This is a genomic window from Streptomyces sp. RKAG290 (genome assembly GCF_023701695.1).
GTDB lineage: Bacteria > Actinomycetota > Actinomycetes > Streptomycetales > Streptomycetaceae > Streptomyces.
In genome coordinates, this window is record NZ_JAJOZC010000001.1 from 2412572 (window position 1) to 2469249 (window position 56678).

The window sequence follows — 56678 nt, forward strand, 5'->3', positions numbered from 1 at the left end:
TGGGTGGTGCGGGGCGCCGAGGTTGGACCCGACGATCAGGAGCAGTCCGCCGTGGCGGACGTAGCCGAGGGGGGTGGTGCGCTCGGCCCCGGACCTTGCGCCGGTGGTCGTGAGCAGAAGCAGGTCCCCGCCCTCGAAGGGGCCGCCGACCTTTCCCTCGTTGGCGCGGAACTCCTCGATGACGGATTCATTGAAAGATGTGGGCATACGGTTCTGTGTCTCCGGAAGATGCGTGAGTCCGCAGTGCGGTGACTGGTGACTCAGGTCATGGCTGGTGATGACGTGCGCAGGACGACGCGGCCGCACAGCCTCCCACCGGACACGGCAGCCCGCGGACAGCGCACGCGAGGATGCCGGGAGGGAGAAAGGGGAGGGTGCGGCTTCGCTACGTCAGATGCAGGGCGCGGAGTATGGACTCATAACGGACCCCTGAGTGAAGGGTGTTCGCCCGATTGCCGGTCGGCCCACTGCTCTTTGACCGGCGTCACGCGACACCGCCTCCATTACACGCACACGCCGATCAGCTGTCAACGCTGACAGGCGGCGGTCAACGTGAACCGCCGCCTGCCAGCGCGGTAACCGGGAGCCCGGACCCGGGGCTCAGAAGACGGGCCTGTCGTACGGCGTGGGCAGGGGCTCCAACGCGCCGGCCGCCCTCAGCGCCGCGTTGACCTCGATGATCGTCTCGTCGGTCGGGGACTCGGTACCACCGCGCGTGAGGTCGATGACCAAACCACCTGCCGCAGTCCGCGAATACGTCCCCGGCAGCCCCTCAGGTGCGAGCGCCGCGCGGCGCTCGGACAGATAGACGGCTCGGCCGCAACGGGGATCTGGATTCTCCAGGTCGAAGTGCTCGGAAACGGCCCGGTACTGGGTCCTGTTGTACACCTGGCCGGCGTCGATCTCCCACGCCTCCGCGATGATGTGCAGAATCTCAGGGGTACGCCGAATCACGTCCGCCGTCTCGTCCACCGTGCGTGAGTGAAACGAAATCGAGATCGAGTTGGTCACGTATTCGGATGAACCACCGGCGCGAATCGTCGAATTAACCTGTGGCATGCCGCGATTATGCGCCCACAGGGAAGCTCCGTAGCCGATCACATCGACGTCCGGATCGGTATTCTCCCGCTTGATGTAGTCGGTCAGCGCCGAAACGGTGGGCAACAGCAGCGGATCGGACGGCAGGTCGTCAACCGCCTCGTGCCAGGCGTGGAAACTCACGCCATCAATACGCTTCAACTCCGTGAGCGTGACGTACCACCGCGAGGCAATCGACTTCGGATCCTCTTCCCGAGTGCCCCAGAAACCATTGACGACTACCTTCAGCACAACACTCTCCTTGCTCACCCATCAGAAACCCGAGGCCTGATGGCCGCTTACCCGGTCACATCACCGGCGGTGTTGATCACCTTAACTTTGATACCCGCATCAGCGAACATTTCCCTCGCCGCTTCAGCCACGTCCGGATCGGACAGGTGCCATTCGACCGGTTTTCCGCGTGCCGCGTCCACTTGGCGCGTTGCCTGGTCCCGCCACCGCTTAGCGATCGTCGAGGTGAGCCGACCCGTCTCCGCGTCGTAAAAGTCCTTACCCTTGTACCCGTACTTCGCCTCCAAATAAGTCCCCCTCGCGGAGTCCCACCCGTCGAAGTCGACATCCTTCCCCTTGAGCTTGTCCAGCGGAACGCTGTATTCCTTTCCGCGCCCCACCTTGGAAATCTGCTCCTGGTAGCGCGCGCCCATTTCGGTCGGGTAATTCCAGACGCCCGCCTTTATCTTCTTCCAGGCCCCGTCACCCTTGTCCTTCAGGCCTGCCCGCGGATTCTTCAGGTCCTTGTACCACGCAGGCTTCGGGGTGTTCTTCGCCCTCTCGAGCTCCTTCTTCCGCTTGGCCGCGTCCGCGACCCTCTTGGCATCGTCCGCCTGCTTCTGTGCTTCGTCGGCGGCCGCCTTCTTCTCGGGGTCGACCTCGTCGCACGGCTTCCCGGCCAGCAGACCGACGGGGACCGACGTACGCATGGCCGCCAGGACGCCCACGCCGGAGCCAGGAACCCCCGCGCCCGCTCCGGCACCGCCGTACGGGATGCGCGTGCGACCGCCCATCCCCACCGTGCAACCAGTCAGCCCTGCCTCGTCCGCGGCGTCGTCCGCGTGCTTCTGGGCTTCCTTGGCGGCCTTCTCCGCGCCCTCGACATCGCCCACCTTGGCCAGTTTCTTGGCCTTCGCGGCAGCTTCCGACGCCTTCTGGGCCACTTCACCGAGCTTGCCCAGCTTGCCGAGTTTCCCGAGCTTGCCCAGCTTCCCGAACTTGCCGATCAGCTTGGCCTCGCCGTATCCCGGAATGAACAGCGAGCCGACGTTCCAGAACCCGGTGCCGATCGCCTGGCCCTCGTTGCCGTCCTTCCACATGTCCCGGACCTCGTCGCCGATGAACATGTCGTCCACGACCTTCACCCCGGTGGACCCGGACGCCTTCGTCCAGTCCCAGGCAGCGCCGAAGTAGTCCCCCTTGGACCACTTGTCGCCCGCGCCCTTCGTGTCCTTGCTCCACTGGTCGCCCAGGCTCTTGCCGTAGTCCTTGATGCCGTTCCACGCCTTGACGGGGTGGATGACCGTGTCGACGGTGCCGGTCACATCACCCCAGAAACCATCGGCGCCCAGTCCCTTGAAGAACCCGCCGGTCTGGTGCCCGGCGCAGGAGAAGAACGCACCGATACCGGAAGTGCAGCTCTCACCGTCCTTCTTCTTCTCGCCGTCGCCGTCACCGTCGTCCGAGTCATCGCCGTCGGCGCCCTCGGAGGTGTCCACGTCGTCGCCGCCCTCGTCGACATGGAGAGCCGTAGTACTGCCGTCGGCTCCGCCCGAGCCGGAGCCGCCATCGGACCCACTCGACCCGGTTGCCCCATCGGACCCGCCCGACCCGGTTTTCCCACCGGCACCCCCTGCACCCCCAGCCCCACCGGTCGAACCGTCTCCGCCACCGGCACCCGCGCCACCCGAATCCGTACCGCCGGACTCCGTACCGCCCGACTCCGAACCGCCGGAAGCCGCGGATCCTCCGGAGTCAGCACCACCGCCGGTGACCGAACCGCCGCCCGTGGCCGAACCGCCGTCACCCGAACCGCCGTTCGCTGCCGCGCCCCCCGATTCCGCACCGCCGGCCACCGTCGCCCCACCGGCGTCCGCACCACCCGCCGAGTCCGCGCCACCGGAGTCCGAACCGTCCCCGGCCTCCACATCCGTGCTGCCCGGGGCCGGACAGGCGCTTCCGGTCAAATCACAGATCGCGCTGCGGATCCCGCCGGTCAGCTGCCCGCCGATCCCGGTCGCCACCAGACCGCCGATGAGCGCCACGACGACCAGCACCAGACCCAGGTACTCCAGTGCGGTCTGGCCGCCGTCCCGGCGCCACTTGATCATCCGCGCGATGCTGAACGGCCGACGCTCCTGCCGCTGATCGGGCCGGAGCTCGAACCAGTCGCGCGAGCTGGCGCGGAACAGCAGAACCATGACGGCGACGGGCATCACCAACTGGAGCAGGCCCTGCCCGCCCCCCCTGCCCAGCGTCGCCAGCGCGCCGAGAGTCAGCCATACCTGTACGGCAAGGAGGCCGCGCCAGACCCAGATGCCGCCGGTCCGCACGTACATCGACAGGACGAACCCGACGACGCCCGGCAACGCGGCGTACAGCAGCAGCCCGAACAGCTCGCCGTCGACGGCGTTGAGTGAAGAGGCGAGGGTCAGTACGCCGATGCCACCCACGACCGTGAACGCGAACAGCACCCTGACGAGCAGCAGCACGGCCTGCAGAGGCTGCGGCAGCGGCTGCCTCCCCGGCGGAGCGAACACGGCACCGTCGCCGCGTATACCGGCGAATCCCCCTGCACCAGCCACGATGAGCCCCCACAGGCCAACACTGAACGACAGTTCCAGCCACCCCACTCATCCGAACACGCGAGCGCACCTCGGCGCCATGGGTTACTGGGCCCAAACCCGGCAGAACCCCTTTGGTCGCCGGGAGTTGACCACCTCACCGCGACGCTGGGTCCCCGAAAGCGAGGGGCCTCCGATCCCCGGAACTACAACTCCCCCGGCCTGGGCTATATGACCTCTCCGGATCTGGCTCCGCGGACCTGGGTCACGGCTATCAGGGCAGCCGCGATCGCAACCCAATCCCTCCGGTTGCACCTCAGCGCGGCAAAACCACCCACCCCTTCACGCCGACCTGCGGCTGCACTGCGTCGCACGTGCCCCACTCGCCTCCCCAGTCCTCGACGACAGCCGCGAGCAACCACAGGGCCCGTCGCCGCCGCACCTCGCAGAGCGCGGCCACGTCCGGTTCGACGTGGCGCGGATGCTGATCCCAGACGAGAAGCCGGATCGCCTCGTCGCGGTGACGCAGGGATACGTAGAGCTCTCGACCCGGGCTCATCCCGGCTGCCACGGCAGCAAGTTCGGCTACGGCCTGCGTGGTTGGCCAGACGAACCCGGCGAGGCTGTGTGCTTCCAGAGCGGCGGCGATCGCCGTACGCCCGACGAAAGCGCTGCGGGCGTCGCCGGGAAGGGTGAAGCTGAGCGTGAGCCCGCTCCCGGGTTGAGTTTTCGGGCGCAGATAGGGGCGTGGGTGGGCTGGACTCCACGTCTCGGCGCCTACGGCCGGGCAGAGTGCGGTGAGTGGAGATGAGTTCATGGCTGACTCCCCTGTAAAGGGCGGCGAGTTGGCGGTGTCTCTCTTCCTCATGGGTGCGCACGAATGGCTTCGCGTTGCGGACGAGCAGTGGCCTGTCTCCCTGACGCGGACCCGCCCCTTCCAGGGAAGGAGGTTGCGGGCAGGACCGCGCGATGCACTTCCAGCTCGTCGCCGCGTAAGCGGTGCGTCACCTAAAGTAGCGCAGCGCAGGCACTCGTGTCACAGACTTGGAGGCAATTGCCTCTTCACTTCTGGACTGGCACGCCCCTGCAGAGACAGACTGTGTCCACCGTCGGCGGAAGAAGGGGCCCATGCCGAGCAGTTCCACCCCCAGCGAGCGTCAGAAGCGGCTAGGAGCTGAGCTACGCAAGATGCGGCTCGCCGCCGAAGCAACCACCGCGTATGCGGCCGGCCTACTTGGAGTGGACCGGACGAAGGTCTCCAACATGGAGGTCGGGGTCCGCCCCGTGAACCCCGCTCGCGTACGGACTCTCGCCTGCAATTACGCCTGTGCCGATGACTCTTATGTCGAGGCGCTGGCGCACATGGCGGAACAACGCGACCGAGGATGGTGGGAGCAGTACCGGGGCACATTGCCTTCGGGTCTCCTGGACATCGCCGAACTCGAATGGCACGCAACGCGCCTGCGCACTGCGCAGACTGTGCACCTCCCCGGTCTGCTCCACACCGACGGGTACGCCCGCGCGGTGTTCGGCGCCGTACTGCCCGCGCTGTCGCGACTGGAGATCGAATTGCGGGTGGCTCACCGCATGGAGAGGCAGCAGGTACTCGAACGAGAGAGCCCGACCCCCTACGTCGGATACGTCCATGAAGCAGCTCTGCGGATGCAGTTCGGGGGCCGACAGGTCACGCAGGAACAGCTCCGCCATCTCTGCCACGCGTCCGAGCGCGATCACATCGACATCCGCGTAGTACCGATCAGCCGCGGAGCCTTCCCCGGAGCCGGTCACGCGCTCCTGTACGCCCACGGTGCCGTACCCCAACTGGACACCGTGCAACTCGATTCCGCACACGGCCCGGAGTTCATGCACGCAGATGGGCAGCTCACCAAGTACCGGGCACATCTCGACTGGATGGAGCAGGCATCGCTCTCCTCCGCCGAGTCGCGAGACCTCGTCCACGCCATAGCCGGCCAACTGTGAGGACGTCCGACATGTCAGAGATCAACTGGGAAGAGCCCTACTGCGGTGAGGGAAACAACTGCTTCAGGCTCGGCACCGACTCGGACGGCAATGGATTCATCGCCGTTCTCGGCCAGGAGGAGCAATATGTCACCGACAGCCGTGAGGCACTCCAGCAAATGATCCGCGACATCAAGGCGGGCAAGGCTGACCATCTCCTCTGACGACAAGGGCCCGGCACCACGACTTACGTGTGGTGCCGGGCCCAAGTTGCTGCCGGTGCCTCAGGAAGCGCTGCCGCGCGGGAAGGAGACCTCCACGCGGCGGTTCTTCTTGCGGCCCTCTTCCGTGCTGTTGTCGGCGATCGGGTACTGCTCGCCGTAGCCACGAATCTCGAAGGTGACGTCGGCGCCGGTGGACTTCACCAGCACCGACTGCACCGCGTCGGCGCGCTGCTTGGAGAGCACGTCACCGTGTGCGGAGGAGCCGAGGTTGTCGGTGAAGCCGAAGACGCGCACCTTGGTGGCGTTCTGCTTCTTGATCTCGGCGCCGATGGCCGCGATACGGGAGTTGGCGGCAGAGCTCAGCTTCGCGCTGTCCTTGCCGAACAGGACCTCGGCCTGCAGCGCGAACTTGATGTCTGCGTTCGTGTCCTCGCGGCGCTCCTCGCCGCCCTCGTCCTCGATGACCTGGATGATGTCGAGAACCTTGCCCGGGGCGAGCGTGCCGCCCTCCGGCATCTTGAGGTCCGGGTCGTTACTGTCGAGCTTTACCGGCGGCTCGGACGAGGCCTCGGTGCCCGGAGGCACGCTCGGACCGTCGTCGGCCAGGGCCGTTGTCGCGCCGAAGACGGTGGTGCCGGCCAGTAGTACTGCCACTGCGATGGCGCGGCCTGCCGCGTGACTGGGCCTCCGCCGCGTACGAATGGTGTTCATCTTGGCCATCACCCAGAGATCTTCAGCGAGGTGGTGGCGAAGGTCGGCAGCGTGAAGTCGACTTCATTCGTGGAGGCCGGAGGCGTCGGGAACTGCATGAACACCGGTGTCGACTTGCCCGGCTGAAGCGGCAGGATTCCGGTAGTGCAGAGGCAGCGGGACTCCGTGTCGCGAAGCACGTAATAACGCTTCTTGCCCACCTTGTCCACCAGAGTGGCGCCCGCGACAGAGTTCGGGTTCTTGGCCACCACGGCGCTTTCCGAACCGGCCCAACCAGCCGTGTTCTTAGGCTGATCACCCTCGTTCTTGATTACTCCCTGAACCGTGATGAAGCCACCGGAGTCGCGCTTCACCTGATTGACGACAAAGGTCAGGCCGCCCTGCCCCTTGGCCTCCGCCAGCTTCGCATTCGGATCGACGTTGTCGCCGGCAGCGGTGTCGTCGCCTCCGGCCCCCTTGTCTCCTTCGGAGGACTTCGAAGGCGTCGATGAGCCGGCGTCCTGCGACTTTCCGCCGTCGTCGCCCCCACAACCGGTGACGATGAAGGCCAGTGCCGCCGCCAACGAGACAGACGCCACTACCCTTCGGGACTTCGTGGTACGCCGAATGCTCATGGGTTCAGTTTCCTTTACTCGTCGTTCGCTGTCAGTCGTCGATCAAGTGCACGGCAAAGAGCAACTGGGTCAGGCCGGCCAAGGGATCAGGGTCGCCCAGGTCGATCTTGATGGGCTGGCCGTCACATCTGAATTCAAACGGGCCGGGGGTCTCCTCCGAGTCACCCTCACCGTCGCCGTTGCCATCGCCCTGCCCGGGGTCGGGATCAGGGGACTCGGGCGCGGGCTTGAAAGTGCACCGGAACTCGATCACTGCCGTTGCCGTCGCCGTGGCGTACTTGGTCTCCGTAGCAGGGATCACACTCTTGCCCACGGGCTCGCGAGTCTTGACCCTTGCGGTGACTCGGTCCTGCAGATACCCCGATCGCCAGTAGCACCCACTGGGGACGAGAGGGTCCCCGTCGAGGTGAGCGCCATTGTCGTATGCCAGCTTCGCGGCCTTGTCGCATCCGTCCCAGCCGTACTGGTGGAATCGCAGGAAGTCGTCAAGACCGTTGGGTGTCCGCAGAGCAGCGAGGAAGGGCACAGAGAGTTCGTCCCGAGCTTCCTGGGCAGCAGCGAGGGCGGCGGCATCCGCAGCACCCTGGGCACCGTTGCGTTTCGCGGAGGCCTGACCGACAGCAAAGAAAGCGAACGCGAGGAAGAGCAGGCCCGCCACCATCACAATGTAGATGGGGAAGGCCTGCCCTGCGTCGCTACGTTGACGCGGTACCACTAGCCGGCGGTGATGGAGCTCACCAGACCGGTGATGCGAGTCGTGATCGCGCTGCCGATACCCGAGGCCACCATGCCACCGATGATCGCGACGACCACCAGGATGATGCCGAGGTACTCGAAGGCCGTCTGGCCGCGGTCCGCGGTCTCGTAGCGCTTCTGGATCTTCGAGACGGCGGTGTTGGCCCAGCCGTTGACGCGGACGGCGGTCTTCAGGGTGATGTTCGACATGGTGTTCCCCTCCAGATTCGGCCGGCCGATGCTCGGCCGACTCGCAAGTTCCTTTGTTGTCACTCCCGTTACCGGCTTCCTCCTGGCCGGTGCCGTTTGCGACATGAGAAACATACGGCGGAACACCATGCCCACCAGAGGGCCCCAGGACCCATTCCCGGGCCCAATCGTCAGGGTGGGCCCCGGGCGCCAGGGACTGGGCCCCAGGCACCGAACTCACCACGCGTCGTGCTCTCCCCCGGTCAGCCACGACTACCTGTCCCCCCGTGCACCAGGTCCGGCAGCCGGCGCCGTGCCGAGCCAGCGGGCGATGGCCTCGCTGCGGCTGCCGCTGTGCAGCTTGGTGAAGATGCGGTTGATGTGGTTCTTGACCGTCTTCTCGCTGATGAAGCAGGTGGCGGCGATCTGCTGATTGCTCATGCCGGATGCGATCAGCTCCATGACCTCCACCTCCCGTGAACTCAGCCCGTACTGCTGCCTGTCAGGAGGCGTACCTGACCCCCCAGTTACCGAAGACTGTGCCATACCTGGTTGCAGATGCGAAAGACCCTGCAAGTATCCGCCCGGTGGCGCCCCAGGCGGGGCCTGGTTAGGGGCGGGCAAATGTGCATACGCACCGTGTTGCTGTGGCGATCCGGGGGAGCGACCGCCGTATCCGGGCTGCTGGTAAGGAACGCCGGAGGTCAAGGCCGCGCCGAGACCCTCCGGGAGCGGCGCGCCTTGCGGCCCGGGGCCCTGACGCATGTGGGCCAGGAGCGCGTTCGCTGCCGTGGCCGTGAAGTGGGCCCGGCCGCTCTTCGTGTCGCGCGTGGCTTGCACGAGCTGGTCCGCGGTGAACTCGCCGTGGACCAGGTAGCCGCTCGCGCCGAGCCGGAGCGCTTCGTGGACGATCTCGCTCTCGCGGCTGTAGGTCAGCATCATCACGGGCGCGACCCTGACCAGGTGCGGCAGGGCGGAGATTCCGTCCACGCCCGGCATGCGGACGTCGAGCAGCACGACATCCGGGCGGTGCTGCACGGTCATGTCATAGGCCTGGCGGCCGTCCGCTGCCTCGGCGACGACCTCGATGTCGTCGCGGCCGGAGAGCAGGGCGCCCAGTCCGGCCCGGACCACGGGGTTGTCGTCGGCGACGACGACCCGCAGCGGGCCGCGCGCGGGCTGCTCGGGGGCAGCGGGGAAGGCGGGCATGGCTCCGGATGCCGCGGTCTGCTGGGGGACGGGGAACCCCGGGGAGCTGGATTCGGAGTTGATGGGTGTGGCATGCGAGGACGTGTGCTGGGAGGCGTGCTGCTGTGCGGCCCAGTTCTGGCCCGAGGCGCGTGAGACGTCGTCCGGCATTCTGCGACCTCCTCTCAGGATCTGTGGGGGACGGTTGTGGGGTGGTGGGTCAGTTGGGCGGCGGTACGGGTTCTGCCTGGGTCAGGGCGGCCATCGGCAGGTCCAGGCGGACTTCCGTGCCCGTGGCTGCCTTGCCTCTGCCGATGCGGATGCGGGCGCCGATGGATGCGGCGCGTTCGACCATGCCGACGAGCCCGAAGTGACCGGCGCGTCTGAGGTCGTCGAGCGTGGTGCCTTCGGGCAGTCCGTGCCCGTCGTCGTACACGCTGATGCGCAGGACGTCACCCTTCACTCCGACGAGGACGACGAGGTAGGTGGGGCGGGCATGGCGGCCGGCGTTCTCCATCGCCTCGGAGGCGATGGTGAGCAGTTGCCTGGCCACCACCTGCGGCACGAGCGGGACCGAATTCTCGTTGAGCATCCGGAAAGCGGCGGTGAGGCCGTGTCGGCGGGTGAAGTCGTCGGTGCGTGCGCGAAGTTCGTCCACCACGTCGATGCCGCCGTCGAGTCCCGACTCTCGTCGCAGGTCCGAGAGCAGTTCGCGGGATTCCGCCGCCGCACGGCGGGCGGACCGGGCGACCAGCTCGGCCTGGTGCTTGACGGTCAGCGGGTCCATCCGGTCGGAGGAGCTGGCCAGGCCGTCGGCGGCCAGCGCCAGACCGTGGAGGGTCTTGGCTACGGAGTCGTGCATCTCCCGTGCCAATCGGGTGCGTTCGCCCTCGATCGCCTCGTTCACGGCCAGCCGCGCCCGGGTCTCGGTGAGGGCCTGGCTCGCCGTACCGAAGCGGAGAAGCAGGTTGCGCAGTGTGACACCGACCGCCCCGGCGATCACGCAGAAACCGGGGAGGAGCAGTGCGGTGGCCTCGCTGGCCTGCAGCTTCTCGTCGGTGCCGTACACCCCGAAGATGATCAGCGTCTGGAGGGCTGCGAAGACCGCCGCGCCCCGCCAGCCGTAGACGAGCCCGGCGAGCAGCGGCGTGCAGACCGTGACGTACGCCAGGGTGGATTCCGGCGTGGCTGTGATCAGCAGCAGTGCGCCGAAGAAGGCGTCGACACCGAGCAGCCAGGGGTGGCGCAGGAAGAGCGGGCCGAAGCGCTCCCAGTCGCGGAAGAGCACGTAGGAGCCCATGAACGTGACGAGGATGGCCGCCCCGATCAGCCAGGTCGCGAGGCCCGGTGCCGTGCGGTCGATCGCAAACGGCGTCGCTATGGCCGTCATCGCGAGCCGGAAGCCGAACACCTGACGGCACATGGCCTGGAGTGCGTTGAGCTGGATCGCGAAGGCCGGCCGTGCGCCCGGATTGGCCAGTGCCTGGCGCACCTCGCTCGTCAATCCCGGTTGTGAGTCGCTGAGTTGAAATGCCATGCGCCTGTCACCTCCCCCTGCTCGTGATGCTCATCATCCCCGTCATGCAGGTCATCCGCCGAGGAACGAGAAGTCGACGTTCGCCCCGTACACGAATCCGACCGTCAGCAGCACCAGGGTGCCGGGAAGCAGGAAGGAGGTGACTGCGAAGGTCGCCTTCGGGACGGCCTTGGCCGCCTTCCGCCGCGCGTTCTGTGCGTCCGTGCGCCGCATGTCGTTGGCGATCTGGATGAGCGTGTCCACGATGGGCGCGCCCAGTTCCTCGCCCTGCTGGAGCGTGGTCACGAACATGGCGACCTGCTCCGAGTCGTTGCGTTTACGCAGTTCCTCGAAAGCCTGGCGCCGGCTGACGCCCATGTCCATCTGGCGCAGGGTGATCCTGAGTTCGTCGGCCCAGGGACCCTCATACTTCTCCGCGACCCGTTCCAGTGCCTGGCGGAAGCCGAGGCCTGCCGAGACGACCACCGCGAGGACGTCGAGGAAGTCGGGGAGGGTGCGCTCGATGTGCTCCTTGCGGACCCGGATGGCCGACCAGATGCCGACCTCGACCCAGAAGGCGCCGAAGGCGAGGAGCAGGACGGCGATGAAGATCTGGCCGCGCATGAGCATCGACAGGGCACCGAAGGCACCGAGAGCCCCGTAGACCGCGCGGCGGGCAGCGTACCGGTCGATGGTGAGACCACCGGGGTTACCGGCCATGTCGATCTGACGGCGCTTCTTGTTGACGGACTTCGGGCCCATCATCCTGAGCACCGCGGGGGCCCACCGCATGCCCATCCGGTCGATGCCGGAACCGACCGCGCTGGTGCGGGTGGAGCCGACCTCCAGGGCGATGGCGAGGTCGCCGGGGAGTTTGGCGTCGGCCCGGTACATCCGGATGCCGGCGATCGCTCCGTACACGGCGAGACCTACAACGAGTGCGAGTATCAGATCCATCTCGGTTCCTCCTCTCAGACGTCGATACGGGACAGGCGGCGGATCACTATGAATCCGATCGCGTACAGGATGAGCGAGACGATGACGGCGGCCTGGCCGATGAGTGCGCCGGTCATGCGGTCCAGGGCACCCGGCATCACCGCGTTCATCAGGAGCATGGCGCCGAAACCGAAGCCCGGCACCGCATAGGCCGTGACGGTCACCTGCGACAGCTGCGTCTTGACCTCACGCCTTGTCTCCTTGCGCTCCTCCAGCGTCTCCGTGAGGTTGCGCAGGGAGCTGACGACCGTACCGCCGGCCCGGTTGGACAGGACGAGGGTCGTGACGAGGACGACGAGTTCACGGGACGGCAACCGCTCGGTCAGCTCGCTCAGCGCATCGTCGAGCGATTCACCGACGCTGAGGCGGCGGGCGACGCGGGCGAGCTCCTCACCCGCGGGGTCCTCCAGCTCGTCCGCCGCCATGGAGAGTGCGGTGCGCAGGGCAAGGCCGGCCTGGGTGGCGTTGGCGAGGATGCGGGAGAGCTCGGGGAGCTGGTTGATGAAGCGGTCGGTGCGCTTTGTCCGCTGCCAGTTCAGGAAAGCGTTGGTGCCCCAGAGTCCGATCAGGGCGGCCACCGGGCCGAAGAAGGAGGCCAGGACGGACGAGGCCGTCATCCATAGACCCGCCATGGCGACGAGTGCGTAGACGAAGAACTCGCCCGGGGTGATCTCGAGTCCGGTCGCGGCGAGCTTCAGCTCGATCCTGCGGCCCAGCTTGGTCTTGCGCAGCCTCCGGTCGATGCCCTGGAAGCGGCGGTGGCGACCCGCTGTCTCGATCTGTCCGGTGTGCGAGAGGCGGTCGACGAGCGCGTCGCGGTCGGCCTTGCCGCCGGCGTACGCGTGCAGGCCCATGACGCCGAGTACGCCGCAGACGAGCGTGACGCCGATCGTGAGCAGGGGGAGATTGGTCATGGCGCGGTACCTACTTGGCCTCTCGGGTGGCGAGCTGTTCGTCGGACGAGGCGACGCCGAAGGCCTGGGGAATGGGCTGGCTGGCCATGTAGAGGCGATCGGCGATCTTGCGCGGGAGCGGAAGGTACTGGAACTGGCCGTAGATCCGCCCGTCCGCCGCCATCGGCTGGGGGATGAAGCGGGCCACGCTGACGATGCGGTAGTTGTCACGTCCGTGCGAGTCGAGGATCGCGATCTCGGTGATCTTTCGACCACCGTCGGCGAACCGGGTGAGCTGGACGATCACGTCGACGGCGCTGTTGATCTGGTCGTGCAGCGCCTCGAAGGGGATCTTGATTTCCGACATCGACGCCAGGGTCTGCAGACGCATCAGCGCGTCCTCGGCGTTGTTGGCGTGCACGGTCGCGAGGGAGCCGTCGTGACCGGTCGACATCGCCTGGAGCATGTCGAGCGACTCGCCGCCACGGACCTCACCGACGACGATGCGGTCGGGTCGCATACGAAGGGAGTTGCGGACCAGGTCGCGGATGCTGATCTGGCCCTTGCCCTCGACGTTCGCCGGGCGGGACTCCAGCCGGATGACGTGGTTCTGCTGGAGCTGGAGCTCGGCGGAGTCCTCGATGGTGACGATGCGCTCGTTGTCGGGGATCAGCCCGGAGAGCGCGTTGAGCAGGGTCGTCTTGCCGGTGCCGGTGGCGCCGGAGACGATGATGTTGAGCTTGGCCTGGACGAGCCCCGAGAGCAGGATCAGCATCTGCTCGTCGAGCGAGCCGAAGTTGATCATCTCCTGAAGGGTGAAGGCCCTCGGGAACCGTCGGATGGTGAGCGTGGCGCCGGTCAGGGAGAGCGGCGGGATGATCACGTTGACACGCTCGCCGCTGGGGAGGCGGGCGTCCACCATCGGGTTCGCTTCGTCCACGCGCCGGTTGACGGTCGACACGATGCGCTCGATGGTCTGCATCAGCTGTTCGTGCGAGCCGAAGCGCATCGGGAGCTGTTCGACCTTGCCGCTGCGCTCGACGAAGATCTGGTCCGGTCCGTTCACCATGATTTCGGTGATGGACGCGTCTTCGAGAAGCGGTTCCAGGATGCCGAGGCCGAGGGCCTCGTCGACGACCCGGCGGATCAGCTGTGAGCGCTCGATCGTCGAGAGGACCGGTCCCTCGCGGCTGATGATGTGCCCGAGTACGCGCTCCAGGCGGGCCCGCCTGTCGGCAGCGGCCAGCGAGGACATCTCCGCGAGGTCGATCTCCTCGAGCAGCTTGGCCCGGTAGGAGGCGACCATGTGGCCGTCCTCCCGCCCCCCACCGTGCTCCTCGGGGGCGGTGATGCGTGCCCTCAGGCTCATTTTGCTGACTCCTAGGTCCGGCTTGCGGGTGGTGCGGTGCGGGGGCGAGGGAGGGAGGACTCGTCAGTCGAGGGGCATGGTGGACCTGCGGGTGGCAGTGCCGAAGTCGTCGATCCACGGAATGATCGACGGGATCTTGACCTTGACGGTGTACGTCACGGTGTCGTCCCCGTACGCCGGGGGTTCGAAGTGGGCGTTGTCGTTCTTGGAGATCCACTCGCTCATGGCCCGCTGGCCTGCCAGCGTCGGTGGGATGTCCGGGCGTTCGTGGCTGGCTGTGCGCGCTGCCGCCCGGACGCCGGTGCCTGCCTGATTGACCGCGTACGCCGCGATGCCCAGCTGGATGGCGCAGAGTCCGACCAGGAGCAGCAGGGGGATGAACCCCATGTACTCGAAGGCGACCTGGCCGCGGTCGCGGGCGGACCTTCGCTTGTTCCCGGTCATGGTCAGCCCTCCTTCGCCGAGGCGGCTTCGCCGGTGATCGTCGGGCCCCAGTCGAGGACGCCGGGTACCAGGACGGGTACGGCCAGGTGGACCTTGACCCTGTACAGGCCAGGCTCGTTCCCGCTGTTGCAATCGATGTCGTCGGTCTGCCAGGCGTCCGGCAGGTCCTTGTTCGCCGCCTGCTCGCAGGCGGCGTCTGGGTTCCACTGCGACCCGTTCCCCGCCCGCGCCGCCACGTCCGCCGCGTTGCCGGCCAGGCTGAACGTGTAGCCGATCAGCGCGCACTGCCAGAGCGCGATGAGCAGCAGGATGATCAGGGGCGTCACCCCGACGAATTCGATCGCGGTCTGTCCGCGGTCGCGGTCACGCTTCCTGCCTATGCCTGCTTCCGCCATCTCCATGGTTGCCATGGATCAACCTGCCCCCTCAGTCGGTCTTGCCACGGCCCGCGGAGTCGCCCCGTCTGCGTGGGCGGCCGATCGAGCCTCGGTCGTTTCGGAACTTCGCGCCGCTCGCGGCGCTGTCCGGCGCCTTCACCAGACCGAGCTCGCCCGCCAGGGCCCAGAGCGCCTGTTTGACGACGCTCTTCGATTCGAGTTCGTGCATGCGTCCCGCGTCGACGGCACCCTGAAGTTCCTTGAAGTTAGCGGGAATTGCCGTGCCCGCGATCCGGGTTCCGGTGATTTTCTGGATCAGCGGAGGCTGGATCTCGGTGTTGCGGTTGTAGCGGTTGACGAGGGTCGTCGTCTCCTCCGCCTTGCGGATCTGGAGCCGGTCCCACATGCGCACGAGGCGCTTCGCACCGCGTACCGCGACCACATCCGGTGTCGTGACCAGCAGCGCGATGTCGGCCATCTCGATCGCCGCGGCATTGGCGCCGTTCATCTGGCTGCCGCCGTCGATGACCACGATGTCGTAGCGCGAGCGCAGCGCGCTGACGATCTGCCGGGCTGCCCGGTCGCTCACCTCCTCGCCCCGTTCGCCCTCGCCGGGCGCCAGCAGCAGGGCAAGCCCGCTGGTGTGGCTGAACACGGCGTCTGACAGCACACGGGGCGAGATGTCGCTGATCGCCGCCAGGTCGACGATGGAACGGCGGAACTGCACGTCCAGGTACGAGGCGATGTCCCCGGACTGCAGGTCCATGTCGACGAGTGCGACGGTCCGGCCGGAGGCCTGGGCCGCCAGGGCGAGCTGGACCGCTGTGACGGTGGCGCCCACTCCGCCCTTGGCCCCGCTGACGGTGAGGACCGTGCCGCCGGGCCCGGTGAAGACATCGCCGCTCGCACCCAGGTGGCGGCGTACGCCGACCGACCACTGAGCGGCGGACTGGACCCGGTTGGCCAGCTCCTCGTACCCCAGCGGCAGCGTGACCAGGCCACGGGCTCCGGAGTCCATCGCGGCGGAGAACAGGACCGGGCTCGCATCAGCGGTGATGAGCACGACCCCGACGGCGGGGAAGCGCAGGGATACCTCCCGGATCAGTTCCAGGGCCGGCACCGGACCGATCCGCTCGTGAACCAGCACGACTTCGGGCAGCTCGTCGAGCGACTCACTCGCGAGGCGCGCGAGCGTGTCGATGAGCTGTGTCGAGTCGCCGACCGGAGCGGCCGGCTCCGCGTCGGGGAGCTGGCTGAGCAGGGTGGTGACGGATCTGGAAGCGTCGGCGTCACCGACGGCCGGGAGGATCCTCGTGGTCATCCAATCCTCACTTGTCCTTGTCGAGCGTGTAGGTGCGGTCGCCCGGACGGATGGAGCTGTCGCTGCCGGAGGCGATGAGCGCGAGACGTACGTGCTCCGCGAACGACTCCGCGTACGCGATGCGCTGGGTGTCGAGCGTGTTGAGGGCGAAGGTGATCGGTACGGCCTCGGTGCCCTGGGCGGTCTTGTTGTCCCGGCCCGGTTCCAGTGCGGTCAGCTTGCCGACGTCGAGGACCTTCGCGTTGGAGACGATGACCTTCGACTGCGCCGCCTCGCCCTGGCTCTCGCCTGCGAAGGTCGCGTAGATGTTGACCGTGGCACCAGGGGTGATCTTGCCCGCGACGCCGGTCGCGGCGTCGATCATGATCGCGATCTCCTGCTCACCGGGCTGCAGGGCCGGGCGCGTCTCCATCATGTCGGACTGGAGGAGCGAGCCCTGCTTGAGGTTGGTGAGGGCGATCTTGCCGTTGACCTCGGAGAGGTCCGTCACGGCGTTGGCCGAGAGCCAGCGTTTCGGCATGGTGGTCTTCTCGAACTGCTCGCTCCGCAGGGCGGTATAAGGCGCGATGTTCGTCTTCACCTTGTAGGCCGAGACCTCGGGCCCGACCTTCGAGTTGACGTCGCTGATCACCGAGAGCACCCCGGCGAAGGCACCGAAGGCGCACAGGACCGAGAGGAGCAGGAGTATCACGCCGCGGCGCTGGCGGGAGTTCATGGCCGGACAACCTCGTTCGGGTCGGATGCGTGGGCAACGGACAGAGGAATGTATGGGGGGCTGATGCCTGGGGAGCGGGCTGAGCCGGGTGTGTGGCGGGGACGGCGCCCGGGCCACCGGTGCTTCCGCGGAGGAGGAATCCGCGGTTGCTACGACCGTGGCGGTGCAGGCGCTCCATGGTTCAGGACACCGGTGGGCGGCATTCGGTTCTCGGGAGCGGGAAGCGGGGAGGAACAGAATCCGCAACGATCACCGATGAGCTCCATTCCGCACCAGTGACAGGTCTCGCGCCTTACTGAGGACACGAGTTGGTACAGGACGGAGATATCCGGAAGGAACGCGGCGAATTCGATCAACTTGCCGGTTCCCCACCACCGGGCGGACTCGGCGGGAAGCGTTGCCTCCTGGATGGCCTGGACCTTCCAGGAGGGCGCCAGGGTCTGCTGTACCCATTCGGACTGCAGCTGGCCCTTGGCGACCATCAGGTGCGTGCCGAACTCGGGGCCGGCCAGCGGCTCCGCCGCCGGGCCGACCTTGACGAGCTGGGCGTTGGGTCCCGCGAGCACGGCGAACTGGGAGCCGGGCACCCAGGACTTCGCGTGCGTCTTCAGGCTGACGGGTACGCGGTCGAGTTTGGTGACCGAGTTCAGCAGGGCGCCCGCATGGATGTAGTGGGACAGAAGCCGCGCGGAGGAGGCCACCACTCCCGGGCTGAAGTCGCAGATGGAGAGCTGACGCAGCTGCCTGACCAGAACGGCGACGCCCAGTGGCGGCAGATCAACCTTGAGCAGCGCGATGCGGTCGCTCTCCAGCACGGAGCGGACGGCGTGCAGCCGCCGCTCGTGCGCGGGCGCGATGCCCGTCGGGTACACGGCGATCACGTATCCGTGCTGCTCCAGCAGCAGATGCATGTCGCCGATCGCCAGGTCCATCGCCTGGGCATCAGGGGCCTGCAGCAGGGCCGCTGTCGGCGTCTGCTGATCGGTCGGCGGTAGGACCAGATCAGCGCTGGTCACTGCTATTGCGGTCGGCACGCTGTTCCCCGTTCGGCTCCGGCCGGCGTCGTCCTGACGTCGGCCGCAATCGCTCCTGCTCCGTGCTTCTGCTTCAGCACTTTAACCGCGTCCTACACGGCAGAGAACACCTGCCGGAACCCGATACCGCAACGCCCTTGCAACAGCCACACACAACTCGCGTACGAAATCGGACCAAACCGAAAGTTGTTAACTTCTGCACCACTGCGGAGTGTTACCGGCAGCCATTCCCATTTCCGGTCGTCGGAATTCATTTGCGCACGTCACTGCGGATTCTTCGCACGTTCGTGCCAGGTCGCGGTGGCCGAAAATCGTCACTGTCCGACCATGCTGCCCACATCACCCGTGAGTGGGTACCCCCTGTCGACTGCCGGCCGTCACCCGCCCGAGAGTGCCGCGCGTGCGTGACATGCAGAGCGTGCGCAGGTAACGCGCAGGCCACACAGGAACCACCCCCACCCCCGCGCACCTGCCGCGCCGGCCGGTCCGATCGGCGCATCCAGCGGCGAGGCCTCCGCAACCCGTACCTGCCAGAGGTCTTGACAACTTGATTGGTCTGGACCAGTTTATCGGCCAAGCGGTGGCCACCGTTCCTCGATTCCACACTCCCGACATCCCCGTGTCGCTCCCCCGCCATCCCCAACTCCCCACGGAGGCAGCAAGTGGAACGTTCCCCCGTAACCAGCCGCAGAGGACGCCGCTCCCGCCGGCGGCTGGGCGCCGCCGTGGCCGTCGTCGCCGCGGGCGCCCTGAGCGTCACCGGTCTCGTCAGCAGCGCGGAGGCCGCCGACGTCAACGTCGCCAAGAACGCGGGCTTCGAGTCCGGCCTCGCGAACTGGACGTGTTCCGGCGGCTCCGGCACCACGGTGTCCTCCCCCGTGCACAGCGGCACCTCGGCGCTCAAGGCGACGCCGGCCGGGCAGGACAACGCCCAGTGCACGCAGACCGTGGCCGTGAAGCCGAACTCGACGTACGCGCTCAGCTCCTGGGTCCAGGGCAGTTACGCCTACCTGGGCGTCAGCGGAACCGGCACCACCGACGTGTCCACCTGGACCCCCGGATCCAGCAGCTGGTCCCAGCTCTCGACCAGCTTCAAGACCGGGGCGAGCACCACCTCGGTCACCGTGTACACGCACGGCTGGTACGGACAGGCCGCCTACCTCGTCGACGACCTCTCGGTCAGCGGCCCCGACGGCGGCGGCGGTACCGACCCCGCGCCGACGGTCCCCGCGGCCCCGGCCGGTCTCGCGGTCGGTGCGGCCACGCCCTCCTCCGTCGCCCTGTCCTGGAACGCGGTGTCCGGCGCGACCGGCTACACCGTCTACAAGGACGGCGCGAAGGCCACCACCTCCACCAGCAACTCGGCCACCGTCACCGGCCTCACGGCCAACACCGCGTACCAGTTCACGGTGACCGCCACCAACGCGGCCGGTGAGTCCGTCAAGTCCGCCTCCGTCAGCGGGCGCACGACCACGTCGGGCAGCCAGAACCCCGGCACCTCGGTGCCCAAGCACGCGGTCACCGGCTACTGGCAGAACTTCAACAACGGCGCGACCGTCCAGAAGCTCAGCGACGTGCCCGCGAACTACGACATCATCGCGGTCTCCTTCGCCGACGCCACCACCACGCCGGGCGCGGTCACCTTCAACCTGGACTCGGCGGGGCTGAACGGCTACACCGTCGACCAGTTCAAGGCCGACATCAAGGCGAAGCAGGCGGCCGGCAAGAACGTCATCATCTCGGTCGGCGGCGAGAAGGGCTCGGTCTCGGTCAACAGCGACGCGTCCGCGACCAACTTCGCCAACTCCCTCTACTCGCTCATCCAGGAGTACGGCTTCAACGGGGTCGACATCGACCTGGAGAACGGCCTCAACTCCACGTACATGACGAAGGCGCTGCGCTCGCTGTCGCAGAAGGCGGGCTCCGGTCTCGTCATCACGATGGCGCCCCAGACCATCGACATGCAGTCCACCTCGGGTGAGTACTTCAAGACGGCGCTCGGCATCAAGGACATCCTGACCGTCGTCAACATGCAGTACTACAACAGCGGTTCGATGCTCGGCTGCGACGGCAAGGTCTACTCGCAGGGTTCGGTGGACTTCCTCACCGCGCTCGCCTGCATCCAGCTGGAGGGCGGCCTCGACCCGTCACAGGTCGGCCTCGGTGTCCCCGCCTCCGCCAGTGGCGCGGGCAGCGGCTATGTGGCGCCCTCGGTCGTGAACGCGGCCCTGGACTGCCTGGCCGCCGGCACGAACTGCGGCTCCTTCAAGCCCGCGAAGACCTACCCCGGCATCCGCGGCGCGATGACCTGGTCGACCAACTGGGACGCCAAGTCGGGCAACGCCTGGTCGAACGCGGTCGGCCCGCACGTCCACGGCCTGTCGTAACCGTCCACCGTCCCCGTTCGGCATCCGTTCGGCATCCATGACCAGCAGCGCCGCCGCTCCCCCGGCGGCGCTGCTGCATGTCAGGCGCCTGATCCGACCTGACACCGGGACCTCACCGGCTACTACAAGGAGCCTTCCGCGGGCACTCGTTGGACCTGCCCGGCGGGCCGGGGAGAGAAATTCCGGTACTGGCAGGGTGGACAGCGGCAAGAGCGTCATCTGTGCGGTCAGGTCCTGATGAGCACAGGACCGCCCGGCGAGGTGTACCTCGCCGGGCGGTGCCGATCTGCGGGAGTGCCGCACGTCCGAGCAGGCCCTGGGGCCTTTCGGGTGGATCGGGCCGGATCAGGGAGCGGCGCCAGGCCCCGCGAGCCCGGCATGATCCAGACGAGAGGCCTAGATGACCAGGCTGAGCAGCGACGCCACCACGAAGCCCGCCACGGACAGGACCGTCTCCAGCACCGTCCAGGACTTCAGGGTGTCGCGCTCCGAGATGCCGAAGTACTTCGACACCATCCAGAAGCCCCCGTCGTTGACGTGCGAGGCGATGATCGAGCCGGCCGAGATCGCCATGATGATCAGCGCCAGGTGCGGCTGCGACATGCCCTGGCCCTCGACCAGCGGGACGACGATGCCGGCGGTGGTGACGATGGCGACCGTCGCCGAGCCCTGGGCGATGCGCAGCACCGCGGAGATCAGCCAGGCCAGCAGGATGACGGGCAGGCCGACGTCGTTGAACGTGTCCGCGAGCGCGTCCGCGATACCGCTGCTCTTGAGGACGGCGCCGAAGATCCCGCCCGCGCCGACGACCAGCAGGATGTTTCCGACCGGCTTGAGGGAGGAGGTCGAGACCGACTCCAGGGACTTGCGGGACCAGCCGCGCCGGATCCCGAGCAGGTAGTACGCGAGCATCAGCGAGATCGTCAGGGCGACGAACGGGTTGCCGAAGAACTCGATGACCGAGCGCAGGGTCGAGGGGTCCAGCGCGATGGAGGAGAAGGTCGCGGCGAGGATCAGCACCAGCGGGGTGCCGATGATCCCGAGGACGGTGCCGAGTGCGACGGGCGCCTCGTGCGGGGTGACTCCGGCGGCGCGCTGCTCGGCGACGACGGCGGCCTTGGCCTCCTCGGCGGCCTCGACCATGTCCTGCGGGACCTCGACGAAGATCCGCTTTCCGATCCAGGCGGCGTAGACCCAGGCGGCCAGCACGGAGGGGATGCCGACGACGGCGCCCATCAGGATGACCCAGCCGAGGGAGACGTGGAAGAGACCGGCGGCGGCGACCGGGCCGGGGTGCGGCGGCAGGAACGCGTGGGTCATGGACAGGCCCGCCAGCAGCGGCATCGCGTACAGCAGGATCGACTTGCCGGAGCGCTTGGCGGCGGCGTAGACGATCGGCGCGAGGACGAAGATACCGACGTCGAAGAAGACCGGGATACCGAAGATCAGACCGGTCAGGCCCATGGCGAGCGGGGCGCGCTTCTCACCGAAGGCCTTCAGCAGGCGGCCGCTCAGCACCTCGGCTCCGCCGGAGACCTCGAGGATCGCGCCGAGCATCGTACCGAGGCCGATGATGATCGCGATGTGGCCGAGGATGCCGCCCATGCCCGATTCGATGACCGAGACCGCGGCGGACTTCTGCACCGTGCCGAAGAGCTCGGTGACGGAGAGACCGGCGCCCAGGCCGACGGCTATGGAGACGGCGAGCAGCGCGACGAACGGCTGCAGCCTGACCTTGATGATCAGGAAGAGGAGGAGGGCGATTCCGAGTGCGGCGACGGTCAGCAGACCGGCCGTGCCGGGTATCAGGAGGAGCAGTCCACCGGTGTGGGGTGGTATCTCGACCGGTGGGGGGGTTGCGGCGAGCAGCATGGGTAACTCCGTTGTCGTCCATGGGTCTTGGGTAGGGGGGAGCGCGGCACGGCGCCCCTGTGGGGCGGGGCGTCGTGCCGGGCGTGGTGGAGCGGTGGAGCGGGTGCGGCAAGACGATCAGGCTCAGCCGAGAACCGCGAGGGCGTCGATCTCGATGAGCAGGCCCTTGGGCAGGCCGACGTAGACCGTGGTGCGGGCGGCGGGGGCCGCCTTCAGGTTCTGCTCGCCGAAGTAGGTGTTGTAGATCTCGTTCATCTCGGCGAAGTGGTCCACGTCGGTGAGGTAGACGCGCATCATCATGACGTCGTCCCAGCTCGCGCCGCCCTCCTCCAGGATCGCCTTGACGTTGGCGAAGGTCTGCAGGGTCTGCTCGCGCAGGGTGGGACCGGCCGGGGTCGGTGCCTGGCCCTCGACCGCGGGCAGGAAGCCGACCTGGCCGGCGACCTGGAGGATGTTCCCCTTCTTCACTCCGTGCGAGAACTTCGCGGGCGGAGCGGTGTGGGTGCTCGGGGTGAGTGCGGTCTTGTCGGTCATTGCTGATCAGACTTTCTTGGGTCGGTTGGTGCCGGAGTACTCCCGGCTGATGGTGTCGGCGGTGCGACGGACCAGTGGGAGCAGGGTGAGGAGTTCCTCTGCCGTGACGACCACGTTCGGTGCGGAGACCGACATCGCGGCGACGACCCGCCCGTCGGCACCGCGAATGGGGGCACCGATGCAGTTGATGGACTCCTCGTGGCCGCCGAGGTCGGTGGCCCAGCCCTGTTCGCGCACGGCGGCGAGTTCCTTGAGGAACGCACCGGCGTGGGGGATCGAACGGGACGTGTACATGGGGTAGTCGAGCTTCTCGGCGATGCCACGCCGTTCGGGCTCGGTCAGGTCGGCGAGCAGCAGCTTGGCCACGGCGGCGACCGTGATCGCGACGGGCTTGCCGATCCGGGAGTACATCCGGACCGGGTAGCGGCTCTCCACCTTGTCGATGTAGAGGACCTCGTTCTCCTCGTACACCGCGAGGTGGACGGTGTGCCCGCAGCTCTCGTTGAGTTCGGCGAGGTGCGGGTGGGCGATCTCACGGACGTCGAGGTTCTCGACGGCCTCCTGCGCGAGGGCGAAGAGCCGCGCGCCGAGGCGGTAGCGCTGGTCCTGCTGGCGGTAGACGAGTCCGTGCTCGTGGAGCGTGCGGAGCAGGCGCAGCGCGGTGGACTTGTGGACGCCGAGCCGCTCGGCGACCTGCCCGAGGTCGGCGGGTCCCTGGGCGAGCAGCGGCAGGATGCTCAGCGCCCGGTCGACTGTCTGGCTCATGTCGTACGTACCTCCGTGTCGTCCCCCGTCCACCCGGGGCCGAGACGCAGTGTCCCCCAGGTGGCGTCGTCGAGGGCCACGAGCCGGTCGGCACGTTCGCGGGCGGGCGGGTCGGTGAGGTCGCCGGGGACGGTGAGGACGGCGGCGGCCATCAGGTGGCCGTGCCGGGCCCGGTCACGCACGGGCAGTCCGCGCAGGGTGGCGGAGAGGAATCCGGCCGCGAAGGCGTCACCGGCGCCGACGGGTGCGACCACGTCGACGTGCAGCGCGGGGACGTCGGTGACCACGGCCGTGTCACCTCCGGCGTGCGCGGGGCCGGGGCCCGAGGAGAAGACCGTGGCCCCTTCGGCGCCCCGCTTCACGACGAGCACCGACGGTTCCGGCAGGGCTTCGCGGATCGCGGCCGCGCCGCCCGTGACCCCCCACGCGTCCTGCGCCTCGTCCTCGCCGACGAAGACGAGGTCCGCGCCGCGGGCCAGGTCCAGCAGGACTTCGGGGGACGCGTCGCCGTCCCGCCACAGCCCCGGCCGGTGGTTGACGTCGAAGGAGACGAGCGGACGGGCGGGCCGCGGGGCGGTCAGCTCGCGCAGCAGGGCCAGGCAGTCGGCGGAGAGCGCGGCCGTGATGCCGGACAGGTGCAGGACCCGGCCGGCGAGGAGGGCCTCGTGCGGGACGTTCGCGGGGGACATCGCGGATGCGGCGGACCCGGCCCGGTAGTACGCCACCTCGTGGACGTCGGCCGCGCGGTCCGTCGCCGTACGGAAGTAGATGCCGGTCGGCCTGGCGGGATCGCGCCGGACTGCGGAGGTGTCGACGCCGTAGGCGGAGATCGTGTCGACGAGGTGGTCGCCGAAGCCGTCGGCCCCGACCCGGCTCACCCAGGCCGCCCGGTGCCCGGCCTTGGCGAGCGCGCAGGCGACGTTGGACTCGGCGCCCCCGATCCCGCGGCCGAAGGACGGCACGTCGGCGAGGCGTCCGGGCTGCGAGGGCAGGAACGTCACCATGGACTCGCCGAGACACACGACATCGCTCTGCGCGGCGTCGGCGTCGGTCCTGGCCGGGGTTCCGGACACTCGGGGCTCCTCGTGGTCTGCGGGCGCGGCACCGGTTCTCACCATTGACCGGGCGTCGGCTCGGATGTTAGACAGCCTTGAGCGATATACGCAATGGGTGTTGCGCATGTTGCAATGAAGCCGGGTTACGGCGACTTACCACGACTTACTTCGATCGAGGAGGAGCCCCATGGCTGCCGACCGTCCCGTGGCCGGACTGGCCGGACTCGCCGCAGAGCGGGTCGACCACCGGTTCAAGGCGCTCCCGCCCGACGCGGAGGGGCTGACCGTCGGCGCGCTCGCCGACGAGCGGCGCAACCTCTTCACCGGCGGCTTCACCACACCGGTGCTCGCCCTGTCGGCAGAGTCCGTCGAGCACAACCTCGCCCTGCTGGAGACGTACGCGGAGCGCCATGGTCTCGTGTTCGCTCCGCACGGCAAGACGTCGATGTCCCCGCAGCTGTTCGCCCGCCAGCTGGAACACGGCGCGTGGGGCATCACCGCGGCGGTGCCGCACCAGGCGCGGGTCTACCGGGCGTACGGGATCAAGCAGATCTTCCTGGCGAACGAGCTCGTCGACGCCTCGGCGCTGCGGTGGCTCGCGGGCGAGCTGGACTCCGACCCGGACTTCCGGTTCGTCTGTTACGTCGACTCGGTGCGCGGCGCCGAGCTGATGGACGAGGCCCTGCGCGCGGCCGGCGCCTCCCGTCCGGTCGACGTCGTCGTGGAGCTCGGCGCGGGTGAGGGCGCCCGCACGGGCGCCCGCACCGAGGCCGACTGCGCCGAGGTCGCCGACGCGGTGGCCGCGGCCGGGAGCCTGCGGCTGGTGGGCGTGGCCGGTTACGAGGGCGAGGTGCCCGAGGCGTCCGGCGAGCGGGTACGGGACTGGCTGCGCCGGCTCGTCGCGCTGGCCGCGGACTTCGACCGGGCGGGACGGTTCGCCGCGCTGGATGCCGGTGAGCAGATCGTGATCAGTGCGGGCGGCAGCGCGTGGTTCGACGCGGTGGCGGACGTGTTCGCGCAGATCCCGGAACTCTCCTCCCCCGTATGCAAGTTGCTCCGGTCGGGGGCCTACGTCTCGCACGACGACGGTCACTACCGCCACCTCACGCCCTTCAACCGGATCCCCGAGGAGGGCGCGCTGCAGCCGGCGTTCCGGCTCTGGGCGCAGGTCGTGTCGCGCCCCTCCGCCCAGCAGGCGTTCCTCAACGCGGGCAAGCGGGACGCGGCGTACGACCTCGACCTGCCGGAGGCGCAGGTCGTGCGGTCGGGCCGGGACGGCTCCGTGCGGGCGGCCACGGGGGTCGCGGTCACCGGGCTCTCGGACCAGCACGCGTGGGTGCGTACGGAGGACGGGGCCGAGCTGGAGGTCGGGGACTGGGTGGGGATGGGGCTTTCGCACCCGTGCACGAGCTTCGACAAGTGGCAGTTGATTCCGCTGGTGCAGGCGGACGGCACGGTCACGGACTACATCCGCACGTTCTTCTGATCCCTGCGGGGTGCTCCCCACCCCGCCCCTTCCCGTGACCGGGCGCTGCCCCGGGCCCCGCGCCCCGAGCGCCGGGCGAGGCCGAGAACGCCCCGCCCGGCGACGAGGGGCGGGGACACGGGGCAGCGCCCCCCGAAAGGCACTCCCATGGACCTGGTCATCCGCGACGCCCGCGTCATCGACGGCACCGCCACCCCCTCCTACCGCGCCGACGTCGCGGTCCGCGACGGCCGTATCGCGGAGATCCACCCCGAGCACTCCCCCGGCCCCCGCCCCACGGCCCCCGCACGCTCGACGCCGACGGCCTCGCCCTGTCCCCCGGCTTCATCGACATGCACGCCCACAGCGACCTCGCCCTGCTGCGCGACCCCGACCACAGCGCCAAGGCCGCGCAGGGCGTCACCCTCGAAGTCCTGGGCCAGGACGGCCTGTCCTACGCGCCCGTCGACGAGCGCACCCTCGCCGAGGTCCGCCGCTCCATCACCGGATGGAACGGCGACGGGAGCGACATCGACTTCGACTGGCGGACCGTCGGCGAGTACCTGGACCGGCTCGACCGCAACTTCGGCGGTCAGGGCATCGCCGTCAACGCCGCCTACCTCGTCCCGCAGGGCACCGTGCGGATGTACGCGGTCGGCTGGGACGACCGGCCCGCCACCGACGCCGAGCTGACCCGGATGAAGCAGCTCGTCGCGCAGTCCATGGCCGAAGGCGCCGTCGGCATGTCGTCGGGGCTCACCTACACCCCCGGCATGTACGCGGACGACGCCGAACTCACCGAGCTCTGCCGGGTGGTCGCCGAGCACGGCGGCTACTACTGCCCGCACCACCGCTCCTACGGGGCCGGCGCGCTGGAGGCGTACGAGGAGATGGTGCAGCTCACCCGCTCCGCGGGCTGCCCCCTCCATCTCGCCCACGCCACGATGAACTTCGGTGTGAACAAGGACCGGGCCCCGGAACTGCTCACCCTCCTGGACCGCGCCCTCGACACGGGCGCCGACATCTCCCTCGACACCTACCCGTACACCCCGGGCTGCACGACCCTGGTCGCCATGCTGCCGTCCTGGGCGAGCGAGGGCGGCCCCGAGTCGATCCTGTCGCGCCTGGCCGACGACGCGACGGCCGAGCGGATCCGGCACGATGTCGAGGTCGTGGGATCGGACGGCTGCCACGGCGTGCCCATCGAGTGGGACGCCATCGAGATCTCCGGGGTGAGCGTGCCCGGCCTCGGCGACTTCGTCGGCCGTACGGTGGCCGAGTCCGCGCGGCTGCGCGGCGAGGCTCCCTGGGTGACCGCGCGGCGGGTGCTCCAGGACGACCGGCTCGGCACGACGATCCTGCAGCACGTGGGCCACGAGGAGAACGTGCGGCAGATCATGCGCCACCGGGTCCACACCGGCGGCAGCGACGGCATCCTGCAGGGCGACAAGCCGCACCCGCGCGCGTACGGCACCTTCCCGCAGTATCTCGGCCGGTACACGCGGGAGCTGGGCATCCTCACACTGGAGGAGTGCGTCGCGCACCTCACCTCGCGCCCGGCGGCCCGGCTGCGGCTGGCCGATCGCGGCCTCGTCCGCGAGGGCTACCGCGCCGACCTGGTCCTGTTCGATCCGGAGACGGTGGCCGCGGGCTCGACCTTCGACGAGCCCCGCACCCTGCCGGCCGGCATTCCGCACGTACTGATCGACGGCCGCTTCGTCATCGAGGACGGGAAGCGGACCCAGGTGCTGGCGGGCCGGTCCGTGCGGTCCACGGACGCGCCGACACGGTAGGCCGTGCCCGCGGCACCGTAGTTTCTCCCTGTCTTTCCCGGGCAATCGGGGGACATGAACACATCTGCGGCAGCACAAAGAGGCAAAGGAAAGGCGCGCCAGGCCGGCGACAGCAAAGCGGTCGAGGTGGGCGGGCGCGCGGGGTTCATCGCCCGTGGCGTGATCTACTTCCTGGTCGGTTTCCTTGCGCTGCGGATCGCCTTCAACGGCGGCGGCAGCAAGAAGCAGGCCGACCGGGGCGGCGCCCTTTCGGAGATAGCCCAGAAGCCGTTCGGCTCGGTCCTGCTGTGGGTCCTGGGCATCGCGCTGGTGGGCATGGCCCTGTGGAGGCTGTCCGAGGCGATATTCGGGGCCCCCGGACCCGACGGGGACAAGGCCACCAAGCGGCTGTCCTCGGCGGGCCGGACCGTGTTCTACGGCTTCGTCGCCTACTCGGTCCTGTCGTTCGCCGCGGGCGGCAAGAGCAGTGGCAGCGGTTCCAGCGACTCGCAGTCCCAGGACGTCACGGCGAAGGTGCTGGACCTGCCCGGCGGACGCTGGATCGTGGGCCTGGTCGGCGCCGGCATCGTCGGCGCGGGCCTGTGGATCGCGGCCCGGGCCGCGATGCGCAAGTTCCACAAGCGCCTGCGGATGGAAGAAATGTCGCCGACTCAGCGGCGCGGGGTCGACATCACCGGAGTCTTCGGCGGTCTCTCGCGAGGAATCGTCTTCGCGGTCGCCGGCGGATTCGCCGTGTCCGCCGCGGTGAAGGCCCGCTCCGGCGAGGCCAAGGGCATGGACGACACCCTGCGCTCCTTCGCCTCCACCCCGGCCGGTCCGTGGCTGCTGGCCCTGATCGCCATCGGGCTGGCGGCCTTCGGCCTCTTCTCCTTCGCGCACGCCCGCTGGCGCAAGATCTGAGACACGGGTGGGGTGGGGCGGCCGCTGCCGCCCGCCCCGCCCCACCCGCTCGGTCCACCTGCCCGCCCGGCCGTCAGGCCGGGCGGTTCGTTGCGGTCCGGGGCCGTTACGGCTTGGGCAGCGCGCACCCTTCCGCATCCAGGTCGAAGACGCTGCCCGCACCGATGCACGGCACGATGCCGTAGGTCTCCTGGGCGTAGTTGATGCCCTGGCGGACCGTCACCTCGCCGTTCTCATCGACCTCGCACGGGTTGTTGTCCGTGCACTCCTGCCCGTCCTCGTTGCCGGTGTTGTTGACGGCGACGACCTTGCCGGTGGCGTCGTCGATCACCGGGGAGCCGGACGTACCGCCGATGGTCTCGCAGGCCGAGGTGTAGCGGACCGAGTCCTTCCAGGTCCACTCCCCTTCCTTGAGGCGGTAGACGAACCCGTCGACGTTGCAGCTGTACGTGCGCTTCCAGTACCCGGACGCGACCGTGATCGCGGTGCCCTGCACCGGATGCGCGGTGTTGAGCTCCAGGGCCTTGATGCCGTAGCTGCTCTCGATCTGGGCGTACGTGGAGGTGAGTTGGTACACCGATATGTCGGTGTCCGTCATCGTCCCGTACGCGACCTTGCTCGCCCGCAGCGTGCCGACACCGTTGCCGGCGGCGTTCAGCAGGGTGAAGCTGCGGGTGGACGGCTGGTCGAGCACGACCTCGCCCGGTCCGGGGAAGCCGGACTCCAGGCAGTGCCCGTTCGAGAGCACGAGTGCGGGATCGCCGGGCTGGGAGCCGGGCGTACGGACGACCGATCCCGAACAGTTGCTGAGCGCCACCGTTCCGGCGAAACCGACCGCCTTGGTCCTGGCCTTCGCCTTGACTGCCGTGTGGCTGGATGATGCTGCTGCCTTGACCGTGCTGGGCGCTGCCGCGTCGTGGCTTGTGGCCGCGGTTGCGGGCGCGGTACCGGCTCCGAGGAGCAGTACCGCGAAGAGCGCACCGGCGAGAGGCTTGTTCATGTGGGGGTCCCCTCAAAGTGACCTGTGCAGAGTGCGTGGGGCCTCTGCGACCGAAGTTCCTCCGGTTTGACATGCGCATGGTTCCGCACTGAGGGGCGCCCCCACAAGGGGCGCATTCAGGCCGCTACGGAATCCCCACACCCGCCGGTAACAACCCCCGCCCTGGTCCCCGCGGGTGCACCACCGGGTCAGGTCCCGGTCCGCTCCACCGGAATCCACAGCTCCGCCTCCGCCCGCGCCCCGTCGGCCGACAGCCGGGTCCGCAGGATCTCCGGGCCCGGCCTGCTCCGGTACGGATTGGACGGGAACCACTCGGTGAACACGTCCCGCCACAGGTACTGGAGCGCCTGCGGGAAGGCGCCCGCACTCTCGAAGACGGCCCAGATGCCGGCCGGCACCGGGAGCGCGTCCAGGTCCTCGGGAGCGGGCGCCGAGCTCACCACCCCGTGGTAGTAGTCCAGTTCGGTGCCCTCCGCGCGACTTTCGGCGAGGTCGTCGCTGACCGAGACGATCCCTTCCGGCTCCTGGTCGGACAGCCTCTTGATACGCCGCACGGTCTCCTGGTCGATGCCGCGGATGAAATCGGCGATGGCCGGGTTCATCCCCTCGTGCACCAGGGGACGCGCGCCTTCCTGCCCACCACGCTGAACTCGTCCTTCTCCACGATCCGGTACCGCATGCTGCTGCTCCCTTCGACAATGAGACGGAAGGACATCCGGGGCTGGGACCGCAACGCGGCCCCGGTGCGCCTGGCCTCGCCGGGTCCGATGCCGTGCATGGCCCGGAAGGCCCGGGCGAACGCCTCGCCCGAGGTGTAGCCGTAGCGCACCGCGATCTCCAGCAGCGTCCGCTCACCCGCCAGCACCTCGGCACCCGCGACCGTGAGCCGTCTGCGCCGGACGTACTCCGACAGCGGGACCCCGGCGAGCGCGGAGAACATCCGCCGCAGGTGGTGCTCCGACGTCCACGCGATCCTGGCGAGCTCCGCGACCTCGATCCGGTCGTCGAGACGACGCTCGATGTGGTCCATGGCCTCGTTCAGCCGCTCCAGCACCCCGTTTCCCCTTCCCTTTCGTCCACCACGCTAGGAAGGAACCACCCTGCCCGACCCGACATCCTGTGCCCGGTCCGGTCGGGTGCGTCAGCGGGGCGGGGCGCCGAAGCGGGCCAGGCAGTGCCAGACCCGCTTCAGCGACTGGGGGTCGTGGCGGCCGGTGCGGACGGCGTCGCCGATGATCCGGGGGTCGAGCACCCCGTCCTCGGCGATCTCGGCCCCGAGGGTGACGAACTCCTCGCCCCGGTAGTCGCCGTGCCGGCGCAGCCGCTCGACGGTCAGGCGGAATCCCGCGTGCCATTCGGTACGGAAGGGCAGGGCGCGGGCCGCCTCCTCCACCGGGGTGGAGCGCTAGCAGGGGTCGAGGACGAGGGCCTCGACGTGCCGGTCCAGCAGGACCGGGCCGTGGATCTGGGCCTCGATGTAGTCGTCCAGCGCGTCCCGGTCGTCGGCCTGGGCCAGCTCGATCAGGTGCATGCCGGCCGCGATGCCGAAGTCGGCCGGCTCGGCGGCGCTGTCCGGGTAGCAGAAGGTGGCGCGCGGCAGCGCGTCCGCGGTCAGCCGCAGGTGCGCCGAGCCGAATCTGGGGGCGGCGCCGATGGCGGCGCGGCGGAAGTTCAACGCCCCGTACACCGGGCGGTGTTCCGCGGACACCCCGTCGTAGGCGCCGGCGAAGATCCGGCTCTCCCAGCGCCATCTGTCCCCGCCGGGGTGCGCCGTGAGGCCGCCGTTGCTGGTGCCCGTCACGAACTGGGAGTGGTAGACGCCGTCCTGCGCCAGGGCGGCCAGGACCGCCCGGCCGCCCGTCTCGCGGTCGGGGTGGAGGTTCATCGTCAGCCGCAGCGAGGCGTCGAGCGGTCTCCCCGCCGACAGGGACGCGACGTGGCTCAGGGCACGGGACGCCGGCGAGGGAGCCGGGGCCGTGACCATCAGGTCCCCGCTGGCCGCGGCTCGCCCGCCCTGGCAGCCTTGAGCACGTCGTAGCCGACGAAGTCGAACATCCGTTGCCCCGCTGCGAGTTCGCCTGGCTCGCCGGTGTGGCGGTGCGCGCCGACGCCGAATCCGGCGTCCGGCCCGGACAGCCAGAGCCGCTCGAAGCCGCGCTCCTCGAACCAGTCGCAGACCTGTGGCACCCGGTCGGGTGCGTGGCGGTTGCGCGTCCAGACGACGGTGCCGCCGGTCCTGCACAGCCGGGTGCAGGTGTCGACGGTGCGCTCGATGTCGGCGTCGACGATGTTGCCGAACACGCCGCAGACCAGTACGAGGTCGGCGGGTGCCAGGTCGAGGTAGTGATCGGTGAGCGAGGCGTCGCCCGTCACCGGCTCCACCCGCGTCAGTCCGGCGGCGCGGGCCAGTTCCGCGGCGACCGCGGTGTTGCCGGGGTCCAGTTCCACCAGCCGGGCGCGGACGTCGTCGCGCCGGGGATGGCCCGCCAGCGCCCCGACGAGATCGCGGCCCTGACCGGAACACACGCTGATCACCCGCAGCGGCCCGGGCGGCGCGCTGTCCAGGGCATCCCGGATGCGGGCCTCGACGGCCCGCAGCCGCCGCGCCATCCAGGAGTCGGGGAGGTCGTACGTGTCGTGCCAGGCCTGCCAGTCCATGGCGGGGACCCTACGGCGGGGGCGCGCGGCACGTCATGCGAGTTACGCGGGGCGGCTGCCGTACCCCGCTGGCACACTGCCGTCATGACCGATGCCGGCCCCAGCCCCGGGCGGCGGCGGGCGGGCGCGTCCGTCCCGTGGCTATCCGGCCTCTGCCGCGGCCGCGTCCTTCGACAGGTTCACCGCCTGGAGCAGGCTGAGTCCGGGCTCGGCCGTGCGCAGGGCCTTGACGGCCGCCACGGCGTCGAGGGGCCCCTGGTGACCGCTTGCCCGGATCCGGCTTCCCGCCCAGCGGCCGCGCAGTTGCGCGTCCGGTGTGGCGGCCGCCTCGGCGGCGAGCGCCAGGGCCCGCTCCAGGCCGGGGCGTTCCGCGGCGCTCGCGCCGTCCAGTGCCTGGCGGAGCGCGGCGGTGATGTCGTCCGCGTCGCGCACCACGATCACGACCGTGTCCTGCTTCCATTTTCCGATCATGTGGGCAGCGTCCCCCGCCGGGCCGCTGTTCTCACCCGTGTTGAGGTATTCCAGAGGTTCGTCCGCCCCGGGGACCGGGACCTGAGGACGAGGGAGCCCACACCTCAGGTCGGACGCGCAGGGGCGGCCCGGCTGCGTACCGTCTGGGCATGGCCCTCGACCGTGACCACGCCCTCGACCTCGACACCTACCTCGCCCGCATCGGCCTGCGCGGTGAGCACCGGCCCACCCTGGCCGTGCTGCGCTCCGTGCACCGCGCGCACGCGCTGAGCATCCCGTTCGAGAATCTGGACCCCGTGCTCGGCACCGTGCCCTCGCTCGCCCTGGCCGACCTGGAGACCAAGCTCGTACGCAGCCGGCGCGGCGGCTACTGCTACGAGCAGAACACCCTGCTCGCCGCGGCGCTGCGGGCGCTCGGGTTCGAGGTCACGCTGCTCTGCGCGCGGGTCGTGCTGGGTGCGGGCCCCGGTGACATCCGGCCGCGGACGCACATGCTGATGCGGGTCCGGGTGCCGGGCGAGCCGACCCCGTATCTCGCCGATGTCGGCTTCGGCTCCGCCGGCTCGCTGCTGGAGCCGATCGCCCTGGTCACGGGCGCCGAACTGCACGACAGCCCGCGCCACCACCGGCTCGTCCACCCGCCGCACGACGGGCCGCTGGAGCTGTGGGAGCTCCAGGCACGGGCGGGTGACGGGCAGTGGCAGGGGCAGTACGTGTTCACCTTGGAGCCGTACGAGGCGCCCGACTTCGAGGTCATCAACTGGCACATCGCGACCAACCCGCGCTCGCCGTTCGCACATCTGCTGTACGTCCAGCGCGCCACCGCGGACGCCCACCTGGCGCTCGCGGGCCGCACGCTCGTGGTGACGGGGAACGACGGCAGCCGGGAGGAGCGGGAGCTGGCGGACGCCGCCGAGGTGGAGCGCGTCCTCGCGGACGCCTTCGCGATCGACCTGCCGCAGGGCGCCAGGCTGCCGGAGTGACGCGGACGGCCCAGGTCACGTGGCGCATGTCACCCGATCCGGTACGTCACGTCCCTGTTCCACCCCATTCCAAGCCCGGCCCCGCCCGCGCCCCGGGTTCCCACGGTTCGCGGGCGGCGGGCGCATGGCGATGGAAGCCGGGCCGGACGGGCGCGCCGACCCGGGTGGGTCAACCTGCGGGGAAAGCCCGGGCGGCCCGTGAAACACAGTCGTAAGCTCGCAGACATGCAGGTCATCCAGTCCACGAAGCTCGCCAACGTCTGTTACGAAATCCGCGGCCCGGTGCTCGAGGAGGCCATGCGGCTGGAAGCCGCAGGTCACCGCATCCTCAAGCTGAACACCGGCAACCCCGCCGCGTTCGGTTTCGAGTGCCCGCCGGAGATCCTCGAGGACATCCTGCGCAACCTCTCGGGGGCGCACGGTTACGGCGACGCGAAGGGGCTGCTGTCCGCGCGGCGGGCGGTGATGCAGCACTACCAGACCAAGGGGATCGACCTCGGCGTCGAGGACATCTACCTGGGCAACGGCGTCTCCGAGCTGATCCAGATGTCGATGCAGGCGCTGCTGGACGACGGTGACGAGGTCCTCGTACCGGCTCCGGACTATCCGCTGTGGACCGCGTCGGTCTCGCTGGCCGGCGGTACGGCCGTGCACTACCGGTGCGACGAGCAGTCCGACTGGATGCCGGACCTGGCCGACATCGAGCGGAAGATCACCGACCGCACCAAGGCCCTCGTGATCATCAACCCGAACAACCCGACGGGTGCGGTGTACGACGACGAGATGCTGCGCGGGCTGACGGAGATCGCCCGGCGCCACAACCTGGTCGTCTGCTCCGACGAGATCTACGACCGGATCCTGTACGACGGAGCGACCCACACCCCGACCGCGACCATCGCGCCCGACCTGCTGGTGCTCACCTTCAACGGGCTGTCCAAGAACTACCGGGTGGCCGGGTACCGCTCCGGCTGGCTGGCGGTCTGCGGTCCGAAGGCGCACGCCTCCTCTTACATCGAGGGGCTGACGATCCTGGCCAACATGCGGCTGTGCGCCAACATGCCGTCGCAGCACGCCGTGGCCACCGCGCTGGGCGGGCGGCAGTCGATCAACGACCTGGTGCTGCCGGGCGGGCGGATCCTGGAGCAGCGGGACGTGGCCTACGACCTGCTGACGCAGATTCCGGGCGTGACCTGCGTGAAGCCGAAGGGGGCGCTGTACCTCTTCCCGCGGCTCGACCCCAAGGTCTACAAGATCAAGGACGACCGGCAGATGGTCCTCGACCTGCTGCGGGCCGAGAAGATCATGGTGGTGCAGGGGACGGGGTTCAACTGGCCGGAGCCTGATCACTTCCGGGTCGTGACGCTGCCCTCGACCGAGGATCTGACGGACGCGATCGGCCGGATCGCCCGCTTCCTGGACGGCTACAGCCAGGTGTAGCCCGGCCCCGCGGGCGTTCCCCGCACCGGTTCATGAATCTGGACAACTTTAGACTGAATCCAAGCTAGGATGGTTCCACAGCATCACCAGGAGGCCATCCATGTACGAGCCGATCCGCACCAAATCGGTCCACACACCGGCCGACCACGCCGCCGACTTCCCGCACCGTTCCCGCGAGGAGGAGCTGGACATCCAGCTCGCCGGACATCTGGCCGCACTGCTCGCGGTCACCGACGAGCTGGGACTCGGCGAGGCGGGCGACCGCATCGCCGAGCAGGTCGCCAGGTTGCGTGGCGCACCGCCCGCGAGGCACGCCGGTCTGACCGACGCCCCCGCCCCGGCCCTGCACCGCCGCGCCCACGCCCTCGCGGGCCGCGCGCTGGTGGTGGCGGCATCGCGCGCCGACACGGCTGTCGCGATCCTCTCGGCCGAGCGTATGGACGCCCACACCGCAGCGGTCTCGGCCGCTGCCTCCGCCGACTCCCCCGCCGCCCCGCCGCGGCTGGTCGGCGCCCTCTGACGGCCCCGGTCCACGGGCCGTCGAGGCGCGTGGACCGGGTGCCACCCATTGATCCGACCCCCGCGGCGCATCGAACGATGCGCCGCTTCTCGCTGCGCCGCGGGGAGCGGGCGGGCCGTCAGCCCAGGCGCTGGACCAGGGCGCGGTACTCGTCCCACAGCTCCTTCGGCGTGTGGTCGCCGAAGGTGTTGAGGTGCTCGGGGACCAGCGCGGCCTCCTCGCGCCAGACCTCCTTGTCGACCTTGAGCAGGAAGTCCAGGTCCGACTCGGAGAGATTCAGCCCCTCGGTGTCGAGCGAGCCCTTGGCCGGCAGGATGCCGATCGGGGTCTCGACGCCTTCGGCCTTGCCCTCCAGGCGCTCGACGATCCACTTCAGGACCCGGCTGTTCTCGCCGAAGCCGGGCCAGACGAACTTGCCCGCGTCGTTCTTGCGGAACCAGTTCACGTAGTAGATCTTCGGGAGCTTCGACTGGTCCGGCTTGTCCGCGCCGACCTTCAGCCAGTGGTTCATGTAGTCGCCCATGTTGTAGCCGCAGAACGGCAGCATGGCGAACGGGTCGCGGCGCAGCTCGCCGACCTTGCCCTCCGCGGCGGCGGTCTTCTCGGAGGCGACGTTGGCCCCGAGGAAGACACCGTGCTGCCAGTTGAAGGACTCGGTGACCAGCGGGACGGCCGAGGCGCGGCGGCCGCCGAAGAGGATGGCCGAGATCGGCACACCCTTCGGGTCCTCCCACTCGGGCGCGATGATCGGGCACTGGCCGGCCGGGACGGTGAAGCGGGCGTTGGGGTGGGCGGCGGGCGTGCCGGACTCGGGGGTCCAGTCGTTGCCCTTCCAGTCCGTGAGGTGCTTGGGCAGTTCCTCGGTCATGCCCTCCCACCAGACGTCGCCGTCGTCGGTGAGCGCGACGTTGGTGAAGACGGAGTTGCCCCACATGGTCTTCATGGCGTTGGCGTTGGTGTGCTCGCCGGTGCCGGGCGCGACGCCGAAGAAGCCGGCCTCGGGGTTGATCGCGTAGAGCCGGCCGTCCTCGCCGAACCGCATCCAGGCGATGTCGTCACCGATGGTCTCGACGGTCCAGCCGGAGATCGTGGGCTCCAGCATGGCGAGGTTGGTCTTGCCGCAGGCACTCGGGAAGGCCGCGGCGACGTACTTGGACTCGCCGCGCGGCGGGGTGAGCTTGAGGATCAGCATGTGCTCGGCGAGCCAGCCCTCGTCGCGCGCCATGACGGAGGCGATGCGCAGCGCGTAGCACTTCTTGCCGAGCAGGGCGTTGCCGCCGTAGCCGGAGCCGTAGGACCAGATCTCGCGGTCCTCGGGAAAGTGCGAGATGTACTTGGTGGAGTTGCAGGGCCACGGGACGTCGGCCTCGCCCTCGGCGAGGGGGGCACCCAGGGTGTGCACGGCCTTGACGAAGAATCCGTCGGTGCCGAGCTCGTCGAGCACGATCTGGCCCATGCGCGTCATGGTGCGCATGGAGACGGCGACGTACGCGGAGTCGGTGATCTCGACGCCGATCGCGGAGAGCGGCGAGCCGACGGGGCCCATGCAGAAGGGCACGACGTACATGGTGCGGCCGCGCATGGAGCCGCGGAAGACGCCCTGCTCGCCGACGAAGATCTCCCGCATCTCGGCGGGGCCTTCCAGTGGTTCGTCGGACCGGCGTCCTCCTCCTTCTCGGAGCAGATGAACGTCCGGGTCTCGACACGCGCGACATCGCTCGGGTCGGAGGCTGCGTAGTACGAGTTCGGGCGCTTGATCTCGTCGAGTTTGGTGAACGTGCCCCTGTCGACGAGCTCCCCGCAAAGGCGCTCGTACTCGGCCTCGGAGCCGTCGCACCAGACCACCCGGTCCGGTTCGGTGAGGGCTGCGATCTCGTCGACCCAGGAGACGAGCTCCTGGTGGTTGGTGGGAACAGTGAGGGGAGCCGCGATGTCGCGCGCCACGATCGCTCCTTGATGAGGGTGTGTGTTGGTAGTTGCCCCGTGGGGGCTGCGACCCGGATGCTTTTACCCTTTCGGATTCCCCTGGCGCTCATCCGGTGCCGACCGCACTCATTTGATCATCCGACCGTTCCGCCCATATGTCCAGGGGCCGCCCACGTGAGCATCGCCACTCGTATCCGGTACCTACGGTGGCGTAGGTACGATGCGGGGATGACTGCTGCTGCCGCCGCCGCGCCCGAACCCGCCGGGCTGGAACCAGCCGACACCGACGTCTTCCCGCTGAAGCCGCGGATGCGCGGCTGGCTGCACGCCGGCATGTTCCCCGCGGTCCTCATCGCGGGCATCGTGCTGATCGCGCTCACGGACAGCACCCGTGGCCGGATCGCCTGCGGCGTCTACGTCCTGAGCGCGTGCCTGCTGTTCGGCGTGAGCGGCGTCTACCACCGTGGCACCTGGGGGCCGCGCGGCGAGGCGGTGCTGCGCAGGCTCGACCACGCCAACATCTTCCTGATCATCGCGGGCACCTACACCCCGCTGACCCTGCTGCTGCTGCCCGAGTCCACCGGCACCCCGCTGCTGTGGGCGGTCTGGGGCGCGGCGGTCGCGGGCATCGCCTTCCGGGTGTTCTGGGTCGGCGCCCCGCGCTGGCTCTACACGCCCTGCTACATCGCGATGGGGTGGGCGGCGGTCTTCTTCCTGCCGGACTTCATGCGGACCGGCGGGATCGCGGTGCTCGTGCTGGTCGTGGTCGGCGGACTGCTCTACAGCGCGGGCGGCGTCATCTACGGCATCAAGCGGCCGAACCCGTCACCGCGCTGGTTCGGTTTCCACGAGGTCTTCCACTCGCTGACCCTGGCGGCCTTCGTCGTGCACTACGTCGGCATCTCGCTGGTGGCCTACCAGCACAGCTGAGCCCCGCACCCTCCGGTCCCGGCCGGTCCGCCGGCGCCGCACGGCCGGCCCGGCGAACGGCCGGCCGCGGCTACTCACCCCCGGTGAACATGCTGATCAGGCTGTGCGGGGTGCCGTCACCGAAGAGGGTGGCGTGGAGGTCGGCGCCGTCGGCGGCGGCCGCGGCGCTGCGGGGGAACATGGCCTGCTCGAACTCGGCGAGGGCGGCCTCGACGTCGCCGGGGTGCGCGGCGAGGGCGTTGCCGAGTTCGGCGCCGTCGAGCATGGCCAGGTTGGCGCCTTCGCCGTTCGGGATCGACAGGTGGGCGGCGTCGCCGAGCAGGGTCACCCCCGGCACCCGGTCCCAGCGGTGCTCGACGGGCAGGGCGTTGAGGGTGCGCAGGACCGGTGCGGTCTCACCGTCGGTGATCAGCGCGGTGAGCTCCGGCGCCCAGCCGTCGAACTGCTGCGCGATCCGGGCGGCCGCCGCCCCGGAATCGGTGAAGTCGACGGCGGCGAACCATTCCTGCGGCTCGGTGAGCGCCACGTAGGTGTGGAGGGTCCCGCCGCTCTCCCGGTGGGCCTGGATCCCCTTGCCCGGGGCGAGCACGAAGAGCGATCCGCCGCCGACCGCCTTCGCAGTGGCCGGGTGCCTGGTGTCGCTGTCGAACAGGTACGTCTCCACGTACGACATGCCGGTGTACTCGGGCACGGCATCGGAGAGCAGCGGCCGGACCCGTGACCACGCCCCGTCCGCGCCGACCAGCAGGCTCGCGTGGACGGTGGCGCCGTCGGCGAAGGCCACCTCGTGGCGGCCGTCGCCGAGGGCGCGGACGCCGCTGACCTTGTGCCCCCACCGGACGGTGCCGGCCGGGAGCGATTCGAGCAGGATCCGCCGCAGCTCACCGCGCAGCACCTCGGGGCGGCCACGCGCACTGTCGTCGTCGAACAGCACGGCCCCGTCCCGGCCGAGCACCCGCGTCGCCTCTCGGCCCTCCAGGACGAGGGCGCGGAACTCGTCCGTCAGCCCTGCCGCCCGGAGAGCCGGCCGGCCGTTCTCGTCGTGGATGTCGAGCATCCCGCCCTGCGCACGCGCCGCCGGGGAGGCCTCCGCCTCGTAGACGGTGGCCGGGATGCCGTGGACGTGCAGGACGCGGGCGAGCGTGAGGCCGCCGAGGCCGGCGCCGATGATCGTGACAGGGGTGTTCATGGTGGCTCCTTCGGGGTCGGGGCCGCCCGGCGAGGGGTCCGGCCACTCGATGGAACGGCGTTCCAGTACCCATGTTGGAACGGCGCTCCAGACATGTCAAAATGACGAGGTGACACCACGGACGCGTAAGTCGGAGCGGCGCACGGACGCGCTCACCCGGGAGCGCATCATCGAGGCCGCCGTCGAGCTGCTCGACACGGCCGGCGAGGGCGGGCTGACTTTCCGGGCGCTGACCGGACGCCTCGCCACCGGGCCCGGGGCGATCTACTGGCACGTGGCGAACAAGGGTGAGCTGCTCGACGCCGCGACCGACGCCGTCGTCGCCGCAGCCCTGGCCGCCGGGCCGGCCGAACACCCGGACTCGCCGCGGACGGAGATCCGGGCAGTCGCACTCGGGCTGTTCGACGCCCTCGACCGACACCCCTGGCTCGCCACGCAGCTCGCCACCCAGATGTCCCGCAGCCCCTGGCAGTCGGTGACGCCGCGGATCTTCGAGAGCATCGGGCGGCAGGTCCGGGCGCTGGGCGTACCGGAGGGCAGCTGGTTCACGGCGACCTCGGCCCTGGTGCACTACATCCTCGGCGCCGCGGGCCAGAACGCCGCGAACAGCGCCGGCGGGAGCGCGCTCGCCCCCGGCACGGACCGCGCCGAGTTCCTCGACTCCGTCTCGACGGCATGGGAAGCGCTCGACCCCGACGAGTACCCGTTCACCCGGGCCGTGGCGGACCAGATGCGCGACCACGACGACCGCGAGCAGTTCCTCGCCGGGATCACTCTCATCCTCGCCGGCATCACCGCGGTCCACCCGACCGGCGCGTAACCCCGCACCCCCCGCCCCGCTGCGGCGACCGCGGACGATCACCGTCCGCCCCGGCCGACGAGCCGGGCCGACGGCTGCCCCGGCACACCCTCCCGCACCCGGCCACCCCGCACCGCCGCGCCCGCGCGCCATGCCGCCGCCCCGGGCACCCCCACGCACACATTGACACTCACACCCTTTTGAGAGTTACTGTCATTTGACTGACACTCTCAAAGGAGAAGGCCATGAACCGACGCTGGTGGGCCCTGGGCGCGCTGGTGGCGAGCATGCTCGTCCTCGGCTTCGACATGACGATCCTCAACGTGGCCCTGCCGACCATGGCCGGGGACCTCGGCGCCACCACCGGCGAACAGCAGTGGATGGCCGACGCCTACGTCGTCGTGTTCGCCGCGCTGATGCTGCCGGCGGGCCTGCTCGGCGACCGGTTCGGCCGTCGCTCGATGCTCATCACCGGACTCGGCGTCTTCCTGGCCGGCTCGGTCATCGGCACCCTCGCCGACGGGGTGCCCGCCGTCATCGCCGCGCGCTGCGTGATGGGCGTCGGCGGCGCGTTCGTCATGCCGCTCGCCCTCGCCGTCCTGCCCTCGCTCTTCGGTGAGCCGAAGGACCGGATCAAGGCCATCGGCATCGTCTCGGCCGCCTCCGCGCTCGGCATGCCGCTCGGCCCGATCCTGGGCGGCTGGCTGCTCGACCACTTCTGGTGGGGCTCGGTCTTCCTGGTCAACGTCCCGATGGTCGGCATCGGCATCACGGCCTGCGTGTTCCTGCTCCCGGAGACCCGCGACCCCGCGGCCCCCAAGGTCGACACGGTCTCCACCGTGCTGACCGCGGCCGGCCTCGGCGCCCTGATCTACGGGGTCATCGAGGCTCCGGTCCGCGGCTGGGGCGACCCGCTCGTCCTGGCCGTACTGGCGGCGGGCGTGGCCCTGATCGGCGCGCTCGTCCTGCGCGAGCGCGAGGCCGCCCGCCCGATGCTCGACATGTCCCTGCTGCGGCAGCGGACGTTCCTGCTGAGCACGCTCGCCGCGACGCTCGTGATGTTCGTGCTGGCGGGGCTGATGTTCATCCTGCCCGGCTACCTCCAGGCCGTGCTGGGCAACGACGCCTTCGGCACGGGTGTGCGGATGCTGCCGCTGATGGGCGGGCTGATCGTCGCCACGAGGGCGGGCGGCCTGGCCAACGCCCGCTTCGGGGCCCGCGCGACGATGTCGGCCGGACTCGTCGTGCTCGCCTTCGCCGCGCTGCTCGGCAGCGGCACGACGGTCGACAGCGGTTACGGCTTCACCGCGATGTGGCTCTCCGTCGCCGGGGTCGGCTTCGGCCTCGCCGTCGTCCCCGCCATGGACGCCGCGCTGGGCGCCCTGCCCGCAGACCGCTCCGGCAGCGGATCGGGACTGCTGATGACCGTGCGGCAGACGGGTGGCGCCCTCGGGATCGCCCTGCTGGGCAGCCTGCTCGCCGGGGCCTACAGCGGGCGGCTCGACACCACGGGGGTACCGGCCGGCGCCGCGGACACGGCCGGGGACTCGGTCGTCGCCGCCCACGCCGTCGCGGCGAAGCTCGGCGCGCAGCGGCTCGCGGACTCCGCCGACGCCGCGTACCTGCACGGCATGAGCCTGGTCATGTTCGTCATCAGCGCCACCGCACTGGTCAGCGCCCTGCTGGTCGCGGCGTTCCTGACCACCCCGGGACAGGAGCGGCAGGAACCCGCCGACGTGGCCGCCACCCCCGTCGATGCCTGACAATGGCGACCATGGCCGCCACCTCTCGTCCCCCTTCCCTCACCGCACCCGGAGCGCAGCCCCCGCTGGGGCTGCGCGAGCGCAAGAAGCTCAGGACCCGGGTCGCGATCCGGCAGGCGACCTACCGCCTCATCGCCGAGCAGGGGTACGACGCGACGACCATCGAACAGATCGCGGAGGCGGCGGAGGTGTCGCCGAGCACGGTGTTCCGGTACTTCGCGACCAAGGAGGACATCGTCCTCACCGACGAGTACGACCCGGTCATGGAAGCCGCGCTGCGGAGCCGGCCGGCCGGTGAACCGCCCCTGCTCTCCGTGCGGTTGATGCTGACCGAGTCGCTGACGTCGTTCATCACCACCGAGAACGAGGAACTGCGCCAGCGCACCCGGCTGATGGTGGAGGTCCCCGCCATCCGGGCGCGGATGACGGAGACCATGTCGGACACGGCGAAGATCCTCTCCCAGGTGCTCGCCGACCGCACCGGCGGCAGCGCGGACGACCTGAGGATCAGGGTCTTCGTCGCGTCGGTGCTGGGCGCGCTGCGTGAGGTGACGCTGTACTGGGCCGAGCACGGCCAGGAGGGCGACCTGGTGGCCATGATCAACGAGGCGCTGGACGCGCTGGAGAGCGGCCTGCCGCTGTGACGCGGCTCAGGCCCCCTCGCCCCTGAGCGCGCGCTCCAGCACCTCCGGGTCCGTCGTCGGCGCGTCGCACACGAAGTGCCTGCACACGTACGCCGTCGGCGCGCCGTCCACCATGGGCCGGTCCGCCAGCAGCGGGAACTCCGTGCCCGAGGTCTCCCCCGCCGCGACCACCGCACCGGGTGCCCGGCCCAGCAGCGCCGTGCGGTGCAGCGCGCCGCCGACCGGTCCGGCGACGGCCACCTCACGCGGGCCGTCGAGCAGCGCCTCGGCCACCGCGAGCCCCCAGCCGATGAACCGCGGCGCCTTCGGGCCCAGCGCCTTCACCACGCCCAACGCCCCTTCCGCGGCGGTGCGGTGGGGTTCCGATCCGGTGTACGCGGCGTACGAGAGCAGCGCTCCGGCCGCCGCCGTCCAGCCGGCCGGGGTGGCGCTGTCGGTCGGATCCTGCGGGCGGCGGATCAACTGCTCGGCATCGTCCGCGGTGTCGTACAGCTGACCGCCCTCGCCGGTGAAGTGCTCCAGCACGATGTCCAGCAGGAAGCCCGCGAACTCCAGCCAGACGCCCTCACCGGTGACGGCGGCCAGTGCGAGGAAGCCCTCCGCGACGTCGCCGTAGTCCTCCAGCACCCCGGCGTGCTCGCCGGCGCGGCCGTCCTTGGAGGTGCGGACCAGCCGGGCGACCGGGCCCATGTGGAGCCGCACCAGCAGGTCCGCGGCCTCGGTGGCGCGCTCGATCAGGTCGGGGCGGTCGAAGTACGCACCCGCCTCGGCGAGCGCCGCGACCGCCAGGCCGTTCCACGCGGCGACGACCTTGTCGTCCCGCCCCGGCCGCTTGCGCAGCTCACGGGCGGCGAACAGCCGGGCCCGCACATCGGCGGCCCGTGCCTCGTCCACGACCTCGCCCGTCCGCGGCGGGTGGAGCGGGCCCTTCGGCGGGAGCTGGAGCACCGAGGAACCCTCCTCGAAGGTGCCCTCCTGCGTCACCCCGAAGTGCGCGGCCGCGAACGCGGCGTCGTCCTCGCCGAGCACCTCGCGCAGCTGCGCGGGCGTCCAGACGTAGTACGCACCCTCGACGTGCTTCCCGTCCGCGTCCTCGCTGTCGGCGTCCAGGGCGGAGGCGAAGCCGCCCTCGGCGGTGCGCAGCTCGCGAACCATGAAGTCAGCGGTCTCCAGGGCCACCCGACGGGCCAGTTCCGACCCGGTCGAACGCCACAGGTGCGCGTACACCCGGCAGAGCAGCGCGTTGTCGTACAGCATCTTCTCGAAGTGCGGGACGATCCACTCCCGGTCCACCGAGTAGCGGGCGAAGCCGCCGCCGAGCTGGTCGTACATCCCGCCCCTGGCCATCGCCTCGCAGGTGTCGGCGGCCATCTGGAGCGCGCCGTCCGCCCCGGTCCGGGCGTGGTGGCGCAGCAGGAACTCGATCGCCATCGACGGCGGGAACTTGGGCGCGCCGCCGAAACCGCGGTGCTTCTCGTCGTACTCGCGGGTCAGGCCGAGCAGCGCCTGGGCCAGCTCCGACTCGGCCGGCAGGCCGTCCGTGCCGTGAGCGAGGGAGCGCTGCGAGAGGTCCCTGACGATGCGTCCGGCGACCTCGCCGACCTCGTCGCGCCGGTCGGTCCAGGCCGCCGTGACTCCTTCGAGCACCTCGCGGAAGGACGGCAGGCCGTGGCGGGACTCGGGCGGGAAGTACGTCCCGAAGTAGAAGGGTTCGGCGTCGGCGGTGAGGAAGACGGTCATCGGCCAGCCGCCCTGGCCGGTCGCCGCCTGCACCGCCTCCATGTAGACGGCGTCGACGTCGGGGCGCTCCTCGCGGTCGACCTTGACCGGCACGAAGTGCTCGTTCAGATACGCCGCGACCTCGTCGTCCTCGAACGATTCGTGCGCCATCACATGGCACCAGTGGCACGCCGAGTAACCCACCGACAGCAGAACGGGCACATCCCGCCGCCGTGCCTCCTCGAAGGCCTCCGGTGTCCAGGGCCACCAGTCGACAGGATTGTCGGCATGCTGAAGCAGATAAGGCGAGGTCACACCAGCCAACCGGTTCATGCGACCCAGCCTCTCACAGCGTCTGCCGCGACCGGTGAAACGCTGACGCGCCCGCCTCACTTGGCCGAATTGCACTTATGCGCCATTACGTGGTGGGCGGCTCCTTCCCTTCCGGGTCGGGCAGCCCGGCACCTCGAAACAGTAGGCTTGGCGCAGCGGCGCCGGACCTGCCGAGGCCTCTCGAAGGAGGTACACGATGACCGCCGAGATGGTGGCGCCCGCGTGGATGCATACGCAGATCAGCGCGGAGCAGTACGACTCCTGGTCCGAGGAGCAGTGCGCCGGCATCGAGATCGTGGACGGGATGGTCGTCGTGAGCCCGAGCGCCTCCAAGCGGCACAGCCGGCTGGCCCGGATCCTGGCCAACGCCCTGGACGCCGCCGCGGGCCCGGACTGGAATGCCGACACGGACTTCGACGTCCGCCTTCAGGACGTTCCCCTCACCAACCGCCGCCCTGACGTCATCGTCTACCAGGCGGAAACCATCGACCTCACGCCCACCCGCCCCGAGCACGTGCTCCTGGTCGTCGAGGTCGTGTCGCCCGGCTCGGAGACCACCGACCGGATCGTGAAGGTGGACCAGTACGCCAAGGCCGGCATCCCCTTCTACTGGCGGGTCGAGCAGGCCGCCACCGGGGTCCCGATCGTGTACACCTACATCCTCGACCCGGCCACCAAGGCCTACCGGGACGGCGAGGTGTTCACCAGCACGGTGAAGGCCACCGCACCTTTCTCCATCACAGTCGATCTTGGGGACATGTAGAGAACGGAAAAGCCGTCTCGCATCCGATGCAGTTTTCGCGATCAGGACTGACGTGCCCTTCTCCGTCGCCGTGGACCTGGCAACCGACCGACGGCAGGCGCCCGCGGACCCGCGCAGAGCCTCTACGGCTGTCGGCGCAGTCTCGCGGACTCCCTGTCGCGCGCGGCCCCGAGGCAGGAGACTGGGTGATCCACGCGGGCGGGTGCCGGGCCGGCCGGGGCGGGAAACCGAGGGGGACGGATGCGGATACGGGACAGCCACCGGGCCGATGCCGAAAGGCTGTTGGCACGGGCCGTGGAGGAAGAGGCACGGCGCACCGGCGGACGGACGGACACCGGCGTACTGATGACGCGTGCGCGGGGCGCGCTCGACAGCATGGCCGCGGGCGCGGCCGAGGAGTACGACGCGTACACCCAGGCGCTCGACGCCGCGGCTGCCGGGCAGACCTCGCCGGCCCAGGGCTCAGCCGGGCGACGCTGACAACGCCGTTGCTGGTCACCGGAGTCGCCGCGGCCGCCGCCTTCGTCGCGGACCTGGCGCTCGGCACGGAGTCGGGCCTGGCGCTCGGCGCGGGGGCCGTCGTCGCGGTCGCGGGCGCCACCGCCACCGTCGCCAAGGTCACCGCCTCGCACTGGCCGGCCGCCTCCCGCCGGGCCGGTGCGCTCGGACAGCCGGGCGGGACCGAGCAGTTGCGGCTGCAGTGGCTCACCGCGCTGGAGGTACGGGGCATCCGCCCGTTCCTCGACCAGCAGCGGATGCTGACCGCCTCGACCCGCACCCCGTCGAAGAAGAAGGCCGCCGCCACCCAGTCGCGGACCGCCCCTCAGCTGCGCGGCGGGGACCGGAGCGCGGCAGCACGCATGCGGTCGCTCCTTGAGCAGTCGTTCGGTCATCTCCCTTCTTCCGAAGGCACGTTCGCCGGCCGGCGGGCCGAGCTCGCCCGGATCGGCCAGTGGGTGCACGCGGCCCGCGCGTCGACGGAGACGAAGCCGACCGTCGTCGTGCTGCACGGCCCCCCGGGCGCCGGACGCACCACGCTGGCCGTACGGGCGGCGCACGACCTGAAGGACCAGTTCCGGGGCGCGTGCGTGGTGGATCTGCGCGGCGGCGCGGACGGCGAACCCCCGCTGCCGACCCGTGACGCGCTGCTCCACCTGCTGAACCGGCTGGGCGCACCCCGTGAGCAGCTGCTGTTCCGGGACGGGACCGGCCCGGGCGCCAGGGGAGGGTCGTCCGCCGAGCAGCAGGTGCGGCGGCTCAGCGAGCTGTACCACCAGCATCTGACCGGTACGCCGGTGACGATCGTCCTCGACGACGCCAGTGACGCGGAGCAGGTCCGCACGCTGATCCCGGAGCGCTCCGACAGCCTCGTCCTGGTCACCGCCCGCGAGCCGCTCGACCTGCCCGCCTCCCTGCCGGCCTGGGTGCACCAGCTGGAGATCGGGGCGCTGGACCCGGCGGGCGCGGAGGAGCTGCTGCGCGAGGCGTCGCAGGAGGAGGACCAGGGGCCGTACGACTACCCGTCGAGCGAGGCGATCACCGAGCTGTGCGGCGGGCTGCCGCTGGCCCTGCGGATCGCGGGCTCCTCACTCGGGGCGCGCACCCCGAGCGCGCTCGCCGCCGATCTCGCCGCGTACGGCCCGGTGCCACCGGTCGAGCGGGCCCTGTGGCTGCGCTACACCGACCAGTCCGAACCGGCCCGGCGGCTGCTGCGCCGGCTCGCGCTGGCCGGGCGGGCCAGTCTGGGTGCCGCGGCGGCGGCCGCGCTGCTCTCGGCCGACGAGCAGGAGGCCGGGAAGCTGCTGACGGCCCTGACCGGCGCCGGGCTGCTGGACCACGTACGGGGCTCGCGCTACCGGCTGCACGACCTGGTACGCGGCTTCGCCCTGGCCCGGCTGCTCGACGAGGAGCAGCCCGCCGAGCGCACGGCCGCGCAGGAGCGGCTGATCGTGAACTACGCGGAGCTGGCCGGGGCGGTGATCCGGATGGTGGACGGCAAGATGTCCACCCGGGCCGGGCAGTTCGGCTCGCACGGCTTCACGTCCCTGGACGCGGCGCTGCGCTGGCTGGACGACGAGTCGAGCTTCATCACGTCCGCGCTGCGGCACGCCGAGGGGGTCGACCAGGCGGCGGTCCTCGATCTGCTGGGCGCGCTGTGCGACTACTGCCTGCTGCGTGGTGACCTCTACCGGCTGGGCGAGATAAGCGAGTTGACGCAGGCGGTCGACCAAGGGCTGCTGGAGCGGTCCGTGCAGTGGCGTACCGGGATCGCGGCCAGGCAGCTCGGCGAGCTGGACAAGGCCCGTACCACGCTGTCCTCCGTCGTCGGCCTGTACCGCGAGGCGCAGAACGACTCGGGCACGGCCCTGGCGCTCTGCTCGCTCGGCATCACCCTGCACCACCAGGGCAATCTGACGGAGGCGGCGGCGCGGCTGCGGGAGGCGATCGAGCTGCAGTCCTCCGCCGGGCAGGCCGCGGACCGGGCCTGGTCGCTGCACGCGCTGGCCGCGGTGGAGCGCGACCGGGCCCACCCGGCCGAGGCACTGGAGCTCCTGGACACCGCGCTGGTCCTGCACCGCGAGGGCGAGTCGCTGCACGGGGAGGCGTGGACGCAGTTCCAGCTGGGTCAGGTGCTGCTGAGGATGGGCGACGTGGAGCGGGCCGAGCTCGCGCTGCGCACCGCCCTCGATCTGTACGGGCGCACCCGGGACGAGCGGGGCGAGGCCTGGGCGCTGACCCAGCTGGCCCGCGCCCGGCTGCTGGCCGGCGATCCCGCCCCGGCGGTGGAGCAGCTGAACACGGCTCTGGCCCGGCACCGCGACAGCGAGGACGCGCGGGGCGAGGCGTGGACGCTCTACTACCTGGGCCAGGCCCTGGAGGAGGCCGGCGACACCGATCAGGCGGTACGGCAGCTGGAACGGGCCCGCACGATGTTCTCCCGGATGCGGGACGTGTACGGGCTGGCGTGCGCCCGGCACCACTCGGGCCGGGTCACCCGCGACCAGCGGGCCGCGCAGACGGGCAACCTGCGCAATTCCGGTTTCGCCCGCCAGCTTTTGGTGGACGCGCGGGCCGACTTCCGGCGCATCGGGGTCGCCCACGGGGAGGCCTGGACGTGCCTGGAGCTGGCCCTGATCGACGCGGGCAACCATCGCGCGCCGCAGGCGCTGGACCTGTGCGGCGAGGCGGCCGAGCTGTTCGACTCGTACGGCGACGCGCGGGGCGCGGACTGGGCCCGCTTCCTGCGCTGCACGCTGCTGCCGTACGCGTCCCCGGGCGGCATCGAGGTGGGCACGGTAGTGGCGCAGCAGGAACTGGCCGACCTGACCGCGGCCGGCCACCCGACCCGGGACAGCAAGCTGGAGGACTGCGCGGAGACGTTCCGGGTGGTCCTGAACCGCGGGGTGGACCTGGAGGACGGCTGGCAGGCCTGGCGCCTGGGCCTGACCCCAACCCGCCAGGCCCGAGAAATAATGGGCGTCCCGATCCCGACAAGGCCCTGAGCCCCGCAGCCCCAAATCAAGCCCGCCCGGCGATTGAGGGCACCCTTCCCGGACCCTAACCGCCCGGCCAAATCAAGCCCGCCCGGCGATTGAGGGCACCCCTCAAGCCCGTCCGGCGCTTGAGGACAACTCCAGCCCGCCCGGCGATTGAGGGCGGAGCGGCCACCGAACCCCGGTACCGCCCCGCCCCCTACTTCCGCTTTGCGGGATCCGAGGCCGAAGCCCCCACCCCCACACCCTCCGCGTCGCCGGACGCCTCCGGCGCCTCCTCGAAGTCGACCCTCCCCATGTGCCGGTTCATCGACTTCATCAGCAGCCACACGCCCACGGCCAGCGCCGCGAACACGATGAAGCCGAGGACCCCGGGGGTCACCTTGTTCTTGTCCAGTTCCTCGGCGAGCGGAACGAGGTGCGTCATTGCCTGAGTCGCGTACATATCAGGCATTGTCGCGGATGCCCGCGAAGAGGTCGCTCTCGGGGAGGGAGGTATCGACGAGGGACTTCGCCAGCTCGTACTCCTCGGTCGGCCAGACGTCCCGCTGGATGTCCATCGGAACCCGGAACCAGCCGCCCTCCGGATCGATCTGCGTCGCGTGCGCGATCAGCGCCTTGTCGCGGATCTCGAAGAAGTCCGCGCACGGAACATGCGTGGTCAGCGTGCGTTCGGCGCGCTCGAACTCCTTCCAGCGCTCCAGCCAGTCCCCGTACGGCGACTCCATGCCGCGGGCCAGCAGCGCCTCGTGCAGGGCGACGGTGCGCGGCTTGTTGAAGCCCTGGTTGTAGTAGAGCTTCTGCGGCGCCCAGGCCGGTCCGAACTCCGCCTCGGGGAACCGCGCGGTGTCCGCGGCGCCGTCGAAGGCGATCATCGAGATCGTGTGGGTCATGATGTGGTCGGGGTGCGGGTAGCCCCCGTTCTCGTCGTACGTGGTGATGACCTGCGGCCGGAACGCGCGGATCTTCGCGACGAGACGACCCGCCGCCGTCTCCTCGTCCTCCAGCGCGAAGCAGCCGTCGGGCAGCGGCGGCAGGGGGTCGCCCTCGGGCAGTCCGGAGTCGACGAAGCCGAGCCACTCCTGCTTGACGCCCAGGATCTCCCGGGCCTCGTCCATCTCCTTGCGGCGCACCTCGTGGATGTTCTCCTCGATGTACGCGTCGCCCTGGAGTTTCGGGTTGAGGATGGAGCCGCGCTCGCCTCCCGTGCAGGTCACTACCAGCACATCCACCCCCTCGGACACGTACTTGGCCATGGTGGCCGCGCCCTTGCTCGACTCGTCGTCGGGGTGGGCGTGCACGGCCATCAGTCGAAGCTGCTCAGTCAAGACTCGATCCTCAGTGATTCGTCGCCATCAGGTTGCCGTCCCGCAGGGACGTCGGTGTGGGGTGGCGGTCGGGTGGCGGGTGGAGGCTTCTATAGTGACCGAACCGGGGGCGGAAAATTCCTCGATCCCCGGCACGGGAGGAACGATCATGGCTGCGGTGCGCGAAGCGCCCCCCGAGAACCGCTACGGCCCCTCCGCGGACCAGCGCGCGGACCGCAAACTGAGGGTCATCGGCTCGGTGCTCGGCGTCGCCCTGCTCGGCGTGATCGGCTGGATCGGCTACGACTACGTGGCCGGCCAGGGCATCAGCGCCGAGGTGATCAAGTTCAAGGTCGTCTCGGACGACCGGGTCGAGGTGCACCTGGAGGTCCGCAAGGACCGGGACGCCAAGGGCTACTGCACGATCCGCTCGCAGCGCGAGGACGGCACGGACGTGGCCCGCAAGGACTTCCGGTTCGACGAGAACACCGACCGGATCGACCGGATCCTCTCGCTGCGTACGACGTCCAGGGCGACCAGCGCCGAGCTGCTGGGGTGCACGGACGACGGCGGGGCGTCGCGTTGACCGCCGCACGCACGTCCTGACCAGTACTTAGCGCCGCTGACCTGCGGATAGACAGTGTCAGGCGTTTACCTTCTCCCCCTTTTCCTGCGGAATTGTTAGGCTCGTGGTTTCGCCCACCCGTGGAAGCGCATGCTTCCGGGTAGGGCGATGCTTTGTATTCCCAGTACCGACGAGGAGCACCCTGTGACCCAGACCAGCGAAAACGTCACCTGGCTCACGCAGGAGGCGTACAACCAGCTCAAGGCCGAGCTGGAGTACCTGTCTGGTCCCGCGCGCACGGAGATCGCCGTCAAGATCGCGGCGGCCCGTGAGGAGGGGGACCTGCGCGAGAACGGCGGGTACCACGCGGCCAAGGAGGAGCAGGGCAAGATGGAGCTCCGGGTGCGCCAGCTGACCCAGCTCCTGGAGCACGCGAAGGTCGGCGAGGCGCCGGCCGACGACGGTGTGGTCGAGCCCGGCATGGTCGTGACGATCGCCTTCGACGGCGATGACGACGACACGACGACCTTCCTCCTGGCCTCCCGCGAGTACGCGAGCTCGGACATCGAGACGTACTCCCCGCAGTCCCCGCTCGGCGTGGGCGTGAGCGGCAAGAAGATGGGCGAGACCGCGGACTACGAGCTGCCGAACGGCAAGATCGCCACGGTCAAGATCCTTTCGGCGAAGCCGTACTCCGGCTGATCGATCCGCACGCCTGACGAGACAGCGGGAGAGCCCCGGCCGCGGACGGCCGGGGCTCTCCCCGTACTCGGACACTCCTTCTGCGCCCGTACGCTCGCGCCCGGTGCTCGGACGCTCCCCTCGGGCGCTCCTCACGCCGCGCTCAGACGGCGACGGAGCGGTACTTGCGCACCGCCAGGGTCCGGAAGACCACGACGATCACCACGGACCAGATCAGCGAGGCCCACACGGAGTGCTGCATCGGCCAGGCGTCGGACGTCGACACGCCGGGGTTGCCGAAGAGCACCCGGCACGCCTGGACGGTCGCACTGAACGGGTTCCAGTCGGCGATCGGCTGGAGCCAGCCCGCCATCTGGCTGGAGTCCACGAAGGCGTTGGAAATGAACGTCACCGGGAACAGCCAGATCAGCCCGCCCGAGGTGGCCGCCTCCGGGGTGCGGACGGAAAGGCCGATCAGCGCGCCGATCCACGAGAACGCGTATCCGAGCAGGAGGAGCAGCCCGAACGCGCCCAGCGCCTTGGGGACGCCCTCGTGGATGCGCCAGCCGACGAGCAGGGCGACGATCGTGAGCACCAGCACGGTGAGCATCGTCTGGACGAGGTCGGCCAGCGTGCGGCCGGTGAGCACCGCTCCTCGTGCCATGGGCAGCGAACGGAACCGGTCGACGAGCCCCTTGTGCATGTCGTCGGCGATCCCGGCGCCCGCCCCGGCCGTGGCGAAAGTGACGGTCTGCGCGAAGATCCCGGCCATCAGGAAGTTCCGGTAGACGACGGGGTCCGTCGAGCCGCCGATGTTCATGGAGCCACCGAACACGTAGCTGAACAGCACCACGAACATGATCGGCTGGATCAGTCCGAAGAGGACCACTTCGGGAATCCGGCTCATGCGGATCAGGTTCCGCCTGGCGATGACCAGCGAGTCGCGGACGGACTGGCCGATGCCGCCGCCGGACCGGGGGGCGGGGGCGGTGGTCGGTTCGGTGAGGGCGCTCACTTGTGTGCCTCCGTCTCGGCGGCGGGCTGTCCGTCCGTCCCGTTCTCGTCGTTCTTCGCCGCTTCGGCGGCGTGGCCGGTGAGGGAGATGAACACCTCGTCGAGGGTGGGGCGGCGCAGCCCGATGTCGTCGATCTCGACCCCGCGGGCGTCGAGGTCACGGATGACCTCGGCGAGGAGCTTGGCGCCGCCGTCGACCGGGACGGTCAGTTTGCGCATGTGCGGGACGACGGCGACCTCGCCCTTGCCCAGGTGCGCGAGAACGTCGCGGGCCGGGCCGATCTCGTCCGGCTGGTGCACGACGACCTCGACGCGCTCGCCACCGGTGCGGGCCTTGAGCTGGTCGGAGGTGCCGCGGGCGATGACCAGTCCGTGGTCGATCACGCAGATGTCGTGGGCGAGGTGGTCCGCCTCCTCCAGGTACTGCGTGGTGAGCAGCAGCGTCGTACCGCCGGCGACGAGCTCCTCGATGACCTCCCAGAGCTGTTGCCGGTTGCGCGGGTCGAGGCCGGTGGTCGGCTCGTCCATGAACATGACCGGCGGGGAGACGACGAGTGCCGCCGCCAGATCGAGGCGGCGGCGCATCCCGCCGGAGTACGTCTTGGCCGTGCGGTCGGCGGCGTCGGCGAGGTTGAACCGCTCCAGCAGCTCCCCCGCCCGGACCTTCGCGTCGCGTCGGCTCATCTGGTAGAGCTGCCCGACCATCTGCAGGTTCTCGCGGCCGGTCAGGTACTCGTCGACGGCGGCGAACTGCCCGGAGAGCCCGATCGAGCGCCGGACCTCGTTGGGGTTCTTCAGCACGTCGATGCCCGCGACCCGGGCGCTGCCGCTGTCGGGCATCAGCAGCGTCGTGAGGACGCGTACAGCGGTCGTCTTGCCGGCACCGTTGGGGCCGAGAAGTCCGAGGACGGTGCCTTCCGGCACATCGAGATCGACACCGCCGAGTGCTCGTACATCGCCGAAGGTCTTCACCAGACCTTCGGCGTAAATGGCGCCTGGCATACCGCATTCCCCCCGTGCGTTCGGTGGCTTCCTCACAGATCCTAGATTTGCCCGTCTTCCCCCGCCCGGCGAACACACGGGACGAACCCGTGTACGCCCTGGGCCCGGACTCCGGCACAGTAACGCGATACATCGCGATACACAAGGCTCGGCTCCGGGTCGGCACAGGGCCCCGCACGGGCCCGCACGGTCGGGTCAGTTCATCACCTGGTAGCCCGCCTCGCGCAGCGCCGCGGCGACCTCCTCGCAGTGCTCCGGGCCCTTCGTCTCCAGGTGCAGCTCCACCTCCGCCTCGGTGAGACCGAGCCGGGGGTCGGTGCGCACATGGCTCACGTCCCGGACGTTGGCGTCGGCCACCGAGAGCACGCCGAGCAGCGTGGCCAGCGCGCCGGGGCGGTCCGTCAGCCGCAGCCGCAGGCTCAGGTAGCGGCCGGCCGCCGCCATGCCGTGGGTCAGGATGCGCTGCATGAGCAGCGGGTCCACGTTGCCGCCGGAGAGCAGCGCCACCACGGGCCCGCGGAACGACTTCGGGTCGCTCAACAGAGCGGCCACCGGGCTCGCCCCGGCCGGCTCCACGACCATCTTCGCCCGCTCCAGGCAGAGCAGCAGCGCGCTGGACAGCTCGTCCTCGGAGACCGTACGGACCTCGTCGACCAGCTCCCGGACCAGGCCGAACGGCACGTCGCCGGGCCGCCCCACCTTGATCCCGTCCGCCATCGTCTGCAGCGAGCCGATCGACACCGGGTGGCCGGCGGCCAGCGAGGGCGGGTAGCAGGCGGCGCCCGCCGCCTGCACACCGACGATCCGCACGTCGGGCCGGATCGCCTTCACCGCCACCGCGATCCCCGCGGCGAGCCCGCCGCCGCCGATGCCGACGACGATGGTGCGCACCTCGGGGCACTGCTCCAGGATCTCCAGGCCCACCGTGCCCTGCCCGGCGATGATGTCCGGGTGGTCGAAGGGGTGGATGAAGACCGCGCCCGTCTCGTGCGCGTACTCCTGCGCCGCGGCCAGCGTCTCGTCGACGACCTGGCCGTGCAGCCGCACCTGCGCCCCGTACTCACGCGTGGCGGCGACCTTCGGCAGTGGCGCCCCGACCGGCATGAAGACCGTCGACCGTACGCCGAGCAGCGCAGACGCGAGTGCGACACCCTGCGCATGGTTCCCGGCGCTGGCGGCCACGACACCGGCCGCGCGTTCCACCGGGGAGAGTCCCGCGATCCGTACGTAGGCGCCCCGCAGTTTGAACGAACCGGTCCGCTGCAGGTTCTCGCACTTGAACTGGACGGGCGCGCCCACGAGCTCGGTCAGATGGCGGCTGCCCTCCATCGCCGTGACCCGGGAAACGCCGGAGAGCATCTTCTGCGCGCCCCTGATGTCATCGAGGATCAGCGGGGGAAAACGGCCGGACAGCGGGAAGTTCATACCGCAAGTCTTGCAGCTGAAAGGGGGTGCGGCCGCCGCAGACGGTCCCGTCCTGCGTCGATGTCCGCAGGTTTGTGCAGCACTGGTACGCGTTGCCCCGGGGCCGCGTACTCTGTCCCCCACCCATCCGACACCGCACGAAGAGAGCCCCCGGCCATGCCCCCTCAGGACATGACGAAAGCTGCGTCTCCCTCCGGGGGCGCCACCCCGGAAAACCCGGGTCCCGACCACCTTCTCGACGCTCTGCAGCACCAGGTGGCGGTATTCGCCCGCCGTGCCGAGCAGACCCGCCTCGGCGGCGTCGGCCAGGTACGCAATTCCATGGACCGGGCCGCGTATCTGCTGCTCAACCGGCTGGACCGGGAAGGCCCCATGGGCGTCAAGGCGCTGGCCGCGGGAATGGGGATCGACTCCTCGACCGTGACCCGGCAGGTCGCACCGCTCGTGGACACCGGCCTGGTCAAGCGCACCTCGCATCCGGAGGACGGTCGCGCGGTCGTCCTGCAGCTGTCCCCGCGCGGCCAGGCCCGGCTGGACGAGGTCCGGGCCTCGCGGCGCGAGTTGATGTCGCAGGTGACGGGCGAGTGGGACGAGGAGGAGCGGGACACCTTCTGCACGCTGCTCACCCGCTTCAACGCGGCACTGGCCGCCCGGCAGGCCGCGCACCAGCCGCCGGCGGGCTGAGGACCGCCCCGCTGTCCCCGGCGGGCGCACGCCGACAGCCGCGACCCTCGCGGCGTGCCCGCACCTCGCCCGGACCGGCCGGGCCCCAGGTCTTGACCCGGGGCCCGCGGAGCGCTCGGATGACAGGGTGCGAGAGCGCCAGGCGGGCCGAGAGCGGCGCCGCGCCCAGGAGTTCGAGGCCTTCGTGGCGGGCGCGGCAGGCCGGCTGCTGCACACCGCCACACTCCTCACCGCGGAACCCGTCCGTCCGCCCGGGGCCAACGAGCGCGCACGGCGACTGCTGACGGCAGCGCTGGCCCGTACGTACGCGGAGTGGGACCGGCTGCACGGCGAGGATCCGTACAACCGCACCCGGCAGGAGCTGGCCACCCGGTTCGCCCGGGAGGCCTGGCGCCACCACCGGCCGTGCGGCGGACTGCTGGAGCGGCTGACCCCGCAGGAAC

General features: G+C 70.0%; 49 protein-coding genes and 5 pseudogenes (2 of these 54 running past the window's edge). 19 read left to right on the forward strand and 35 right to left on the reverse strand.

Translation table 11 applies throughout. From position 1 onward, the window contains the following. The 4 genes from LNW71_RS10145 to LNW71_RS10160 all read right to left on the reverse strand — a co-directional run. On the reverse strand, nt 1-207 hold the start of the coding sequence (locus LNW71_RS10145) for a nitroreductase/quinone reductase family protein (protein ID WP_250967946.1). Its footprint begins 753 nt before the window's first position; 207 of the gene's 960 nt are visible here — the first part of the coding sequence; its start codon is at nt 205-207; its stop codon lies off the left edge, out of view. 393 nt (nt 208-600) lie between these two features. After that, nucleotides 601-1329, reverse strand: a complete 729-nt coding sequence (locus LNW71_RS10150) for an Imm52 family immunity protein (protein ID WP_250967947.1) — start codon at nt 1327-1329, stop codon at nt 601-603. A gap of 47 nt (nt 1330-1376) precedes the next feature. After that, complete coding sequence (locus LNW71_RS10155; protein WP_250967948.1) at nt 1377-3848, reverse strand: Tox-REase-5 domain-containing protein; 2472 nt, start codon at nt 3846-3848, stop codon at nt 1377-1379. Between the two features lie 340 nt (nt 3849-4188). Continuing rightward, the gene (locus tag LNW71_RS10160; RefSeq protein ID WP_250967949.1) at nt 4189-4689 is read right to left on the reverse strand and encodes an ATP-binding protein; all 501 of its coding nucleotides are present in this window, start codon (nt 4687-4689) and stop codon (nt 4189-4191) included. 311 nt (nt 4690-5000) lie between these two features. On the opposite strand from LNW71_RS10160, the gene LNW71_RS10165 reads away from it, so the two are divergent. Together LNW71_RS10165 and LNW71_RS10170 are read left to right on the forward strand one after the other, a co-directional pair. Beyond that, a complete protein-coding gene (locus LNW71_RS10165) occupies nt 5001-5852 on the forward strand; it encodes a DUF5753 domain-containing protein (protein ID WP_250967950.1) in 852 nt (283 codons plus the stop codon). A gap of 11 nt (nt 5853-5863) precedes the next feature. Continuing rightward, entirely contained in the window at nt 5864-6055 is a 192-nt protein-coding gene (locus tag LNW71_RS10170; RefSeq protein WP_250967951.1) for a hypothetical protein, read from the forward strand. Nucleotides 6056-6115: 60 nt separating this feature from the next. Here LNW71_RS10170 and LNW71_RS10175 read toward each other — a convergent pair whose 3' ends face one another. The 14 genes from LNW71_RS10175 to LNW71_RS10240 all read right to left on the reverse strand — a co-directional run bounded on the left by LNW71_RS10175 (nt 6116) and on the right by LNW71_RS10240 (nt 18139). Further along, nucleotides 6116-6766 carry an OmpA family protein gene (locus LNW71_RS10175; protein ID WP_250967952.1) on the reverse strand — a complete coding sequence of 217 codons (651 nt, stop codon included), beginning with the start codon at nt 6764-6766 and terminating at the stop codon, nt 6116-6118. Nucleotides 6767-6774: 8 nt separating this feature from the next. Further along, entirely contained in the window at nt 6775-7380 is a 606-nt protein-coding gene (locus LNW71_RS10180; protein WP_250967953.1) for a hypothetical protein, read from the reverse strand. A 31-nt stretch (nt 7381-7411) separates the two neighbouring features. Continuing rightward, entirely contained in the window at nt 7412-8095 is a 684-nt protein-coding gene (locus LNW71_RS10185) for a pilus assembly protein TadG-related protein (RefSeq protein ID WP_308294471.1), read from the reverse strand. Further along, entirely contained in the window at nt 8095-8325 is a 231-nt protein-coding gene (locus LNW71_RS10190; RefSeq protein WP_250967955.1) for a hypothetical protein, read from the reverse strand. Before LNW71_RS10190 ends, LNW71_RS10185 begins: the two co-directional genes overlap by 1 nt. A 252-nt stretch (nt 8326-8577) precedes the next feature. After that, nucleotides 8578-9663 (reverse strand): response regulator transcription factor, encoded by a 1086-nt coding sequence (locus tag LNW71_RS10195; RefSeq protein ID WP_250967956.1) that lies wholly within the window; start codon nt 9661-9663, stop codon nt 8578-8580. Nucleotides 9664-9712: 49 nt separating this feature from the next. Then, a complete protein-coding gene (locus LNW71_RS10200; protein WP_250967957.1) occupies nt 9713-11029 on the reverse strand; it encodes a histidine kinase in 1317 nt (438 codons plus the stop codon). 51 nt (nt 11030-11080) lie between these two features. Next, complete coding sequence (locus tag LNW71_RS10205; protein WP_250967958.1) at nt 11081-11965, reverse strand: DUF5936 domain-containing protein; 885 nt, start codon at nt 11963-11965, stop codon at nt 11081-11083. Nucleotides 11966-11979: 14 nt separating this feature from the next. Beyond that, nucleotides 11980-12918, reverse strand: coding sequence for a type II secretion system F family protein (locus LNW71_RS10210; protein ID WP_250967959.1), 939 nt, complete (start codon nt 12916-12918; stop codon nt 11980-11982). A gap of 10 nt (nt 12919-12928) precedes the next feature. Next, nucleotides 12929-14266, reverse strand: coding sequence for a CpaF family protein (locus LNW71_RS10215; RefSeq protein WP_250967960.1), 1338 nt, complete (start codon nt 14264-14266; stop codon nt 12929-12931). Between the two features lie 63 nt (nt 14267-14329). Then, complete coding sequence (locus LNW71_RS10220; protein WP_250967961.1) at nt 14330-14710, reverse strand: TadE family protein; 381 nt, start codon at nt 14708-14710, stop codon at nt 14330-14332. 2 nt (nt 14711-14712) lie between these two features. Next, nucleotides 14713-15120, reverse strand: a complete 408-nt coding sequence (locus LNW71_RS10225) for a TadE/TadG family type IV pilus assembly protein (protein ID WP_250967962.1) — start codon at nt 15118-15120, stop codon at nt 14713-14715. A 16-nt stretch (nt 15121-15136) separates the two neighbouring features. Then, complete coding sequence (locus tag LNW71_RS10230) at nt 15137-16408, reverse strand: AAA family ATPase (RefSeq protein ID WP_250967963.1); 1272 nt, start codon at nt 16406-16408, stop codon at nt 15137-15139. Nucleotides 16409-16415: 7 nt separating this feature from the next. Further along, the gene (gene cpaB, locus LNW71_RS10235; RefSeq protein ID WP_250967964.1) at nt 16416-17123 is read right to left on the reverse strand and encodes a Flp pilus assembly protein CpaB; all 708 of its coding nucleotides are present in this window, start codon (nt 17121-17123) and stop codon (nt 16416-16418) included. Between the two features lie 149 nt (nt 17124-17272). Further along, nucleotides 17273-18139 (reverse strand): hypothetical protein, encoded by an 867-nt coding sequence (locus LNW71_RS10240; protein WP_250967965.1) that lies wholly within the window; start codon nt 18137-18139, stop codon nt 17273-17275. A gap of 680 nt (nt 18140-18819) precedes the next feature. Here LNW71_RS10240 and LNW71_RS10245 point away from each other — a divergent pair. Next, a complete protein-coding gene (locus tag LNW71_RS10245; protein WP_308294472.1) occupies nt 18820-20544 on the forward strand; it encodes a glycoside hydrolase family 18 protein in 1725 nt (574 codons plus the stop codon). A 396-nt stretch (nt 20545-20940) separates the two neighbouring features. On the opposite strand, the gene LNW71_RS10250 is transcribed toward LNW71_RS10245, so the two are convergent. The 4 genes from LNW71_RS10250 to LNW71_RS10265 all read right to left on the reverse strand — a co-directional run bounded on the left by LNW71_RS10250 (nt 20941) and on the right by LNW71_RS10265 (nt 24788). Beyond that, entirely contained in the window at nt 20941-22416 is a 1476-nt protein-coding gene (locus LNW71_RS10250; RefSeq protein ID WP_250967966.1) for a gluconate:H+ symporter, read from the reverse strand. Between the two features lie 123 nt (nt 22417-22539). Then, nucleotides 22540-22950, reverse strand: a complete 411-nt coding sequence (locus LNW71_RS10255) for a RidA family protein (RefSeq protein ID WP_024493266.1) — start codon at nt 22948-22950, stop codon at nt 22540-22542. A 6-nt stretch (nt 22951-22956) separates the two neighbouring features. Beyond that, nucleotides 22957-23715, reverse strand: coding sequence for an IclR family transcriptional regulator (locus tag LNW71_RS10260; RefSeq protein WP_250967967.1), 759 nt, complete (start codon nt 23713-23715; stop codon nt 22957-22959). Next, complete coding sequence (locus LNW71_RS10265) at nt 23712-24788, reverse strand: sugar kinase (protein WP_250967968.1); 1077 nt, start codon at nt 24786-24788, stop codon at nt 23712-23714. The genes LNW71_RS10260 and LNW71_RS10265 overlap by 4 nt, the downstream gene beginning before the upstream one ends. Before the next feature lie 169 nt (nt 24789-24957). Here LNW71_RS10265 and LNW71_RS10270 point away from each other — a divergent pair, with 169 nt between their 5' ends. The 3 genes and pseudogenes from LNW71_RS10270 to LNW71_RS10280 all read left to right on the forward strand — a co-directional run bounded on the left by LNW71_RS10270 (nt 24958) and on the right by LNW71_RS10280 (nt 28928). Continuing rightward, nucleotides 24958-26256 carry an alanine racemase gene (locus LNW71_RS10270; protein ID WP_250967969.1) on the forward strand — a complete coding sequence of 433 codons (1299 nt, stop codon included), beginning with the start codon at nt 24958-24960 and terminating at the stop codon, nt 26254-26256. 147 nt (nt 26257-26403) lie between these two features. Next, nucleotides 26404-28028 (forward strand): annotated as a pseudogene (locus tag LNW71_RS10275) (amidohydrolase family protein). A gap of 54 nt (nt 28029-28082) precedes the next feature. Then, nucleotides 28083-28928: a DUF1206 domain-containing protein gene (locus LNW71_RS10280; protein ID WP_250967970.1), complete on the forward strand. Its 846-nt coding sequence runs from the start codon at nt 28083-28085 to the stop codon at nt 28926-28928. Between the two features lie 106 nt (nt 28929-29034). Here the strand turns inward: LNW71_RS10280 and LNW71_RS10285 are convergent, their stop codons facing one another. The 5 genes and pseudogenes from LNW71_RS10285 to LNW71_RS10305 form a co-directional block, all read right to left on the reverse strand. Beyond that, nucleotides 29035-29928, reverse strand: a complete 894-nt coding sequence (locus tag LNW71_RS10285) for a serine protease (protein WP_250967971.1) — start codon at nt 29926-29928, stop codon at nt 29035-29037. Nucleotides 29929-30116: 188 nt separating this feature from the next. Continuing rightward, nucleotides 30117-30982, reverse strand: a pseudogene (locus LNW71_RS10290) (effector binding domain-containing protein). 87 nt (nt 30983-31069) lie between these two features. Beyond that, nucleotides 31070-31912: pseudogene (locus LNW71_RS10295) on the reverse strand (DUF3626 domain-containing protein). Continuing rightward, the gene (locus LNW71_RS10300; protein ID WP_250967972.1) at nt 31912-32586 is read right to left on the reverse strand and encodes a class I SAM-dependent methyltransferase; all 675 of its coding nucleotides are present in this window, start codon (nt 32584-32586) and stop codon (nt 31912-31914) included. Before LNW71_RS10300 ends, LNW71_RS10295 begins: the two are co-directional and overlap by 1 nt. Before the next feature lie 141 nt (nt 32587-32727). Continuing rightward, nucleotides 32728-33057, reverse strand: a complete 330-nt coding sequence (locus LNW71_RS10305) for a hypothetical protein (protein ID WP_250967973.1) — start codon at nt 33055-33057, stop codon at nt 32728-32730. 149 nt (nt 33058-33206) lie between these two features. Here LNW71_RS10305 and LNW71_RS10310 point away from each other — a divergent pair, with 149 nt between their 5' ends. From LNW71_RS10310 to LNW71_RS10320, 3 genes are all read left to right on the forward strand, one after another. After that, nucleotides 33207-34040: an arylamine N-acetyltransferase gene (locus LNW71_RS10310; protein ID WP_250967974.1), complete on the forward strand. Its 834-nt coding sequence runs from the start codon at nt 33207-33209 to the stop codon at nt 34038-34040. Nucleotides 34041-34265: 225 nt separating this feature from the next. Continuing rightward, nucleotides 34266-35477, forward strand: coding sequence for a pyridoxal phosphate-dependent aminotransferase (locus LNW71_RS10315; RefSeq protein WP_250967975.1), 1212 nt, complete (start codon nt 34266-34268; stop codon nt 35475-35477). A 100-nt stretch (nt 35478-35577) separates the two neighbouring features. Next, nucleotides 35578-35997, forward strand: a complete 420-nt coding sequence (locus tag LNW71_RS10320; protein ID WP_250967976.1) for a hypothetical protein — start codon at nt 35578-35580, stop codon at nt 35995-35997. A gap of 118 nt (nt 35998-36115) precedes the next feature. Here LNW71_RS10320 and LNW71_RS10325 read toward each other — a convergent pair. Further along, nucleotides 36116-37941, reverse strand: a pseudogene (locus LNW71_RS10325) (phosphoenolpyruvate carboxykinase (GTP)). Nucleotides 37942-38151: 210 nt separating this feature from the next. Between LNW71_RS10325 and LNW71_RS10330 the strand changes: the two are divergent. Beyond that, a complete protein-coding gene (locus LNW71_RS10330; protein ID WP_250967977.1) occupies nt 38152-38853 on the forward strand; it encodes a hemolysin III family protein in 702 nt (233 codons plus the stop codon). 70 nt (nt 38854-38923) lie between these two features. Here the strand turns inward: LNW71_RS10330 and LNW71_RS10335 are convergent, their stop codons facing one another. Then, nucleotides 38924-40042 carry an NAD(P)/FAD-dependent oxidoreductase gene (locus LNW71_RS10335; protein WP_250967978.1) on the reverse strand — a complete coding sequence of 373 codons (1119 nt, stop codon included), beginning with the start codon at nt 40040-40042 and terminating at the stop codon, nt 38924-38926. A 109-nt stretch (nt 40043-40151) separates the two neighbouring features. Between LNW71_RS10335 and LNW71_RS10340 the strand changes: the two genes are divergently transcribed. From LNW71_RS10340 to LNW71_RS10350, 3 genes are all read left to right on the forward strand, one after another. Then, on the forward strand, nt 40152-40862 hold the full coding sequence (locus LNW71_RS10340; RefSeq protein ID WP_250967979.1) for a TetR/AcrR family transcriptional regulator: 711 nt from the start codon (nt 40152-40154) through the stop codon (nt 40860-40862). A 224-nt stretch (nt 40863-41086) separates the two neighbouring features. After that, nucleotides 41087-42604, forward strand: a complete 1518-nt coding sequence (locus tag LNW71_RS10345; RefSeq protein ID WP_250967980.1) for a DHA2 family efflux MFS transporter permease subunit — start codon at nt 41087-41089, stop codon at nt 42602-42604. 11 nt (nt 42605-42615) lie between these two features. Continuing rightward, the gene (locus LNW71_RS10350) at nt 42616-43248 is read left to right on the forward strand and encodes a TetR family transcriptional regulator (RefSeq protein WP_250967981.1); all 633 of its coding nucleotides are present in this window, start codon (nt 42616-42618) and stop codon (nt 43246-43248) included. A 6-nt stretch (nt 43249-43254) separates the two neighbouring features. Here LNW71_RS10350 and LNW71_RS10355 read toward each other — a convergent pair whose 3' ends face one another. Then, entirely contained in the window at nt 43255-45300 is a 2046-nt protein-coding gene (locus LNW71_RS10355; RefSeq protein WP_250967982.1) for a thioredoxin domain-containing protein, read from the reverse strand. Nucleotides 45301-45496: 196 nt separating this feature from the next. Between LNW71_RS10355 and LNW71_RS10360 the strand changes: the two genes are divergently transcribed. Both LNW71_RS10360 and LNW71_RS10365 read left to right on the forward strand, forming a co-directional pair. Beyond that, the gene (locus tag LNW71_RS10360; protein ID WP_250967983.1) at nt 45497-46063 is read left to right on the forward strand and encodes a Uma2 family endonuclease; all 567 of its coding nucleotides are present in this window, start codon (nt 45497-45499) and stop codon (nt 46061-46063) included. A 240-nt stretch (nt 46064-46303) separates the two neighbouring features. After that, nucleotides 46304-49566 (forward strand): annotated as a pseudogene (locus tag LNW71_RS10365) (tetratricopeptide repeat protein). A 190-nt stretch (nt 49567-49756) separates the two neighbouring features. Here the strand turns inward: LNW71_RS10365 and LNW71_RS10370 are convergent. Both LNW71_RS10370 and mca read right to left on the reverse strand, forming a co-directional pair. Further along, nucleotides 49757-50002: a hypothetical protein gene (locus tag LNW71_RS10370; RefSeq protein WP_250967984.1), complete on the reverse strand. Its 246-nt coding sequence runs from the start codon at nt 50000-50002 to the stop codon at nt 49757-49759. Between the two features lies 1 nt (nt 50003). After that, nucleotides 50004-50885, reverse strand: a complete 882-nt coding sequence (gene mca / locus LNW71_RS10375; RefSeq protein WP_250967985.1) for a mycothiol conjugate amidase Mca — start codon at nt 50883-50885, stop codon at nt 50004-50006. Nucleotides 50886-51033: 148 nt separating this feature from the next. Between mca and LNW71_RS10380 the strand changes: the two genes are divergently transcribed. Both LNW71_RS10380 and greA read left to right on the forward strand, forming a co-directional pair. Next, the gene (locus LNW71_RS10380; protein ID WP_250967986.1) at nt 51034-51450 is read left to right on the forward strand and encodes a DUF4307 domain-containing protein; all 417 of its coding nucleotides are present in this window, start codon (nt 51034-51036) and stop codon (nt 51448-51450) included. A gap of 183 nt (nt 51451-51633) precedes the next feature. Then, nucleotides 51634-52131, forward strand: coding sequence for a transcription elongation factor GreA (gene greA, locus LNW71_RS10385; RefSeq protein WP_250967987.1), 498 nt, complete (start codon nt 51634-51636; stop codon nt 52129-52131). A gap of 142 nt (nt 52132-52273) precedes the next feature. Here the strand turns inward: greA and LNW71_RS10390 are convergent, their stop codons facing one another. The 3 genes from LNW71_RS10390 to ilvA all read right to left on the reverse strand — a co-directional run bounded on the left by LNW71_RS10390 (nt 52274) and on the right by ilvA (nt 55551). Continuing rightward, nucleotides 52274-53125: an ABC transporter permease gene (locus LNW71_RS10390; protein WP_250967988.1), complete on the reverse strand. Its 852-nt coding sequence runs from the start codon at nt 53123-53125 to the stop codon at nt 52274-52276. Further along, nucleotides 53122-54126 (reverse strand): ATP-binding cassette domain-containing protein, encoded by a 1005-nt coding sequence (locus LNW71_RS10395; protein ID WP_250967989.1) that lies wholly within the window; start codon nt 54124-54126, stop codon nt 53122-53124. The genes LNW71_RS10390 and LNW71_RS10395 overlap by 4 nt, the downstream gene beginning before the upstream one ends. A 195-nt stretch (nt 54127-54321) precedes the next feature. Next, nucleotides 54322-55551: a threonine ammonia-lyase gene (ilvA, locus tag LNW71_RS10400; RefSeq protein ID WP_250967990.1), complete on the reverse strand. Its 1230-nt coding sequence runs from the start codon at nt 55549-55551 to the stop codon at nt 54322-54324. A gap of 156 nt (nt 55552-55707) precedes the next feature. Between ilvA and LNW71_RS10405 the strand changes: the two genes are divergently transcribed. Together LNW71_RS10405 and LNW71_RS10410 are read left to right on the forward strand one after the other, a co-directional pair. Next, on the forward strand, nt 55708-56235 hold the full coding sequence (locus LNW71_RS10405; RefSeq protein WP_250967991.1) for a MarR family transcriptional regulator: 528 nt from the start codon (nt 55708-55710) through the stop codon (nt 56233-56235). 127 nt (nt 56236-56362) lie between these two features. After that, nucleotides 56363-56678, forward strand: the 5' portion of a protein-coding gene (locus tag LNW71_RS10410; protein ID WP_250967992.1) for a sigma factor-like helix-turn-helix DNA-binding protein. It continues 179 nt past the right edge of the window; 316 of the gene's 495 nt are visible here — the first part of the coding sequence; it begins with the start codon at nt 56363-56365; the stop codon falls past the right edge of the window.

Coding starts and splice junctions, on each gene's coding strand:
- LNW71_RS10175 (WP_250967952.1), bottom strand. CDS start 6,766: ATGAACACCATTCGTACGCGGCGGAGGCCCAGTCACGCGGCAGGCCGC.
- LNW71_RS10195 (WP_250967956.1), bottom strand. CDS start 9,663: ATGCCGGACGACGTCTCACGCGCCTCGGGCCAGAACTGGGCCGCACAG.
- LNW71_RS10345 (WP_250967980.1), top strand. CDS start 41,087: ATGAACCGACGCTGGTGGGCCCTGGGCGCGCTGGTGGCGAGCATGCTC.
- cpaB (WP_250967964.1), bottom strand. CDS start 17,123: ATGAACTCCCGCCAGCGCCGCGGCGTGATACTCCTGCTCCTCTCGGTC.
- LNW71_RS10315 (WP_250967975.1), top strand. CDS start 34,266: ATGCAGGTCATCCAGTCCACGAAGCTCGCCAACGTCTGTTACGAAATC.
- LNW71_RS10310 (WP_250967974.1), top strand. CDS start 33,207: ATGGCCCTCGACCGTGACCACGCCCTCGACCTCGACACCTACCTCGCC.
- LNW71_RS10180 (WP_250967953.1), bottom strand. CDS start 7,380: ATGAGCATTCGGCGTACCACGAAGTCCCGAAGGGTAGTGGCGTCTGTC.
- LNW71_RS10370 (WP_250967984.1), bottom strand. CDS start 50,002: ATGTACGCGACTCAGGCAATGACGCACCTCGTTCCGCTCGCCGAGGAA.
- LNW71_RS10270 (WP_250967969.1), top strand. CDS start 24,958: ATGGCTGCCGACCGTCCCGTGGCCGGACTGGCCGGACTCGCCGCAGAG.
- LNW71_RS10160 (WP_250967949.1), bottom strand. CDS start 4,689: ATGAACTCATCTCCACTCACCGCACTCTGCCCGGCCGTAGGCGCCGAG.
- LNW71_RS10335 (WP_250967978.1), bottom strand. CDS start 40,042: ATGAACACCCCTGTCACGATCATCGGCGCCGGCCTCGGCGGCCTCACG.
- LNW71_RS10280 (WP_250967970.1), top strand. CDS start 28,083: ATGAACACATCTGCGGCAGCACAAAGAGGCAAAGGAAAGGCGCGCCAG.
- LNW71_RS10260 (WP_250967967.1), bottom strand. CDS start 23,715: ATGAGCCAGACAGTCGACCGGGCGCTGAGCATCCTGCCGCTGCTCGCC.
- LNW71_RS10405 (WP_250967991.1), top strand. CDS start 55,708: ATGCCCCCTCAGGACATGACGAAAGCTGCGTCTCCCTCCGGGGGCGCC.
- LNW71_RS10395 (WP_250967989.1), bottom strand. CDS start 54,126: ATGCCAGGCGCCATTTACGCCGAAGGTCTGGTGAAGACCTTCGGCGAT.
- LNW71_RS10165 (WP_250967950.1), top strand. CDS start 5,001: ATGCCGAGCAGTTCCACCCCCAGCGAGCGTCAGAAGCGGCTAGGAGCT.
- LNW71_RS10305 (WP_250967973.1), bottom strand. CDS start 33,057: ATGATCGGAAAATGGAAGCAGGACACGGTCGTGATCGTGGTGCGCGAC.
- LNW71_RS10355 (WP_250967982.1), bottom strand. CDS start 45,300: ATGAACCGGTTGGCTGGTGTGACCTCGCCTTATCTGCTTCAGCATGCC.
- LNW71_RS10320 (WP_250967976.1), top strand. CDS start 35,578: ATGTACGAGCCGATCCGCACCAAATCGGTCCACACACCGGCCGACCAC.
- LNW71_RS10230 (WP_250967963.1), bottom strand. CDS start 16,408: ATGACCACGAGGATCCTCCCGGCCGTCGGTGACGCCGACGCTTCCAGA.
- LNW71_RS10250 (WP_250967966.1), bottom strand. CDS start 22,416: ATGCTGCTCGCCGCAACCCCCCCACCGGTCGAGATACCACCCCACACC.
- LNW71_RS10285 (WP_250967971.1), bottom strand. CDS start 29,928: ATGAACAAGCCTCTCGCCGGTGCGCTCTTCGCGGTACTGCTCCTCGGA.
- LNW71_RS10215 (WP_250967960.1), bottom strand. CDS start 14,266: ATGAGCCTGAGGGCACGCATCACCGCCCCCGAGGAGCACGGTGGGGGG.
- LNW71_RS10380 (WP_250967986.1), top strand. CDS start 51,034: ATGGCTGCGGTGCGCGAAGCGCCCCCCGAGAACCGCTACGGCCCCTCC.
- LNW71_RS10205 (WP_250967958.1), bottom strand. CDS start 11,965: ATGGATCTGATACTCGCACTCGTTGTAGGTCTCGCCGTGTACGGAGCG.
- LNW71_RS10300 (WP_250967972.1), bottom strand. CDS start 32,586: ATGGACTGGCAGGCCTGGCACGACACGTACGACCTCCCCGACTCCTGG.
- LNW71_RS10200 (WP_250967957.1), bottom strand. CDS start 11,029: ATGGCATTTCAACTCAGCGACTCACAACCGGGATTGACGAGCGAGGTG.
- LNW71_RS10255 (WP_024493266.1), bottom strand. CDS start 22,950: ATGACCGACAAGACCGCACTCACCCCGAGCACCCACACCGCTCCGCCC.
- LNW71_RS10225 (WP_250967962.1), bottom strand. CDS start 15,120: ATGGCAACCATGGAGATGGCGGAAGCAGGCATAGGCAGGAAGCGTGAC.
- LNW71_RS10220 (WP_250967961.1), bottom strand. CDS start 14,710: ATGACCGGGAACAAGCGAAGGTCCGCCCGCGACCGCGGCCAGGTCGCC.
- LNW71_RS10330 (WP_250967977.1), top strand. CDS start 38,152: ATGACTGCTGCTGCCGCCGCCGCGCCCGAACCCGCCGGGCTGGAACCA.
- ilvA (WP_250967990.1), bottom strand. CDS start 55,551: ATGAACTTCCCGCTGTCCGGCCGTTTTCCCCCGCTGATCCTCGATGAC.
- LNW71_RS10190 (WP_250967955.1), bottom strand. CDS start 8,325: ATGTCGAACATCACCCTGAAGACCGCCGTCCGCGTCAACGGCTGGGCC.
- LNW71_RS10350 (WP_250967981.1), top strand. CDS start 42,616: ATGGCCGCCACCTCTCGTCCCCCTTCCCTCACCGCACCCGGAGCGCAG.
- LNW71_RS10210 (WP_250967959.1), bottom strand. CDS start 12,918: ATGACCAATCTCCCCCTGCTCACGATCGGCGTCACGCTCGTCTGCGGC.
- LNW71_RS10170 (WP_250967951.1), top strand. CDS start 5,864: ATGTCAGAGATCAACTGGGAAGAGCCCTACTGCGGTGAGGGAAACAAC.
- LNW71_RS10360 (WP_250967983.1), top strand. CDS start 45,497: ATGACCGCCGAGATGGTGGCGCCCGCGTGGATGCATACGCAGATCAGC.